Below are 57,671 nucleotides of genomic sequence, written 5' to 3' on the forward strand. Positions count from 1 at the left end.
GGTGCGTTCTCCCGTGTCGGTTGGCTGCCTCCATCGTGGGACGGACCGAACTGATGTGCCTGAGTACGGCTACTCATCCTTCTTGGTACGCCGAACGGGCCGGTACGTCCGCGGGGACGCCTGCCCGGATCCGGCCGGCGGATACGTCCGCGGGGGCAGGCGCCGAGACGCCGCGCGCCGAGTACGCGATGAGCGCCGCCGCGCCGGCCAGCAGGGCGACGGTGGTGAGCGCGACGGGCAGGGAGAACCAGTCCGCGAGGAAGCCGATCGCCGGCGGTCCCAGCAGCATGCCGCCGTACCCGAGCGTGGACGCGGCGGCGACCCCGCTCGGACCCGCGAGCGCACCGGCCCTGGCCACGGCCACCGGGAAGATGTTGGCGAGGCCGAGTCCGGTGATCGCGAAGCCGAGCAGTGCGAGCCAGGTCGTCGGCGCGAGTGCGCCGAGGAGCATGCCGAGCGCGGCGAGCACACCGCCGGTGACCAGGGTGCGGGTCTGGCCGAGGCGTTCGAGCAGAGCCGTACCGGACAGGCGTCCGATCGTCATGGCGAGCGCGAAGAGCGAGTAACCGGCGGCGGCGAGCCCGGCGTTGGCGTGCAGGTCCTGGGCGAGGTGCAGGGCACCCCAGTCGGCGAGAGCGCCTTCCCCGTAGGCGGTGCACAGCGCGATCACCCCGAAGAGGACGACCAGCCCGCGGGTACGCCGGTCGAGTCGCCGGGGAGCCTTTGCGCTCTCCCTCGCGGCAGCGGGGCCCCGGGCGCCGGCCGGGGGAGCCGTGTGGCGCAGCAGCGAGGGTCCGGCGAGCGCCGTGACGAGGAGGCCGACGCCCGTGAGGGCGAGGAGATGCGCCGACGCGGAGAGACTGCCGGCCACCAGCCCGCCGAGTCCCGCGCCCGCCATGCCGCCCAGGCTGAACGCGGCGTGGAAGCTGGACATCACGGGACGGCGCAGCGCGGCGACGAGATCGACGGCCGCGCTGTTCATCGAGACGTTGAGCGAGCCGTACGCGGCACCGAAAACGAGCAGGACCAGGCCGAGCGTCAGAACCGAGTGCGTCCGCGCGGGCAGCGCGATGCTCAGCGCCAGCAGCAGCGAGCTGACCACCGTCACCGGGTGGCTGCCGAAGCGACGGCACATCCGCCCCGTGAACATCATCGTGACCACGGCCCCGGCGGAGACGCCGAGGAGGGCCAGACCGAGGTCGCTCGCCGACGCGCCGGTCTGCTCCTTGATGGCTGGGATACGGACGACCCAGCCGGCGAAGAGGAAGCCGTCCAGGGCGAAGAACACGGTCAGAGTGATACGGAGGGGCGTGAGGCTGGAGAGTGAGGCGTCGGCGGCGGGATCTCCGCCACGACCCCCCGACAGGGCCGTCCGGAGTTTGTTTAGGTTCGGCACAAAAGAAGGATAGGGGCTGGGAGGTGTCTTGTCGATCGGGCCGCGAGCCCGGCAGGACACCCCCTGCGGGCCGTTCCGTACAAGGCGGCGGTTCACAGCCGGGATCATGGGAGACTCACCCATATGAACGGCAAGGCAACGACGACCAGAACTCGACTGGAGAGAGGCCGCAGTGCGCTGGGCCCCGCCCTGGAACTGGTCCACACGGGCCGCGCGCCCACCCGCGCCGTGCTCACCACGGAGCTGGGCGTCACCCGCGCGACCGCCGGCGCCGTCGCCGCCGAACTGGAAGCGCTCGGCCTGATCCGGGTCGACTCCCGCCCCGGCGCCGCAGCCGGTTCCCAGGGCCGCCCCTCGCACCGCCTCGCCGTGGACGACACCGGCCCCGTCGTCCTCGCCGCCCAGGTCCACGCCGACGGTTTCCGCGCCGCGCTCGTCGCCCTCGGCGGCCGTACGGTCGCCACCGCGCCCGGCTGCGTCACCGTCTCCTCCGACCCCGCCCAGGTGCTCGGCGAGGTTGTCGCCGAGGGCGCCGCCCTGCTGCGCGAGAGCGGCCGGCGCTGCGTCGGCGCCGGTCTCGCCGTCCCCTCGGCGGTCGCCGAACCGGAAGGCACCGCGCTCAACCCGCTGCACATCGCCTGGCCGGCGGGCGCCCCCGTACGCGACCTCTTCATCGAGCAGGTACGCGCCGCGGGAATCGAGGGTCCCGCCTTCACCGGCAACGACGTCAACCTGGCCGCCCTCGCCGAACACCGGCACGGCGCGGGCCGGGGGGCCACCCAACTTCTCTGCGTCGCCACGGGACATCGCGGCGTCGGCGGCGCGCTCGTCGTGGACGGCCGTCTGCACACGGGCAGTTCGGGACTGGCGCTGGAAGTCGGCCATCTGACCGTCAACCCCGAGGGCAGGCCCTGCCATTGCGGCAGCCGGGGCTGTCTCGACGTCGAGACCGACCCGCTGGCGTTCCTCGACGCGGCCGGCCGGGACCCCGGCCCCGAGGTGTCGCTGCTTGAGCAGTCGCGTGACCTGCTCCGTACGGAGTACGCCGACCGGACCGTACGGGCGGCGGCCGAGGAGTTGATCGACCGGCTCGGCCTCGGGCTCGCCGGACTCGTGAACATCCTCAACCCGGACCGCGTCATCCTCGGCGGTCTGCACCGCGAACTGCTCGACGCGGACCCCGCCCGGCTGCGCGCCGTCGTCGCCGACCGCAGTCTGTGGGGCCGCAGCGGAAGCGTGCCGATCCTCGCGTGCACGCTCGACCACAACAGCCTGGTGGGCGCCGCCGAACTGGCTTGGCAGCCGGTCCTGGACGACCCGCTGGCCGCACTGACCTGAGCGGCCCCGCGAAGCCGGTGCGGGCCCGGACGACCACGTCCCGAAGCCCCCGTGCCCGCAGGGACACCCGGGCCCGGAGCCCCCGCGCCGCCCGCCACCCGTCCGGCCGCACCACAGACGGTTCACCACCCCATCGCGGGTAGGTCACCACCTATGACCGAGAAGCCGTCCGGCGCGGAACCCGCCGCGCCGCCCCCGCCGCGCTGGTTCCGGCGCCTCGACCGGTGGCTGCGTGCCTCACCGCTCGGGCTCGCCTGGAGCCGGGGGCGCGACATGGAGCTGATGCACCGGGCCATGGGTTTCGCGGCGCTCGGCTTCCTCACCCTCGTCCCTGTGCTGGTTCTGGTCGCGGCGGCCGAACCGTCGAGCGGCCAGGGCTTCGCGCGCTGGCTCGGCCAGGCCATCGGCGTCACCCACGAGTCGCAGACGCAGGTCGAGAAATTGTTCGGGGTGCCCGACACGGCGCTCCAGCGCACCACCGCCTTCGGTCTCGCCGCGCTCGCCGTCTTCGGACTGACCTTCGGCTCCGCCGTCCAGACCGGTTACGAGAAGGTCTGGGACCTGCCCACCGCCCGCTGGCACACCATGTGGCGCCATGTCGTCTTCCTCGCCCTGCTGGTCCTCGCGCTGCTCGGCTTCACCAACACCCCCAGCCCCGGCGACCCCGTCATCGGCGCCCTGGTGGTCGTCGTGCTGGACGTCATCGGCACGTTCCTGTTCTTCTTGATCGCCCAGCGCCTGCTGCTGGGCGGGCGGGTCCGCTGGATCGCGCTGCTGCCGGGCGCCGCGGCCACCGCACTGGGCATGCTCGGCCTGCGGGGTTTCTCGCAGCTCGTCTTCTCGCCGCTGATCGCCTCCAGCGCCGTCACGTACGGCCCGTTCGGCACTGTCCTGGTCGTCCAGTCCTGGCTCGTCGGCGTCGGATTCGTCGTCTACGGAGGCGCGCTGGTCGGCCGCCTCGCCCACGAAGGCCGGGTGTTCCGCCGCCTGAAGGACCTCGACGAGAGCTGAACCCGCCCCGGCGGCCGTCGCGGGGAGCAGCCGCGACGGGCCCGCGTACTCCCCGGGAGGTACCCGTACTGCCGCTGGCCGTACGACGACTCCGACCCCCTCCCGGCGCGACTCTCGGAAGCGACAGAGCACATCGCGACAGTCGCGAACCGAGGAGTTGATCGGGATGAACACCCTTGCGCACAGTGGCGGACCCGGCCCCTGGATCCTGCTGTTCCCGCTCATCTGGGCAGCCGTGATCGTCGGTGGCATCACCCTCCTGCGCCGTACCGTCCGGCGCGGACGCCGGGGCGGACCCCCCTGGCAGTCCGGCGGCTTCGGCCGGGACGTACGCGACGCCCGGGACCCTCGGGACACGCCGGACGCACAGTCGCCGATCGCGATGCTGGGCCGGCGGTTCGCCTCCGGTGAGATCGACGAGGACGAGTACTGGCGCCGGCTCTCCGTCCTGGACGAGCAGTTCGGCCGTACGGGCAAGGGCGGTGCGGCGTGACGACCACCCCCGCGACCACCCCCGCGACCACCACCACGGCGGCCACCGTCACCGCGTACGCCGCCCGGGTCGTCGACGCCGTGAAGGTCTACGGCGGGGGCGACACGGAGGTGCGGGCCCTGGACGGGGTGAGCGTCGGCTTCCCGGCCGGCCGCTTCACCGCGATCATGGGACCGTCGGGCTCCGGCAAGTCCACGCTCATGCACTGCGCGGCCGGACTCGACACCCTCACCGCCGGCTCCGCGCTCATCGGCGACACCGACCTGAGCACGCTGGACGACCGCAGACTGACACTGCTGCGCCGCGAGCGCGTCGGCTTCGTCTTCCAGGCCTTCAACCTCATCCCGACCCTGACCGTCGCCGAGAACATCACCCTCCCGATGGACCTCGCCGGAGCCGCGCGGGACGACGAGTGGTACGACGCCCTCATCGACGTCGTCGGTCTGCGTGACCGCCTGCACCACCGCCCCAGCGAACTGTCCGGCGGCCAGCAGCAGCGCGTCGCGGTCGCCCGCGCCTTCGCGGGCAGCCCCGACGTCGTCTTCGCGGACGAGCCCACCGGCAATCTCGACTCGCGCTCCGGCGAGGAGGTTCTGCGGCTGCTGGGCAGCACCGTGCGCCGTACGAACCGCACCGTCGTCATGGTCACGCACGACCCGGTCGCCGCCGCCCACGCGGACGAGGTCGTCTTCCTCGCCGACGGACGCCTCGTGGACCGGATGCCCGACCCGACGGCCGAGCGGGTGCTCGACCGGCTGAAGGCCTTCGACACCAGGACGTCCGGCGCGCCCGTCGGCGGTACGTCCGCGGGCGGCGGCCCGGGGGCGCGGTCATGAGCGGGACCCGCGCCTCGTGGCGTATCAGCGTCTCCTCGCTCCGCGCGCACAAGCGGCGCTTCGCCGGCACCTTCACCGCCGTCCTGCTCGGCGTGGCCTTCCTGACGGGCACCCTCGTCATGGGCGACACCCTGCGCGGCAGCTTCGACACCATGTTCGGCGACGCGGCGGGCGGCACCGACGCCGTCGTCCGCAGCGCCGACGCGGTGACGGTGCCCGGCGACGCGCTCGGCACCCGTGAGCCGGTCGACACCGGCCTGATCGAGACGATCGAGCGGGTTCCCGGCGTCGCGGCCGTCGCGCCCAAGATCGAAGGCGCCGGACAACTGGTCGGCTCCGACGGCGAGCCCGTCGGCGGCCAGGGCCCGCCCACCGTCGCCGGCAACTGGATCGACGACGACCGGCTCAACCCGTACCAGCTCGCCGACGGCCGGCTGCCGGAGAAGAGCGGTGAGGTCGTCCTCAACCGGGGCGCCGCCGAGGCCGGCGGGCTGAGGATCGGCGACACCACCGTGCTCCGCGCCCCCGACCCCGTACGGGTGACGGTCGTCGGCCTGGCGACCTTCGGCGGCGAGGACGGCATGGCCCAGGTCACCTACACAGGCATGACCAGGGCCGACGCGGAGAAGTACCTCACGCCGAGGCCCGGCGAGGCGGCGAGCATCCAGGTGCGTGCCGGTCCCGGCACCGGCCAGGAGGAACTGGTCGACTCCCTGCGGACGGTCCTGCCGTCCGGCGTGGAGGCGATCACCGGACAGGAGTCCGCCGACGAGAACCAGGAAATGATCTCCGGCGAGTTCCTGAGCCTGTTCACGACGCTCCTTCTCGTCTTCTCCGGCATCGTGCTGCTCGTCGCGACCTTCTCCATCCACAACACCTTCGCCATCGTGGTGGCCCAGCGCACCCGCGAGAACGCGCTGCTGCGCGCGCTCGGCGCCTCCCGCCGCCAGGTCGTGGGCGCCACGCTCGCCGAGGCGAGCGTCGTCGCGCTGGTCGCTTCGGCCGTGGGGCTGCTCGGCGGGATCGGCATCGCCGCAGGGCTGCGGGCACTGTTCCCGGTCATCGGATTCCCCTTCCCCGAGGGGCCGTTGGTGATCAGCGCGCTCTCGCTGCTGCTGCCGCTCGCCGTCGGCCTGATCGTCTGTCTCGGCTCGGCGCTCCTGCCCGCCGTACGGGCGGGACGCACGGCACCGCTGGCCGCGCTGCGCGAGACGGCCGTGGACGGCTCGGGCGCCTCCCGGACCAGGGTGGTCGTCGGTACGGCGCTGGGCCTGGCCGGGATCGGCACGATCCTGGCCGGCGTCTTCGCCGCACCGTCCCTCCCGCTCGCCGGAACGGGAGCCGTCCTCGCCCTCGCCGCCTTTGTGGTGCTCGGCCCGGTGGCCTCCTCCTACGCCGTACGGCTCCTGGGCCGGCCGCTGGACCGGCTGCGCGGTGTCCCGGGCGCCCTGGCCAAGCGCAACGCCCTGCGCAGCCCCAAGCGCACGGCGGCGACCGCCACCGCGCTGATGATCGGTGTCGCCGTGGTGTCCCTGTTCACGGTCTTCGGCGCCTCGCTGAAGTCGACGATGGACCAGACGGTGTCCCGTTCCTTCGCGGGAGACCTCGCGATCAGCGTGCCGGCCTTCGGCGGAGGCGGCAGCGGACTGAGCCCCGGCCTCACGCCCGCCCTGGCCGAACTCCCCGAAGTGGACTCGGCCGTGGGGCTCGGCAGGGGAGTGGCCGAGGTCGACGGGGACGGCCGTCAGCTGACCGTCACCGACCCGGTCGCACTCGCCACGGGCTTCGATCTCGGGTCAGTGGACGGCTCGTTCGACGGATTCGGCACCAACGGCATCGCCGTGTCGCGCCCGCAGGCCGACGACCGGAATCTGCGGACCGGCGGTACGACCCAACTCACCTTCACCGACGGCCGGAAGGAGACCTTCACGGTCAGGGCTGTCTACGAGCGGTCGGAACTCGCCGGCGACTACGTCATCACCCGCGCGGCCTGGGCCCCGCACCGTACCCAGGACGCCGACACCCTCGTCTCCGTCACCTTCGCGGACGGCGTGCCCGCCGCCGAGGCGACGGCCGCCGTGGAGAAGGCGGCGGCGCCGTTCGGCAACCCGGACGTCCAGACGCGCGACGAGTACGCCGAGACCTCCGCGGGAGCCATCGACATGATGCTCACTCTGATCTACGCGCTGCTCGCCCTCGCCGTGGTCATCGCGCTCCTGGGCATCGCCAACACCCTCACCCTCGCCGTCCACGAACGCACCAGGGAACTGGGCCTGTTGCGCGCGGTCGGCCAGACCAGAGCGCAACTGCGGGCGATGGTCCGCTGGGAGTCGGTGCTGGTGGCCGCCTTCGGTACGGCGGGCGGACTGGCACTCGGCGGGCTGCTCGGCTGGGTCGTCGTCAAGGCGGCCGAGGGCGCGGGAGACACCCCCTTCGCCTTCGCCGTGCCGCCGGCGCAGCTGGTGATCGTGGGGGTGGTCGGCGTCACGGCCGGAGCCGTCGCCGGCTGGCGGCCCGCGCACAGGGCGGCACGGCTGGACGTACTGCGGGCCATCGCCACCGAGTGACGCGGTGACGCTCGGCAGGGCGTGGCGCGCCCCCGCCCGGTCAGCCGACGACGGCCGACCGGGCGGCGGTATGTTCGCGTTTCCCGGTCACGGTCCGGAAGCCCGTGAAGGGGCCGCCCGCCGAGGAACCCGGCGAGAAGGGTCCGTCGGTCGTGGCGCCGTACAGCCGGTGCCACGGCGGAGCGGCGCCCGACGGGGCGGGCAGCGTGAACCAGATGACCTTTCCCGTGTCACCCTCCGCGCGCACCCCCCAGCTCTCGCTGACCGCCTCGATGAGGGCGAGTCCGCGCCCGCACACATCGAGCGGATCGGCCTCTCTGATGGTCGGCAGGCGTGGGTCGTGGTCATGGACCGAGACCGTGAGCCGGTCGAGCAGCAGTCTGATGTCGACGGTGCACATCTTGTCCGGCTGTGCGTGCCGGTGGACGTTGGTCAGCAGCTCGGTCACGCCGAGCGCGGCTTGGTCGATGAGTGGGTCGAGCTGCCAGTAGCGCAATTGCGCGGAAACGATTCTGCGGACCTGGCGGATCCGCGACGGCAGGGCCTGGAGCTCCACCGTGCACTGCCTGTTCGGCTGGCTGATCACGGCTGCGACTCCCCGATTGAGGTCCGGAAGAAGGCATGAGATCAAATCCAGCAGCTCACTCGCGAGGCTCGCTGCTGTCGTGCCCGGCGGGGCTGGATCGCAGCGTCACCACCGATTCACCCTGAGTGATTACACCAGAGTGAACCAGGTGCTACGGGACCGCAACTCGCGGCGCCCGGTGTCAGGTCTTCGCCGTACCCGCCCTGCGTACGGTCTCCAGGAAGCGCCCCGCCAGCAGCCGGCCTTCCGGCCGCCGGCCGTCCCCGCCCATGGTCAGCCGGTAGCGCGTGCCGTTCACGGTCGCCACCGTGCTGTCGTCACCCCGGAACCACGGCTTGCCCGCGTGCACCGCCCGCAGTGGCGCGCTGTCGATGACCCGCCCGTAGCTGGTCAGAAGCGCCAGTCTGCCGTCCTGGATGAGTACCCGGCCCGCTTTGGTGAGCGAGCGGGGCCAGCGCTCTATCTCGACGCCGCTGGCACTGAACTCCGGCTCCGCCATGGCTGATCCGCCCCCTTCGTGCTGCTCCCTGCAGTGAAGTCTGCACAACTCGACGCGTGGACGCCAGAGCGACTTCCCCCGAGCTCGGAGGCGACACACCGAGTACACATCAACAGCATATCGACGCCACATCGATGGCGGGTCGACAGCCGGCCCGAACTGCCGCCCGCCGCCCGGCGGACCCGTGTCCAAGGCGCGGCTATGGATACCCAAAGGCACCGTTTGCGCAGGTCGAGGGCTTACTGTTGCGCCGGGACGGGCACCGGCGGGACGAAGGACGGCGCGCATGACGGAGCGGCAGCAGACCATCGACGTGAACCGCGGCGACCCCGCGTACCGGGTCTGGCTCAAAGAGGCCGTACGCAAGGTCCAGGCCGACGCCAACCGCTCGGCCGACACCCACCTCCTGCTCTTCCCGCTGCCGGAGCGGTGGGGCATCGACCTGTATCTGAAGGACGAGTCCACCCACCCGACCGGGAGCCTCAAACACCGCCTCGCCCGCTCGCTGTTCCTGTACGGGCTCTGCAACGGCTGGATCCGCCCCGGAAAGCCCGTCATCGAGGCGTCCAGCGGCTCGACCGCGGTCTCGGAGGCGTACTTCGCGAAGCTGATCGGCGTCCCGTTCATCGCGGTCATGCCGCGCACCACCAGCCCCGAGAAGTGCCGCCTCATCGAATTCCACGGCGGGCGCTGCCACTTCGTGGACGACTCGCGCAGGATGTACGAGGAGTCGGCGAACCTCGCGGCCGAGACCGGCGGGCACTACATGGACCAGTTCACGTACGCGGAGCGGGCCACCGACTGGCGGGGCAACAACAACATCGCCGAATCGATGTACCAGCAACTGCGGTTGGAGCGCTATCCGGAGCCGGCGTGGATCGTGGCGACCGCGGGCACCGGCGGCACGTCGGCGACCATCGCCCGCTACGTGCGCTACATGCAGTACGACACCATGATCTGCGTCCCGGACCCGGAGAACTCCTGCTTCTTCGACGGCTGGACACGCCGCGACCCCCAGGCGTGCGCCGACCGGGGCTCCCGGATCGAGGGCATCGGCAGACCTCGGATGGAACCGAGCTTCGTGACCGGAGCCATCGACCGGATGATGAAGGTGCCGGACGCGGCGAGCATCGCCGCCGTACGCCTGCTGGAGCGCAACATCGGCCGCAAGGCGGGCGGTTCGACGGGCACCGGGCTGTGGAGCGCGCTGAAGATCGTCTCCGAGATGGTGGCCGACGGCCGCAAGGGCAGTGTGGTGACGCTGATCTGCGACCCGGGCGAGCGCTATCTCGACAAGTACTACTCCGACGACTGGCTGGCCGCACAGGGCATCGACATCGCGCCGTACACCGGCACGATCGAGGACTTCCTGCGGACGGGCGTCTGGCCGGTGTAGGTGGCCCAGGTCAGCCGGCGCAAGGACACGGTGAACGCGCGCGCCATACCCGGGCGGAACGCCCGCAGGTAGAAGAAAAAGGGCTTGCTGCCGTCCGCCGCGAACGTCCAGCTCACGCGCGTACCGGTACCGGCGGGAGTCAGCCGCCAGTCCTCAGGACCGGCCGGCGGACCGGGCATGGGCGTCTGCCGCGCCGCGGTCGCGGGCGTGAACCACCGGGGCCACGCCTCGGTCTCCTCGGCCAGTGCCCGGTACACGGCGCCGGGCGGCGTGCTCATCTCACCGCTGAACACCAGCCGCAGGGGTGCGGACTCCGCGAACCCGGCGTCGACGGAACGCAGCTGACGGACTGCCATGAACATCACGCCCCAGGGAGATCGACGGACGGTCGTAGGGCCGGAGCCTATGCTCGGTCAGCACTCAGGGCCCGGAGGCCCCGCCGCGCAGCAGCCCGTCGACCACCCGGCCGAAGACGACACGTCCCGCCCGCGCGGTCAGGCGATCGAGGAAGCGGGGGAGGAAGCCGACGCGCAGCTCCTCCGACCAGCGCACCAGTGTGCGCCCGCCGGCCTCCGACGAGGCATCCGTCCCTGTGCCGGTTTCCGTCTCCATGACCTCGATCTCGGCCCACCCCGTGATCACCCGGCCGCGCTTCTCCAGCCGGCAGTGCCCGGGGCTCCCCGCCGCCGGCGGCTCCCAGCGGACGACCTCCATCAGGTCGTCGAACCGCACGCGCCCGACCCCTGTACGCGCCACGAACACCGTTCCCGCGGCCGTCGGCCCCGGTGTCCGCACGAGCGTCCGCGTCAGCGGCACCCGGCGGCCGTGCGCCGGCCAGTCGGTGATCCGTCGCCAGGCCTCGTCGGCCGGCAGGGACGTACGGCGGGCGACCCGGAAGACGGTCACCGGTCCGCCGGCTCCCCGGCGACCACCAGCCCGGGGAGATGCTCCGTGATCTCCTCGCGCACCTCGGGCGACAGCCCCGCGTCCGTGACAAGGGTGTCGACCTGGTCCAGCGTCGCGAACGAACTCAGGCCCACCGTCCCCCACTTGGTGTGGTCGGCCACGACCACCACCCGGCGCGCCGACCGCACGAAACGGCGGTTCGTCTCCGCCTCGGCCAGATTCGGCGTGGACAGACCGGCCTCGGCGGAGATCCCGTGCACCCCCAGGAAGAGCACGTCGAAGTGGAGCGAGCGGATCGCCTGGTCGGCGACCGGGCCGACCAGCGAGTCCGAGGGCGTACGGACCCCTCCCGTGAGCACGACGGTGGCCGCGCCCGCGCGGTGACCGCCCGACGTACCCGCCGGCTGCGCGGCATGGAACACGTCAGCGACCCGCACGGAATTCGTCACGACCGTCAGATCGGGCACGTCCAGCAGATGATGCGCCAGCGCGTACGTGGTCGTACCGCCGGACAGGGCGATCGCCCGGCCGGGCACCGCCATGGCGGCCGCTGCCCGCGCGATGTCCTCCTTGGCGCTCAGCTCAAGCTCCGACTTGGCCTCGAAGCCCGGCTCGTGGGTGCTCGCCTCGACCACGGGGACGGCGCCGCCGTGCACCTTCTCGATGACGCCGAGCCGGGCGAGCGCGTCGAGGTCCCTGCGGACCGTCATGTCGGAGACGTTGAGCTTGCGCGTCAGCTCGTTGACGCGGATACCGCCGCGCCGGCGCACCTCGTCGAGGATCAGGGCCCGTCGCTGTTCCGCGAGGAGATTCTGGTTGTCGCTCACCACCGGGGCCTGTCCTTCCACGTCGGCGTCGTGCGCGGGCGCCGTACTCAGCTGATCATCAGGGCTCCTCATCCTCCCACGCTGTTGGGCCCCGTACGCAGGTGTCGGCCCGCCCCGGCCCGGGGACACCCCTTGGGGCGGACACCGCCCGCCGGACATCACCCCCGCCGGACATCACCTGAGAGCGAGTCATCGACGTGTCCTCTGAGCCCACCGCCGACCCCAGCGGCGGCGCCGCGCTCGAACTGCTGGTCCACGGCGTCGGCGGCGCCACCCCGCAGGAGATGCTCTCCGATCCGAACACGGTCCGGATCACCGGCGACGAGACGGCGGCCATCTACCGGCGCCCCGACGACGAGGACGCCGAGGCCCACCCCGAGCGGTACGAGAACGGGCCCGTGCCCGAGGCGTACTGCTGGTCCAACCTCACCTCCGGCAACGCCAGTCGCGCCCTGTGGCTGCTGCTGCTTCCCTTCATGGTCGTCAACCTCGCGCACTGGATGCGCCCGGCGACCAACGGACTCGGCCGGACCCAGCGGCTGTACGGGGTGCTCGTGCGGCTGCTCGCCCTCACGCTCACCGTGCTGCTGACCGCCGCCGCCTGCGAGGTCGCCATCGACCTGGTGGCCTGGCAGTGCGCGGGCTCCGCCGGCTGCGCGGACGAGCGGTCCTGGCTGGGCTTCCTGTCCGCCACGGGGGACGGCTGGTGGGCGCAGCCCGGCCGCCGGCTGGCGCTGGCCGCTCTGGTACCGACCGCGCTGGTGGGCCTCCTGTGGTATCTGTCCAACCGGACCTGGAGCGCGTACGAGGCCCAGCGCCCGCCGACCGACGCTGGCCAGGACGGAAGCCGGCCGGAGCCGGACACGGAGGTCGTCAACACCCCCGGCGCCCCCGGCACCACGGAGGCCAGGGACGCCTACCGGCCCGCGCTCGCCAGGCCCGGGTTCTGGTACGGCCGCCGGCTCGTCGCCCGCCTGCGCGCCGCGCACACCGCCGCCGGATTCCTCACCGTCGCGGGCGCGGTCACCGGCGCCACCGCCCGCTACGACCGTGGCGCCGCCGATGCCACCCGGGAGGTGGCCGGCTGGCTGCTCCAGGCAACTCTCGTCGCCGGTGCGCTCGTTGTGCTCTGGGTGGTGTGCAGCAGGGGCCGCAGCGAGCGCAAACGCGACGGCACGCTCGACAAGGCGCTCATCAGCCGGCTGCCCGCCGTCTCTCTCGCCCTGGTCGGCGTGGCGGTGGTGTACGCGGCCTGGTCCCGCCCCGACTGGGTCTCCTCCGGCACTCTGCCCGGCGCCGTCACCTTCCCGGTGCTGATGATCGCCCAGGGCGTCCTCGTCGTCGCTCTCGCGGCGGCGGCCTTCTCCCTGCACCGGCGCGCCCCGCACACCAGGATCGCGCTGTCCGGCCTCGGCGGGCCCGCCGTCGCCATGCTGGCCTGCGCCCTGGCCGGGGTGATGACCGGTGGCGTGGCCCAGCGGGTCGGCGACTGGCTCGACGGGTCGGGGACACCGGGCATGGGGGAGGGGGCGATCGTCGGACCGCCGGTGCTGCTGAGCTGGCAGGCGGCCGTCATCCCCGTCCTGCTGGTGCTCCTGGTGATCCCGGTCGTCGTCCTCGCCGTACGCACCGTGCTCACCGGCCGCCGCCTCGCGCCGGTCGTGGAGGCGGAGTACGGGTCGCCGGACGCGAAGGTCACCCCGGACTCCGTCCGCAGCCGCCGGATCGCCGGCACCCGTGCCCGCGCCCAACTCACCGACGCCGCACCCTGGTTGGTCGGAATCGTCTCCGGCGCCACACTCCTGCTCGGCGCGGGCGCCGTCGTCGGCGCCTGGCTGAGCGGGGACGTGCCGGGCCGGGCCGCCGAGGGCGGACCCGCGCTGATCCAGTCGATCGCCGACACCGCGCAGGCGCTCGGCTCCTGGCTGATCGGCTTCGGCTTCATCCTCTTCGTGACCTGGGGCCGCCGCGCCTACCGCGACGCCTCCGCCCGGCGCACCATCGGCATCCTCTGGGACGTCGGCACCTTCTGGCCGCGCGCCTCGCACCCCTTCGCGCCGCCGTGCTACGCGGAACGCGCCGTACCCGACCTCACCTGGCGGATGGCCTCATGGACGGCCCGCACCGGCGGACGCCTCGTCATCTCAGGCCATTCGCAGGGCAGCGTGCTGGCCGCCGCCGCCGTCTGGCAGCTGCGCGAGGGCACACGCCAACAAGTGGCGCTGCTGACGTACGGCTCACCGCTGGAGCGGCTGTACGGCCGCTGGTTCCCCGCCTACTTCGGTGCCGCGCCCCTCGGTGATCTGGACAGGGGGGTGCACTGCTGGCGCAATCTGTGGCGCGCCACCGACCCGATCGGCGGCCCGGTCCGGCTGGACGCCGACGGCGAGGGCGAAGGACCGGCCGTGGACCGGGGGCCGCTCAAGGACCCGCTCGCCTACGGCCGTACGGAGCGCCACCCGCTGCCCGAGCCGATCCTCGGCCACTCCAAGTACCAGGCCGATCCCGTATTCGCCGAGGAGCGCGCGGCGCTGCTCGACCGGCTGCCGCCCGCACTGCCCGCGCAGCGCGACGGCGTGGCGAAGGACCGGCAGGGGAAGGGCGCCCGGAGTCAGGGGAGTTCGGGCAGATCGTCCGCGTAGAGGAGCGTCAGGTCGTCCGTGCTGGTCTCCGGCAACTGGGCGACCCTGCTCGCGTGCTGCTCCACCATCGACTCGAACGTCTGGCGCGCAGTGCGGCCGTTGCCGAACGCCGGCCCCTTGGGCAGGACGGCGAAGTACTTGAGCAGCGCCTCGGCGGTGCCCGCGCCCAGCCGGTACTCGTGCTCATCGGCCTGCTGCTCCACGATCCGCAGCAGCTCGTCCGCCTCGTAGTCGCTGAAGGTGATGGTGCGTGAGAAACGGGACGCCACACCGGGGTTGACCGCGAGGAAGCGCTCCATCTCCACCGTGTACCCGGCGACGATCACCACCACCGCGTCCCGGTGGTCCTCCATCAGCTTCACCAGCGTGTCGATCGCCTCACGCCCGAAGTCGCGCCCCGAGTCCTCGGGCGACAGCGCGTACGCCTCGTCGATGAACAGCACACCGCCACGGGCCCGGTCGAAGGCCTCCTGCGTACGGATCGCGGTGGAGCCGATGTGCTCACCGACCAGGTCCACCCGGGAGACCTCCACGAGATGACCCCGCTCCAGCACCCCGAGCGAGGCCAGGATCTCGCCGTACAGCCGGGCCACCGTCGTCTTGCCGGTACCGGGGGAGCCGGTGAAGACCAGATGGCGGCGGGCGGACGCGGCCTTGAGCCCGGCCTGCTGCCTGCGCCTGCCGACCTCGATCATGTTGGTCAGGGCGCGGACCTCGCGCTTGACGCTCTCCAGGCCCACCAGAGCGTCGAGTTCACCGAGGACCTTGCCCGGTTCCCGTACCGGCTCGGCCGGGGGCGCGTCCGGCGCGGGCGTGGCGCTCTGCGCCGGGACCGCGCCCAGCAGCCCGGTCGTCTGGGTGGCAGTCAGCACGGCGGCCGGCTGCGGGGCGGCGACCAGCACACCGCTCTCGTCGCTGGTGCAGTCCTCCACGGTCGGCCCGGCCCCGGGGCCATCGGCGCCCGGCGCGGCGCTGTCGGGGAACTCGTAACCCCCGCGCGCGCAGCGCTCGGTGCGGCAGCGCGTCAGCGTCGTACGGCAGCCGTCCATCACATGGAAGCCGTAACCGCCGCTGCCCGTCACCCGGCAGTCGTGGAACGTGCCCCGCCCCTCGGCGGAGACGTAGAAACCGGCCTCGGCGGGCGAGGTGATCGTGCAGCGCTCGATGGTGGGGTCGGCGCCCTTGGTGACGATGACACCGGTCTGCGCACCGTCGATGGTGCAGGAGTTGAGCGTGCCGCCGCTGCCGTGGTCACGGAACCACGCGCCGGTGGCCGCCTCCCTGATCCGGCAGTCGTCGAGCTGAGCCGTCGCGCCGTCGCTCACCGAGACGGCGGTGTTACGCACCTGGGAGAGGTCGCTGTCCACGACGTCCGCGCGCGATCCCCGGTCGAGGACGAACAGCGCGTCCGGTACGTCGTGCACGCGGCACGAGTCGAGGACCACCGTCGCCCCGTCGCTCACCCAGACCGCCGGGTAGTCGCCCGTACTGTCGTGTATCTCGCACTGGTTGGCGTCCACCCGGGTGCCCGGGTCCCAGACCGACAGACCGTTGCGGCCGAAGCGCCGCACCGTGGAGCGGGTCAGCGTCAGTACGGAGCGGGAGCGCAGATCGACCGCGTTCTCCGGGATGTCGTGGATGTCGCAGTCGGAGAGCGTCAGCACCGCGTCCGTGTCGAGCGTGATGCCGTCCGCCGACGTGCGGTGGACGCTGGAGTCGGTGAGATGGGCGGCGGCGCGCGAGGCGATCTGCACACCGGTGCCCTTGATCTCGTACACCTCGCAGCCGATGGCCTCCAGACCGCTGCCCTCACCGGTGACGGTCAGTCCGCCGCCCGACGCGTGGTGGATCCGGCACCGTTCGAGCCGGGGGTGCGCTCCGCCGCGTACGGAGACGCCCGACTGCCCGGCAGCGACCACCTCGCAGTCCTCGAAGACCCCGCCGGCGCCGTCGAGTACGGCCACACCGACCCCGGCGGGATTGTCGACGGTGCAGCGGCGGACGGTGGGGCGCGCGGCGCCGCGCACCTCTATTCCGGCGGCAGAGCGGGTGACGACCCGCAGATCCGTCAGCTCCGGGGTGCCGTCCTCCACGAGCAGCGCGGGTGCGGTCGTGTCCTGGCCCTCCACATGCAGGTCGTGGACGGTCGCCGAGGCGCGCACCGTCAGCGGCACGCCGTCCGGCGGCGCGATCCGCACCGAGCCCGCCGAGCCCTCGGGCCCGCGCAGTGTGACGGCGCGCGTGACGACGAGATTCTCCCGGTAGGTGCCCGGCGCGACGGTGAGTATGTCTCCGTCGCTCGCGGCCTCCAAGGCCGCGGCGAGAGAGGCGTATTCGCCGGTACGGCGGCGCCAACGCGAGGTGCCGGTGTGCGTCACCTGGACGGTGCCCTGTGCCATGGTGTTGTTCTGTCCCCACCTTGTGCGCCTGCGCGTCTGTGCCGACCGGACCCGCTTCCGGGTCGGTTCGAAGATGTCCCGGCCGTCACAGAGGACCGGGTCGCACCACCGTAGCGCGCGCGGCACCGGTGAGTTGACCCAAGAGCGGTTCCCGCGGTGGTTCGGGCCACCGGGCGAAGTGCCGCCTGGCCTCCGTGTTCAGCTGCCCGCGCCCGTACGGCCCCAGTCGGGACCGGCCTTGGCCCAGGCGATGTCGAGGCGCGCGTACCGGCGCTGATTCAGTTTCCACACGATCAGCCGCCTGCCGGCCTCGACCAGACCGGCGGCGACAGCGGCGACCCCGAGGCCCGCCAGCACGGCGTGCGTACGGGCGGTGGTGAGGTCCAGCGGACGCCCGGCGAGCCGCCCTTCGCCGTCCGTCCAGACCGGGAAGGTCTCGCCCGGCCGGATGCGCGCCGGCGCCGAACGGACGACGCCGGTCCGCCGACTGCCGTCCTGTGCCGTCCACTTGGCGATCACGGGCCGGCCGGTGTCGCGCGCGGCCGAGGTCTCGGGGTCGAACGTCACCCGGGCGGGCGCGGAGGCATGGCGGAGCACCAGGGCCTGTGTGCGATGGCGTTCCTCGTGCTGGGCCTGGATCGTCCGGCGGAACGCGCCGTCGGTGAGGGAGCCCGAGATGCAGCCGATCGCCGGCACGGCGAGGATCATCAGGAGGAGGGCGGCGAGCGCCACCCATGCCTCGACAAGATCGGTCTTTCTACGCAGCGGGTTGTGCCGCCAGCGTCGCAGTCCCACGACCGCTCGCATCGTGCCGCGCCCCTTCCGGTTCCGTCCGTTCCCCTTCCGTTGTCCGTCTTAGCCCCGTGGGAGGCTCCGCACGCACAAAAGGCCCGAAGGGAGAGCGAAATCACCCCTCGGTTCGACGGGTCGGATCGGGTCGGCGGTGGCGCGCGGGCGAGTTGGCAGCCGGACCTCCACCCCCGGGTGATGCCTGCGCCCTGCCCTGCTCCCTCCCCTGGCGGCCGCCCAGGGCCGCTCCGGTGTCAGTAACCCCGGCTCTGGTAGGGCCGGTTGTAGGGGTCGTCGTACTGCTGCGCCGGCGCGGGCGCCGGCCGCGGTGCGGCGGGCCGCATGGCCTCGTACCCCGTCGGTGAGGCCGGCCGTTGCTGCTGCTGCGGCGGCCGGGGCTGCTGAGGACGCGGCTGCTGTGGCTGCTGCTGGGCCGGGTAGGGCTGCTCGGCGCCCTGATAGCCGCGGGGCGGCGGAGCCTGCTGCGGAATGTAGGGCGCCGGTGCGTGCTGCAGCGGCACGGGGTGCTGCGCCGGCTGCGGCTGGTAGCCGCCGTACGACGGTGTGGGCTGCGAAGGAGCTGCCGGGAGGGCGGGTAGCGCCGAAGGCAGCGCCGGCAGATAGCTGTTGCTCTGATAGCTGCTGCCGGTGTCGTAGGCGGAAGGCACTCGGATCGGGGCGATCTGAGGCGTGCCCCGCTCCGCGACCAGTGAGTCGTAGATCGGGGTGTCCGGGAACGACGGCGCGGTGTAGTAACCGCCGCCGTAGGTGGCGCGGGGGGAGGTCATGGAACATAAGTTAAGCCCACGATGTGCCGGTTGGGGAGTCCGATTAGTGGGTTCTTTCGGGAGCTCTGGGCCACTTCGGATCCCCAATGCGAGCGAACTTGGGAAAATCGGTCGTCCGGCCGCGTTGTGATCGTGTAAAGGGCAAGCTCCAGAGGGGTTACTCGTCGGTCCGCGCGGGCGCGATGGCCGCTTCAGCGATTAGGTTTGGCGCAACGGAAAACTCTGGGTCAACCGACTCTCGATGGGGGCGAGCATGTCCATGCTTAAAGGAGCCAATGTTCCGGTCTCGGCACCGAGCGTGCGTGTCGAATTGGGATGGCGTTCAGCGCCCGGGACGCCGGACGTCGACGCCTCGGCACTCCTGCTGAAGGCCGGAAAGGTCCGTTCGGACGCGGACTTCGTTTTCTACAACCAGCCGTCGCACGCGTCGGGCGCGGTGCGGTACGACGGAAAAGGCACCGGCCCCGGCACGGTGACGGACACCGTGTCCGTCGACCTGGCGCGCGTGGAGGCCGACATCGATCGGATCGTCGTCTCCGCGTCGGCGGACGGCGGCAACTTCGGGCAGGTGCCCGGTCTGTACGTACGCGTCCTCGACGCGACGTCGGGCGCCGAGATCGCGCGGTACGACAGCCAGGACGCGACCGTCGAGACGGCGTTCGTCCTCGGCGAGCTCTACCGCCGCCAGGGCGCCTGGAAGTTCCGCTCGGTCGGCCAGGGCTACAGCAGTGGACTCGAAGGCCTGGCAACGGACTTCGGCATCAGCGTCGACGAGCCGCAGCGGGCGGCCGCGGCGCCCGTGGCCCCCGCCAGGCCGGCTCCGGCCGCGGCCCCCGCCCCGCCCAGGTACACACCCCCCGCACCGCCGGCGCCGCCCGCTCCCCCCGCCGCCGCCCCGGCGCCCGTGCGGCTCAGCAAGGTCACGCTGACCAAGGACGCACCGTCCGTCTCCCTGTCCAAGCAGGGCGGTAACTCCGGTGAGATGCGCGTCAACCTCACCTGGCAGGTGCGCAAGCAGTTCAAGGGCTGGGGCGCCAAGCTGGGCCGCGCCGTCGCCATGCACGGCGATCTCGACCTCGACCTGTGCGCGCTCTATGAACTGACCGACGGCCGCAAAGGCGTCGTCCAGGCACTCGGTAATGCCTTCGGAGCGCTTCACCAGCCGCCGTTCATCCATCTCGACGGCGACGACCGCACCGGAGGTTCGGCGAACGGCGAGAATCTCAGCATCAACCTCGACCACAAGCACCAACTGCGCCGCGTCGTCATCTTCGTGACGATCTACGAAGGCGCGCGCAGCTTCGCCGATCTCGACGCGACGGTCACCCTCCAGCCGCAGAACGGCGCCCCGATCGACTTCTCGCTCGGCGAGTGCACAGTTCCCTCCACCGTCTGCTCGCTGGCATTGATCACCAATACCGGCTCCGATCTCCTCGTCCAGCGCGAAGCGCGATTCCTCGTGCCGGAACGCGGCGTCAGCCCGCAGCGCACCATCGACTACGCCTACGGCTGGGGCATGAACTGGACGCCCGGCCGTAAGTGACCCGGTCCCGGCGCCGATCGGGTCAACGCTCCGGTGCGGCCTTCGGACGGGCGTACGTACGCCCCTTCCAGGCCGCACCGCGGCCCCGGTAGTGCCGCAGGGCCGAATCGACGGTCATCAGGAGGTAGAGCAGGGCGGTGAAGGGCAGCAGGGGAGCGAGCCAGAGCGACTGCCGGTAGTAGCGCAGGATCGGCAGGTACGTGCCGGCCATCACCGCCCACGCGGCGCCGCCCAGCAGACCGGCCGGCGTGTCACCGCCCGACAGGCCCGCGTACACCCCCACGGGCGGCGCCAGATAGACGACACCGAGCCCGGCCACCGTGCCGGCCAGCAGCACCGGACTGTGCAGGAGTTGGGCGTACGCGCTGCGCGCCACCATCCGCCACAGGTCGGTCAGCCGCGGATACGGGCGCACGCTGTCCACCCGCTCCGCGAGACCGAGCCAGATCCGGCCCCCGGCCCCCTGCACCGTGCGGGCCAGCGACACGTCGTCGATCACGGCCTGCCGGATGGAGTCGGGGATCCGCGCCCGTACGGCCATCTCCGTCCGCAGCAGCACACAGCCGCCCGCCGCAGCGGCCGTCCGGGCACGCGGCCTGTTGACCCGGCGGAACGGATACAGCTGAGCGAAGAAGTAGACGAAGGCGGGCACGATCAGCCGCTCCCACGCGCTCGCCACCCGGAGCCGGGCCATCTGGGAGACCAGGTCGAGACCGTTCGTCCGCGCGGCGGCCACCAGCTCACGCAGACTGTCCGGCTCATGCGCGATGTCGGCATCCGTAAGAAGGAGGTAGTCGGGCTCGCCCACCCGCGCCTGTTCGATGCCGTGACGCAGCGCCCACAGCTTTCCCGTCCAACCGGGCGCCGGCTCCGGCGGGGAGACCACCGTCAGGGGAAGTCCGCCGAACCGGCCGGCCAACTCCCGGGCCAGGGCGCCCGTACCGTCGGTGCTGGAATCGTCGACGAGGAAGATCTCCGCCCGCCCCGGATAGTCCTGGGCCAGCAGCGACGGCAGACTCACCGGCAGCATCTCCGCCTCGTCGCGCGCGGGCACGACCACGGCGACGGACGGCCAGACGGGCGGAGCCTCACGCGGCGGCAGCCGCTGATCCGTACGCCAGAAGAACCCCTGACCCAGCAGCAGAAAGCCCCACGCGGCGAGAGAGGCCGCGGCGATCCAGGCAATGGCGCTCATTCGCGGCAGTCTGCCCCACATCGGCGGGACCGCAAGAGCGGTCGTCTATGGTGACCGGGTGAAGATCGCGTTGATTGACTCCGGTCTCGGGCTGCTCGCCGCGGCCGCCGCACTGCGCCGGCTCCGGCCGGACGCCGGTCTCGTGCTCTCCTCCGACCCCGTCGGCATGCCGTGGGGACCGCGTACGCCGGACGATGTCGTCCAGCGCGCGCTCACCGTCGCCCGCGCCGCCGCCGCGCACCGGCCCGACGCGCTGATCGTCGCGTGCAACACCGCGTCGGTGCACGCCCTGCCCGCGCTGCGCGCGGCCCTGGAGCCCGGACTCCCCGTCATCGGCACGGTTCCCGCGATCAAGCCGGCGGCGGCCGGTGGCGGGCCCGTCGCGATCTGGGCCACCCCCGCCACCACGGGCAGCCCCTACCAGCGCGACCTCATCCGTACCTTCGCCGCCTCGGTCGACGTCACCGAGGTGCCGTGCCCGGGGCTCGCGGACGCGGTGGAGCACGCCGACGAGACGGGCATCGACCGCGCCGTCGAGGCAGCGGCGATCCGCACACCCCGTGAGGTAAGGACCGTCGTCCTGGGCTGCACCCATTACGAACTCGTCGCCGGACGCATCCGCGCGGCCTTGCGTCACCCCGGCCTGCCGGAGGTGACGCTGCACGGCTCGGCCGGTGCCGTCGCCGCGCAGGCGCTCCGCCGCCTCGGAGACGTCGCGGCACCCGCGGCCGGGGCCGCTGCCGCCGCCGTCGCCGAGCCCGGCGAGCTGACGGTCCTGCTGAGCGGCCGGCGCGCCTCGCTGCGGGACGCCGCCCTGACCTACGCGGAGGGCCGGCTGCTCGCCGCTGTCACGCGCGTGCACTAATGCCGGGGCGGCGGAGGGAGACCGCTGTGGGGGTTGTCACGGCGGGGCTCCGGCGGGGCGATGCCATGGGAGCGTCAGCATTTCCCTGTCCGCAGCGGCGGTGCCCGTCCGGCGGATCGTGAGTACGCTGCAACCATGACGGAGCACCCCCGGCGAGGGGGGCCTGGCACAGTGCCCCTCCCCGAAATCTGGACCGGCCGAGCGCACAACCGCATTCAGTGGCTGTTCGCCGTGGTGGGCGTCGCGTGTCTCGTGCTCGGCATAGAGCTGGCCGTCCAGTCCTCCTGGGACAACGGCATCATCGCGCTCGCCGCCTCGGTGATCGGCTGTGTGGCCGCCGGACTGCTGATCCTCTGCGGCACGGTCGCCTTCGTGCACGTGGCGGTCAAGGTCGACCACGAGCACCTGGAGGTGCGTTGCGGCCACGCCGGGCTGCCACGCCGCCGTATCCCACTCGCCCATGTGACCGGCGCCGACTTCGAGCCCAGCGTCACGCCACGCCAGTGGGGCGGCTGGGGCTACCGCTGGCGACCCGAGCAGGGCACGGCGGTGGTGGTACGGCGCGGCGAAGGGCTCGTGCTGAGCCTGGGCGACGGCAGGACGTTCACGGTGACCGTCGACGACGCGGAGGCGGCCGTCGGCGTCATCCGCGACCGGCTCCGCACGGCGACCACGGGAAAGGTGACACTCCGCAAGTCGCACCTCGGTACGGCGAGGGGTGACGGAAGGGCCATCGGCGGTCCTGCGGAGTCCTGACCCGAGGGCGTGAAGTGGCGTTGTCCGCCCGTAGGGCGGGGCGGCGGGCATCAGACGGGTTCTTCTCCCGGTATCGCCCCGTCGGGCGACCGCGCCGTCGCCAGGCCAGCGAGGAGGCCCGCGCCCGCCGTCACCGGTGTGAAACTCAGCGCGTTGCCCACGGTCGCCACAGCTGCCAGCGCCGTCAGCGCGGCTCCGGCGGTCAGTACGACGGGAGTCGCGCGCGGTGAGCGCCACAAGGCGTACAGAAGCCAGCCGAAGGCCGCCCCCAGCAGCAGAACCCCCGCCACACCCTGCTCCGCCGCCAGTTGGAACAGCGCCGAGTGCGGCTTGCCGTCCGAGTTCAGCGACTCCAGCGCCGTCGGACTCAGATCGCCGAACCGGTCGGGCCCCGCGCCCAGCAGCGGATTGGCCCGTACGAGATCCACCGCGTCCTCCCACAGAAGAACGCGGTGCGCCGTGAGCTGCCCCTCCAGCGCCGCCGCCAGCCCTTCGGGCAGCGCCTTTACGGCCACCGCCCACGAGACGCCCACCATCAGACACGTCGCGCCGGCGAAACCTGCCAGCCCCAGCAACCGGTGGCGCATCCTCGCCGCGGCGAGTGAGCACAGCAGCACCCCGACGGCCGCCACCATCCCCGCCACGGAACCGAGCACGGGACCACTGAGGGCGGCGACCCCCGCCGCCACGAGCAGCGAGTTCCGCTGCCTCGTCGCCCCCGAGGCCGCTGCCGCGCAGCAGGCGCCTCCCACGGCCAGGACCAGCAGTGCGGCGACCGCGCCCGTGTCACCCGGCGGCGCGGCGCTCTCCGCGGTGTCGCCCGGTACGTCGTGACGGGCGGCCACGGCCAGGACATACGCGGCGAGGGCCAGCGTGCCGGCGGTGGCTACCGGCGCGAGAGTTCCCGAGATGCGCCCGCAGGTGTAACCGGCTGCGACCGCGAGCACGGCCAGCAGCACGCCCTCGGGCCTGCCCTCCCGGCCGGCCGCGCTGACCAGGGCCCACACCGCGCAGCCGGCGAACACCGCGGTGCCGACGACGTCGGAGGTACCGCTGTGCTCGCGCGTGGCGGACCGGCTTTCCGGTACAGCCATCCCGTAGACCCCCCGACCCGAGACACCCCTGGAGCCGGACCGGCCGGGGCATCGCACAGCCGCTCCAGGGCTGCGCACACGGTAATCGCAAGGGAGGGGGAATGTGGAGATCTGGCGCGGAAACGTTGCGGTACGAACTGGGGTGGCGGCCCCCGCCGGAGCCCCCGCGTACAGGGCGGACTGCCGCCCTTCGGGGCCGCCACCGTAGACTCCGCCGGGTGAGCACCACCATCACCCCCGTCGAACCCGCCGAGCCCGCCCCCGCGCCCGGCGGCAGGCGGTGGCCGCGCCGGTTCGTACGGCCCGGCGCCGCGGTGCTGTCCGGGCTGCTGCTCTTCGCGAGCTTCCCGCCCCGGCCGCTGTGGTGGCTGGCGCTGCCCGGATTCGCCCTGCTCGGCTGGACGCTGCGGGACCGCCGCCCGCGTGCCGGGTTCGGACTCGGCTTCCTCGCCGGTCTCGGGTTCCTGCTGCCGCTCCTGAAGTGGACGGGCGAGGAGGTGGGCCCGCTGCCGTGGGTGGCGCTGGCCGCCGTGTCCGCGGTGTTCATCGGCGCCGTCGGCGTGGGGATCGCCGCCGTGTCGCGGCTGCCCGCATGGCCGGTGCTCGCTGCCGCCGTATGGATCCTCGGCGAGGCCGCGCGTGCCCGCGTGCCGTTCGGCGGCTTCCCCTGGGGCAAGATCGCCTTCGGCCAGGCGGACGGTGTGTTCCTGCCGCTCGCGGCGGTGGGCGGCACCCCGGTGCTGGGCTTCGCCGTCGTGCTGTGCGGCTTCGGTCTGTACGAGGTGGTGCGTCAGGTCCTCGCCCGTCGCGCCGCAGGCTCGGTGCGGCCGGTTCCGCGGGCCGCCGTCGCCGTCGCCGCGCTGTCCGTCCTGGTCCCCGTCGCCGGTGCCCTCGCCGCGCTGCCCCTCGTGGACGACTCAGCCGAGGACGGCACCGCGACCGTCGCCGCGATCCAGGGCAACGTGCCGCGCCTGGGCCTCGACTTCAACGCCCAGCGCCGAGCGGTGCTGGACAACCACGCCAAACGCACGGAGCAGTTGGCCGCCGACGTGAAGGCCGGCCAGGAGCCGCGGCCTGACTTCGTCCTGTGGCCCGAGAACTCCTCGGACCTCGACCCCTTCCGCAACGGCGACGCGCGTCTGGTCATCGACGACGCGGTCAAGGCCATAGGCGTGCCGACGGTGGTCGGCTCGGTGCTCTCGCCCGACACGGGCAAACTGCGCAACTCCCTGATCGAGTGGGATCCCGAGAAGGGTCCCGTCGCGACATACGACAAGCGCCATGTCCAGCCGTTCGGCGAGTACATCCCGATGCGTTCCTTCGTACGGATCTTCAGCTCCGACGTCGACCGGGTGCGGCGCGACTTCGGGCCGGGGGACAAGGTGGGGGTGTTCGACCTGGCCGGGACGAAGGTCGGTCTGGCCACCTGCTACGAGGCGGCCTTCGACTGGGCGGTCCGTGACACCGTCACCCACGGGGCGCAGATGATCACTGTCCCGAGCAACAACGCCACCTTCGGGCGCACCGAGATGACCTATCAGCAGCTGGCGATGTCCCGTGTGCGGGCCGTCGAGCACAGCCGGGCCGTCGTCGTACCCGTCACCAGCGGCGTCAGCGCGATGATCATGCCGGACGGCAAGGTCGTCGACGAGACGAAGATGTTCACCCCGGACGCGCTCGTACGGGAGATGCCGCTGCGCTCCTCGCAGACGCCCGCCACCAGGATGGGCACGCTGCCCGAGGCACTGCTGGTCGCGGTCGCCATCGGCGGTCTCGGCTGGGCGGGCACCCGGGCCGTCCGCGCCCGCCGGCGCCCCGACATCGGCTGAAGCTGGACGGGACGGGACGGGGCGCGGACCCGGGAGCGTCCGCATAGGGTCGCGGCATGGGAACGCCAGACTTCATCCAAGACATCCGTGCCACCGCCGGGCACCAGCTGCTGCTCCTGCCGGGAGTCAGCGCGATCGTCTTCGACGACGACGGGCGGGTGCTGCTGGGCAGGCGCGCCGACACGGGCAACTGGTCGATCATCGGCGGGATCCCGGAGCCGGGGGAGCAGCCCGCGTTGACGGCGGAGCGCGAGGTGTACGAGGAGACCGCCGTGCGCTGCACGGCCGAGCGCGTCGTCCTCGTCCAGGCACTGCCGGAGCCGATCACGTACCCCAACGGGGATCAGTGCCAGTACATGGACATCACGATGCGCTGCCGCGCGACGGGCGGGGAGGCCAGGGTCAACGACGAGGAGTCCCTGGAGGTCGCCTGGTTCCCGGTGGACGCGCTGCCGGAGCTGGGGGAGCTCGCCAAGTTCCGCATCAAACAGGCCCTCGCGGACGAGCCGACATGGTTCGACCCGGGCGCGGGCGTGTGAGGGAGTGAGCGGGCGCCGGGTATGGCCCGGCTGTCGCCTCTTCAGGAGGCGGGGCCGGTCGGCGAGCCGGCCGAAGGCCGCCCGGGCGTCGCGCGGCGCGGCGGTTCTGGATGCCTGATGGCAGGCAAACCGGCCCTCGCCTCCTTAAGAGGCAGAGCCGAGCGGCGATGCCGTTTTGGATGTCTGACGACGGCCCACGCGGCCCCTCCCACGTGTCACGCGGTCCGGCTTCGACGGGCCGTCGTGCGTGCTCCCTGAAGGCAGGCAGGCAGCCGCAGGTGAGGGCGCGGGACAAGCCGGTCTACTGCAACGCGTGCACCGCCGCCGCGAAGACCGAGGGGAGGCGGGCCGCCGTGGGGACGATCAGGCGGGCCGCGCCCGGGCTTCGGGTGGCGTACAACAGGCCCTCCGTAAGAAGGCGGTGGCGTCTCGTCAGCTTCGACCAGGCCGCGGGGTATGTCCGCGGCCGGCCCTGCGCCAGCGCGCGCACCGCCGCCCCCGCCGTGGAGAGGGCCAGGGCGACCCCCTCCCCGGTCAGCGCGTCCACGTAACCGGCGGCGTCGCCCACCAGCAGTACCCGTCCGGCCAGCGGACTGCTCACCCGCTGCCGCAGCGGGCCCGCGCCGCGTACGCCGCTCGCGGGCCGTTCCCCCAGCAGCGGGGCCAACTCGGGGAACTGGGCGAGGTGTTCGCCGTAACCCCGACGCTCGCGGCTCAGCACGGCCACGCCGACCAGATCGTCCCCGACGGGCGTCACATACGCCTCTCCGTGCCGCGACCAGTGGACCTCCACGAAGTCCGACCACGGCTCTACATGGAAGTGTCGCCGGAGCCCGTAGCGGGACGGGGCCCGGTCCGGCCGATCCAGGCCGAGGCCCCGGCGGATCGGCGAGTGCAGCCCGTCGGCGGCGATCAGCCACCGCGCGGTCCGGCCCCCGGCGTACACCCGGTCGGCGCTCTGCCGTACTTCTCCGACCTTGCCCCGGACCGTCTCCACTCCCAGCGCGTCCGCCCGGCGCCGTAACGCGGCGTGGAGTTCGGTACGGCGTACGCCCCGGCCCGTACCGTCCCGGAAACGCGCCTCGGCGCCACGCTCGCCGTCCCGGTAGCGGATACCGCGCAGTTCACGCCCCGACACCTCGACGCCCATCGCCCGCAGCGCCGCCACGCCCCCGGGCATGATGCCTTCGCCGCACGCCTTGTCCACCGGGGTCGTACGCGGTTCCACCACCACGGCCCGCAGCCCCGCGCGGGCGGCGTGGATCCCGGCGGCGAGACCGGCGGGGCCGCCACCGGCGATCAGGACGTCGATCACGCGGGCGCGCCCGCCGGTGCCGTCCCGAGCGCCACGTTCTCGCACCGGATCCGGACCACCATCAAGGCCGCGTTGAGCCCGGTGAAGACGGTGGCCGTGACCCACGCACCGTGCACCAGCGGCAGCGCCAGCCCCTCCGCGACGACGGCGACGTAGTTCGGATGCCGCAGCAGCCGGTAGGGCCCGCCGGACACCAGGGGCAGGCCGGGCACGACGATCACCCTGGTGTTCCACCGGGGTCCCAGAGTCCCGATGCACCACCAGCGCAGCGCCTGCGCCGCGACGACGACACCCACCATCGTCCAGCCGAACGCGGGCACGAACGACCGCCCGGCCAGGGCCGTTTCGGCGAGCGCGCCGGCCAGCAGAGCGGTGTGCAGGGCGACCATGGCCGGGTAGTGCCCGCGTCCGGTCTCCGTACCTCCGCGCTCCAGGCTCCAGCGGGCATTGCGCCGGGCGACGACGAGTTCGGCGACGCGCTCGCACCCGACGGCGAGCACGAGTGCCGTGTACCACCACATGTGTTCTCCAACTCACCAGCGAAGCAGCACGAGTTCGCAGCAGAAACCGGGACCCATCGCCATCATCAGACCGGGGCTGCCCGGCTCCGGGGGCTGCCCGGCGAGGGTGTCGCGCAGAACGTGCAGGACGGACGAGGACGAGAGGTTCCCCACCTCGGACAGCGAGCGCCAGGTGACGTCGAGCGCGCCCTCGCGCAGCTCCAGCGCCTCGGCGATGGCCTCAAGGACCTTGGGGCCGCCGGGGTGGCAGACCCACCCGGTGATGTCGGCGGGCGTCAGACCGTGCTCGGCGAGGAACGCGCGTACGTCGTCGGGGAGGAAGCGGCGGACGACTTCGGGCACCGACGAATCGAGGACGACCCGGAAGCCGGACCCCGTGACGGACCACCCCATGACATGGCCGGTGTCCGGATACATCCGGCTCCGCGTGGCGACCACCGACGGACCGACCACCGACGGACCGACCTCCGGCGCACCGGCGACCGAGGGACCCGACAGACCCCGCCGCCCCTGCCCGGGAAAGTCCTCGCCCACCGCCACGAGCGCCCCCGCGCCGTCGCCGAACAGCCCGGTCGCCACCAGATTCGCCAACGACGCGTCGTCGCGCTGGAAGGTGAGCGAGCACAGTTCGACCGAGAGCAGTACGGCCACCTGTTCGGGCCAGCCCCGCAGATAGTCGTGGAGCCGCGCGAGGCCCGCCGCTCCCGCGACGCAGCCCAGTCCGAACATCGGCACCCGCTTCACATCGGGGCGCAGCCCCAGCCGCCCGACAAGGCGCGCGTCCACGGAGGGCGCGGCCACGCCGGTGACCGAGGTGAAGATCAGCAGGTCCACGTCCTCGGGCCGGAGCCCCGCCGCACCGAGCGCCCCGCGCACGGCCTCGGCGCCCAGATCACCGGCGAGCTCGATGAACACGTCGTTGGCGGCGCCGAAACCGTCGATCTTGATGTAGTCGTCCAGCGGCAGGGACATGTGGCGCGTGCGGACCCGCGCGCTCTCGTGCAGCCGGTCGAGGACCTGCCGGTCGGTACCGGCCGGCAGACAGGTGCGCGCCACCATGTCGGCGATCTCGGACTGGGTGTTGCGGTACGGGGCGAGGACGCCGTGCACGGCGGCGATTCGGGTCATCGCTTCCAGCCTGGGGATGTCATAACCGTCCCAACAGCCGCGGGAAGGGATGAGACACCGTAAGTCGCCCGTCCGGCTGCCACGCCGCCGCGGTCCGCGCGCCTACGATCGGCGCGTGAACGCCGATGTGGACCCCGGAACCAGTACGCGCGAGGCCGGGACCGGCGACGCCCAACCCCCGTGGCGGGCCCGGCCGCTGAGCGCCGGAAGGGCCCTGGCGCTGTCCTGCCATCCGGGCCCGGTGGTCGCCGTCACGACGCTCACCCTCGCGCTCGCCGCCACCGCGGGCCACGGCGCGGCCCGTTGCCTGCTGCTCACGGTCGCGGTGCTGACCGGTCAGCTCTCCGTGGGGTGGTGCAACGACGCGTACGACGCCCTGCGCGACACCGTCAACGGCCGAAAGGACAAGCCCGTCGTCGTGGGGACGGTCGGCCAAGGGACGGTGTGGGCAGCGGCGTTCGGCGCGCTCGCGCTCTGCGTGCCGCTCTCGCTGGCCTGCGGCGCGCTCGCCGGTACCGCGCATCTGATCGCGGTGGCCGCCGCGTGGGGATACAACCTGCGGCTCAAGGCCACCGCGCTGTCCTGGCTGCCGTACGCGATCGGATTCGCGAGCCTGCCGGCCCTCGTCTCACTGAGTCTGCCGGGCACCCCGTGGCCGGCCTGGTGGGCCGTCACCGGCGGCGCGTTGCTCGGTGTGGGGGCGCATCTGGCGGACGTCCTGCCCGACATCCGCGGTGACCTGGCCACCGGTGTACGGGGGCTGCCGCACCGACTCGGCGCCACCGGCACCCGGTTGCTGCTGCCCGTCCCGCTGGTCGCGGCATCGGTGGTGCTGACGCTGGGCCCGCAGGGCCGGGCAGGCGTGGGTGCCGTGCTCGTGCCGCTCGCCGCCGGGGTGATCGCGGTGGCCGGACTGCTGCTCGGCCGCCGCCACGAGAAGGCGCCTTTCGTCGGGGCGGTCGCCGTGGCGGCGCTGGACGTGGGGCTGCTGATGGGGCACGGGACCGGCGTCACATGAGCCCCCGTCACATGTGTCCCTTCGACCGTGACCCCGGTCCGTCAGCCGCCGTACGGGACGTCGTCGCAACGCCCCTGTCCCTTGCCGTCTTGGCCCTGCCCGGGACGGCCGTTTCCGTTGCCGGTGGGGACATCGTTGTCCGCGCGCCCGTAATGGTTGCCCTCCGGTACGTGCCGTTCCTTGGCGAGCCCCGGCGCCTCGCAGCCACGGTCACCGCCGTTGTCGCCGTGCCCGCCGCTCACCTCAGGGGACTGCGCCGACCTGCTCGTGTTGCGAAGTGCCGACTTGGTGTCGGCCGACGGCGCCGCCTCCCGGCCGCCCACGACCGGCAGCGATCTGGGGCTGTCCGGCGCCGCGCCGGTCGACCAGTTCTGGAGTGTGGACTCGTCACGGGTCTTGGTGACGACGGACGTACCCGCCACGGGAGTTGTCGGGACCACGGCCAGTGAGTCGTCCCACCGGGGGATCACATGCCCCTGCACCGTCAGGTCGTAGCGCACGTCGGTGGCGTTCTCGGCGGGCGGGTCGGTGCAGGGCGAGAGGATCAGAGAGCCGTCCACCGTACGGGAGTTGAGGCACAGGTCCTGGTCGGCGCCGTTGCGCAGCAGCCCGTCCTCCTCGTACATCCACAACTGGGTCCGCGCGGACGAGGAGCAGATCGCCAGCGTCGCCTCGGAGCCGGCGGTCGGCCGGGTGTCCCGGAGATCGAGGCAGAGATCGGCGTCCGCGCTGCGCAGCGCCGTACTCAGCGGGCCCGGCGGGATGCCGTCCCCGCCCGTCGGCGGCCGCTGGCCGGGACCGGAGACGCCCTGCGAGCCCGGGTCCGGTGACGTCGTGGCGGTGCCCGACCCGATGGGCGCGGAGGGTCCCGCCGCCTCGCCGCCGCTCTCACCGGCGGTGAGGCTGGACACGGTCACGGCGAGCAGGCTCACGGTCACCAGGCTGAGCCCGCTGAGCAGTACGGTCCTCGGTCTGCCCGGGGTGGTCAGCACCCGCTTGCCCAGCACCGTGACCCGGGGCAGCACCCGCGGGCGCCCGCCCAGCGAGTGGCGTGCCCGGCCCCGTACGCGCGCGGCCCGCGCGCCGCGGCGCCTGCCGGGCCGCGAGTCGAGGTAGCGCCTGCCGTGCGGGCCGAGGAGCGCCTCGGCGAGCAGGACGCCGGGCCGGCTCTCGGCCTGGACGAACTGCTCGGCGGCGTAGGCGCAGTACGCGCAGAACGCCAGATGCTGCTGGATGTCCGGGAGCAAAGCACCGCCGCGCCGCAGGGACACGTCCAACAGGCGGTTGTAGTGGCGGCATTCCTTGTCCGGCGCGAGTTGGATATGCGCGCGTACACAGCCGGACCGGAAGAGTTCACCCGACTGTTCGAGTTCGGTGCGCGCGCTTTCCGGATCAATACCGAGCAGACCGGCCGGTACGGTTATGGGCTCCGCCTCGACCGCCGTATGCCAGAGCAGGTACCGCGAGGGTGTGGGCATTGCCTGGAACGCGTGGAAGGCCAGCCGCCGATTCTCCGGGGGTGCCGGCTCGTCGGCGCCCCCCGGGCCGGTGTCGGCCGGGCGGGCGTGGTGCTCCCAGACGGTATCGGTCCGCTGCCCCTCCGCCCAGACATTGGCCGTGTGCCGGGCGGCCAGAAGGAATTCGGGCCGCAGTGCCGGGACGGGGCCGGCGCCGCGCAGGGTGTCGAGGACTTTGCCGAAGGCCGCGGTGGCGAGCATCGACGCGGCGTCCGCCGAGGGGGAGCGGATCTCCGCGTAGTCGAGGAGTGCCTGCCAGTGCCGGGCGAGCAACAGCGCGGTGGCGTGGTCCTCCTGGTCGCTCTCGCGGGTCCTCAGCGCGGCGACGAGATCCGCGTCCGAGCCTTCGGAGCGGTGCCCCGGCGGGCCGGCCGGAGGAGGCGGGGTGGTACTGGACATACGAGGATCCTGCACAGAGGTCCTGCCTTCCAGGGCACTGAGTGGGGGGTGTCCAGTCCCTTGACGCGAGGGTGGCGGCAGTGATTTCAGGCCGACTGAAAAAGGGGGTGGTCCGATTGGTTCGTACCTATGGACGGTGGTGATGCCTCCGGGAAAATGACCTACGGGCGTAAAGGGGCGAACAGTGACGGCCGGAGGAGCTTTTACGGACGGCCGACCGTCGCGGAATCGAACGGCTGAGCACTCTCGGCATTGCTGCCGACTGAGCGCGTTCACCATTGCACAGCCCGTGTGTTTGAAACAAGAGATCTCCAACCGCCGCTATTCGATTGGCCGTTGAGGAACGGGTTGGGCAAGGATTTGTGCCGCCGCGGTCCAATTCCGGTCGGGCGAAATACCGCGGGTAACCGGCGAAAAGGGTCGCCGAAGAAGCCCCGAAGGGCCGCACCGTACCAAGGGCTTCGCAGTTGCACCGCATCGGCAACTCTACGGCCGACGGCGGGTCCCGGTCGACACGGGACCCCTTCGTCCGTCGGCCGGGCGCCCGGACGCGCCCCGGGCCTGCGAGGATTCTCCGTCAGAGGTTGAGGGCCTGATCCGGGAAGATCGACAAGACACCTGTCCAGGGGGTGTCTTGCCGATCAGGCCTGACCGGCAAGACACCCCCTAGACAGGTGGTGGTGTGGCGAGCCAGGCGGCCACGGCCTCGGCGATCGGCTGGCTCGTCTCCAGCTCTACGAAACCGAACTGGCCGCCCTGGTTGCATTCGAGAAACCACCACGTGCCGTCGGTGTCCTCCGCGAAGTCGAAGGCCCCGTAAGCGAGATGGGCGACGCGCATGTAGCCGTACACCGCTCGTGTGATGCGGTCGGGCACCTCGACGGGCTCCCAGCGGTGGCCGGTCGCGCCGTACCGGCCGTCCACCTGCCCGGGGTCGGCGGCCTTCCGCGCGGCGAACAACTGGTGCCCCACGCACGTGAGCCGGATGTCGGCCCGCTTGGATATGTAGCGCTGGAGCAGGGTGGGCCCGGCGGCGACCGACTCGAAGTCGGCACCGGGCCCCACCCGGGTGGTCGGCAGCGAGACCGGGGGGTCGCCGGGCGGCGGGCCGGTGATCGACTTGACCACGATGTCCCGGTGCTCGGCGGCGAAGAGCCGGGCGATACGGGGAAAGGTGGTGACAAGGGTCGGCGGTACGGCGAACCCGCTCTGGTGCGCGACCCGCAACTGCCAGGGTTTGAGGCGCGCCTGGGCCGCGGCCTGCGGATGGTTCATCCAGCGCGCCGTCGTGGAGTACAGCATGCCGAAGAAGGCGTGCGCGGACTCCGCGGTGAGCCAGGCGGACGGGTTGGGCACGTGGGCCGCGCTCACGCCCGGCCGCCGCACCCATATCGCGCGCAGCCCGTCCATGCTCAACAGGCGCCCGCCCGCCGACAGATGGCCGCGGAAGTCGCCGCTGACGTACTCGGCGGACATCGCCGCCTCGCCCGGCAGATCGGCGGGGTCGAAGCGCACCAGAGGTGTGCCGCGCTCGTGCAGCTCGGCCACGACCATGTCGGCGGTGACGTCCTGCTCGGCGGTGAGGATCAGCACAGTCATCGGGTAGCCAGGGTGGTCAGTCGTCGAAGTGCGTCTTGGAGCCGGCCGTCGAGGTCGTGGACCCGGCGGCCCGCAGCAGCGCACGGTCGGCTATCGCGGGACGTCCGTCCGGCAGGACGTTCAGCTGGAGCGTGGAGTCGTAGGTGAAAGGTCCGACGACCGGTGAGCTCTCCGCCGGGAAAGCGTAGTTCAGAGCGAACGGTCGCATGATTCTCCTCCACTGCCCCACGAGTGCGTTTCTGTCACGGAGGTAACAATACGTGGCGAAGATGTAATGGTCTCAGCACGGAAAGTCATATATGACGGACCGTCAGGCGGAGGGGGCTCTGCCATCCTCCGGACCTGGGCCGACAGCGCTCGCAGGGCCCGGACCGCGCCGCGAGAACTCCTCAAGTCCGTTGTCGAAAAGCTGAGTTCAGGGCGTCTTCAGGGCCGGTATTGGGACATCCTGTCCGGATCCAGTCAGTTGTCCTCACTTCCGGAGGCCATGGATGTGAAGACCCGGGGCGCCGAAGGGTGCCCGGACGCGGGACGGCCGGGGCGGGAGAATCCCCTGCCCCGGCCGCCTCCGGTCACCGCTCAACCGTGGCCCTCCGCCCGCCTCAGAAGGTGAAGACGGCGCCTCTGCCCCCGTTCATGGCACACGAGTTCGAGAAGGTGTGGGTGTAGTCCACGCGCTGCCCCTCCCACGCGCCGTCGGCCGTCACGGTGACCGGTTCCCACTCCTTCGTGCAGACGCGGCTCGTACCGGAGTTGGTGATGGCGTCGAACTTGGCGCCGTTCTTCTTGAGTTCGGAGCAGGCGGCCACCGCGTCCGGGTGGCTGCCCGACGGGGTGGGCGCGCAACTGAGAGTGACGGCACGCCGTACCGTCCCGGTCTTCTGGTCGGCACCGTCAGTGACGGTCAGCACCAGCGCCGACGGCGCGTACAGGCTCTCCGCTCCGGTCGGCGAGGTGCCGGCCGGAGCCCGCACGCCTCCGATGGATGCTTCTTCGGCGGGTGCTCCTCCGGCCGGTGCCGGCAGGGCGCCGGCCGTGCCGGTGAAGCACAGACCGCCGAGCGCCAGTACGGCTCCACAGGCCGCAGCCCTTGCGATGCTCCGCATTTCGAACACTCCCTGGGGTCGATGTCTCGGACAACGGACGTGAGTCTCGCTCACGCCAGGGGTGCTCCGCCCGCTCTCTGACAGGTTTTGGTCGCTCCTTGTGTCGCCCTGATCGCGGTGTGTGTCCGTAACGGCCTGGTCCGGGCCTGTGCGGGACGCGTGGCGAGTTGGGCTGAAAGTTGTTGATTCGGTGCTTGTGTCGTTGGTTGGCGGTTTGATTGTAAGGAGGGGAAACTCATGAACCTTGGATTATATGATTGTCAGCGACGCAGGAGCAGCTCTGTGTTGCGCGCGTCCGACAGGCCCGCCAGATCCTGCCGGCTCCCCTGCGCGTTGAGCGCCAGCTCCCGGTAGAGCGAGGCCAGGCCCGACTGCGAGAGATCCGTGAAATCGGTCTCGCGCGGCGCCGCCGACTCGATCAGCGTGGTGAAGAGCGAGAGCGTGCCGTCCCTGTTGTCCGCGATCTCGACCACGCGCGCCTGCTGCGGGAAGTCGATGTGCGAGGCGGTGGAGATCTCCCAGAACGAACCGTGGGGCAGCACCACGTTGCGGTGGCTGTGCCCGTTGATCCAGGCCACCGCGGAACGGTGGCGCCGCAGCAGGGCCACGACCTCGTCGCCGCCGTGCCGCGCCTCGCCGGGCCGCGCGGGGTCGGGGCGCCTGTTGCCCATCGTCCAGCTGTTGTGGTGCGTGAACAGGACCACGTACCCGTCGCTGTGCTCCTTGAGGATCCCTTCCAGCCAGTTGAGCTGCCCCGTACCGACCGAGCCCGTGAAGTGGCCCCCGTGGTCCGTGGTGTCGAGGCTGACCCCGGTCACGTTCGCCCCCATGGAGAACGTGTAGTCGAGGCTCGCCGATGCCAGGTTGGCCTTCGTGTAGCCGTGGCCGACCGGCCCCGCGCCGGTGTGCGCCGAGTCCAGATGCGCCGTCAGGTACTGCAGCGGGGTGAACGGCGCGCGGCGCGGGTCGGCGGTGATCGTCCGCATACGCCGCTTCTCGCGGCGCAGCAGCGAGATCAGGGGGCCGCCGTTCGCGGTGTCGCCCTGCGAGATCTGGGCGAGCAGCGCCGCCGCGTCCTGGTCCGGAAGGTCGTACAACTTACGGGTACCGACCGCGAATTCGGCGAGGAAGCCGGTCCGGTCCGCGTAGGCGCCGCTGGCGAGGCTGTCGTGGTTGCCGACGGTCGAGTACCAGGGGAGGGCCAGGCCCGGACTGCGCACCGGGCGCAGCGCCGCTTCCAGGAATCCGTCGATACGGGGGTAGCCCAGGCGCTTGTCGGAGTCGGGCGCGCCGTCCTCCGGGTGCCAGTACATCCGAAGGCCCGAGTTCTGCACGCCCTCGTACGCCCCCGGATCACCGCTGTTGGGGGTGACGAGCCCGCCGCTCATCAGGGTGAGGTACCAGTCGAGTTCGCACAGCGAGTTGTTGTCCGTGTTGTCGCCGGTCGTCATGGCGAAGGCCAGCGGGGCCCCGGTCGCGGGGCCGGTGCCCAGCGCGTTGACCTGCTCGATGAGGGAGACGGCTCCGGCCACCGACAGCGCCTCGTGGGGGCGCCAGGCGCCCGGCGACTCGCTGCGCACGTACTCGGTGCGCACCGGGTGCTGGACGTCCGTCACATGGAGGTCGGTCAGCTGGACGAAGGAGCTGAGTACCTTACGGCGGTCCTCGCGGCCGGACTTGGCGGAAGCGAACTGTTCGCGGACGACCCTGCGCCAGCCGGGACCGTCCCCGATCCGCCGGAAGGCGGCGCTCCGGTCGCGGGGTGCGGCGAGCGAGTGGAGCGTGGTGCGGTCGGCCGACGGGCCGGTGGGTGTGGGGGTCGGGGTGGCTGTGGGGGTGGCGGGACCGGTGGTGCCGGGCCCGGTGGGCGCGGGGGCGGCGGAGGCGCTGCCGGAGCCGCCGGTGGCGCCGACCGCCGCGCCGATACCGGCCGACAGGCCGACGGCGCCGGCCACGGCGAGGAAGGAACGGCGGTCGACAGCGGTGACTGCGGAGCGGATGCGTGACATGGAGCGCTCTCCTGGAGTGCGTACGTCGCGGCGGCGAGACACCGAGGCGGGGGCGTGTCTTTCGGATCGGGCCGGATCAGGGAGCGGGCCTGATCCGAAAGACACGCCCCAGGTCCCGCTTCTCTTCCGATGCTGGGGACCCGGCGTGGCCCGGGTGTGAACGAGGCCGCAACTCCCGGCGCCGAACACCGCACAGGGATCACTCGCAACCGCAAACGTTCGCCGGCCCCACTCGCCGCGTGCGGAATCCGCTCATCCGCCGTTCACCGGACGGGGAAGCGGGCGGTCAGGGGCCTGTGGGCGGACGGTGGGGACGGACGCCGCGCGGTTCGAGGTCCTCACCCGGAAAGCGCTTCCCTATTTTGTAAGACGTGTTGACGAATTAATGGGGGTGCGTCAACATCGCCTCCACATGTTCGAAGTGTCGAACGCACTTCTGCCGAGCCCTGCCCCCGGGAGTAAGCGCCGCATGTCCACCCGAACCGCACCGCTGCCCGTACGTAATCCAGGAACCGGCGAACTGCTGGGCGAAATCGAGGACTTCGGCCCGGAACGCGTCACCGCCGCCCTTGCCGCCGCGGTGGACGGACAACGGGCGATGGCCGCGATGCCCGCCCACGCACGCGCACGGCTTCTCCGCTCCGTCGCCGACCTGATCGAGGCCGAAACCGACGACCTGGCACGGCTCCTTGCCGCCGAAAACGGCAAGCCGTTCTTCCAGACGGTGGAGGAAGTCCGCGCCGCGGTACGGATCTTCCGCGGCTTCGCCGGCGAGGCCACCCGCCTCTTCGGCCGTCAGATTCCGCTCGACGCCGTCCCCGGCCTGGAGAGGCACCTCGCCGTCACCGTCCGCGAGCCGCTGGGTCCGGTCGCCGCCCTTGTGCCGTTCAACTACCCGGTCGAGCTGTACGCCCACAAGGCGGCGGCCGCCCTCGCCGCCGGCAACGCCGTCCTGGTCCACCCGCCCGTGCGCTGCCCGCTCGCCGTGGTGCGGATCGGCGAACTTGTCGAGCGGGCGGGCGCCCCCGCAGGCGCCCACCAACTCCTCACCGGCGGCGTGCACATCTCCCAGGAACTCGCCTCGCGCCCTGGCGTCGCCGCCGTCAGCCTCACCGGCAGCACCGCCGCGGGCCGCGAGATCGCCCGCCGCGCCGCCGACACCCTGAAGAAGGTCCATCTCGAACTCGGCGGCAACGACGCCCTGATCGTCTGCGACGACGCCGACGTCGAGGCGGCGGCCGAGGCCGTGGTCCTCGGCCGGCTCGCCCGCGGCAACGGCCAGATCTGCTGCGCCGTGAAGCGCGTCTACGTCCAGGACGGTGTGCACGACAGCTTTGTCGAGGCTCTGCTCGCGGGCGCCGCCAAGCTCAGCGTCGGGGACCAATTGGCCGATGGCAACGATGTCGGTCCGCTGATCAGTGAAGAGGCCGCCGAGCGCGTCGAGTCGGCGGTCGCCGCCCTCGTCGCCGACGGCGCGCGCAAGGCGGCCGGCGGCGGTCGCCGGGGCGCCTTCTACGACCCTGCCGTCCTGGTCGATGTCCCCGATGACAGCGCCGCGTTCGCCGACGAGATCTTCGGCCCCGTCGCACCGGTCGCCCGCTTCACCGACCCGCTCGACGCCGTACGGATGGCCAACTCCTCCCCGTACGGCCTTCAGGCGGCCGTTTTCACCCGCGACATCCAGCGTGCCTTCACCCTCGCGGGACGCCTGGATGTCGGCGGCGTCGTCATCAACGGGTCGACCGCGCTGCGCGCCGAGAACCTGCCCTTCGGCGGTCCGAAGGACACCGGTGGCTCGGCCGAGGGACTGCACGACACGGCCCTGGAGTTCACCCGGCAGAAGACGATCATCGTGATGGAGGCCTTCGGGTGAGTACGCCGACCCGGCCGGTCCTGCGGATACGCGGGGTGCGCAAATCGTACGGCCCCACACAGGTGCTGCACGGGGTGGACCTCACCGGCCGGGCCGGTGAGGTACTCGCCGTCGTCGGCGCCAACGGTGCGGGCAAGTCCACGCTCATCAAGATCCTCGCCGGCGCCGAGCGGATGAGCGCCGGAGAGCTCCAACTCGACGGCGAGACGGTCGAGTTGCGCTCACCGCACGACGCGCACACGCACGGCATCCGCACCGTCCACCAGGAACTGACCCTGGTACCCGAGCTGTCCGTCACCGAGAACCTCCTCATGGGCCACTTCCCGCGGCGCCTCGGCGGCCTCATCGACTGGAAGGCCGCGCACCGGCGGGCCCGCGCCCTGCTGGACGGCATCGGCTACGGCGCCATCGACCCCCGGGTCAAGGCCGGCCGCCTCACCGTCGCCAGACAGCAGATGGTCGAGATAGCCAAGGCCCTCGTCAGCGAGGGCGGCGAGCCCAGGGTCCTGGTCCTCGATGAACCGTCGGCCGTCGTCGCGGGCAGCGACCTGGAAGCGCTGTTCGCGCTGATACACCGGCTCCAGGAACGCGGCGTCCTCATCGTGTACGTCTCCCACCGGCTCGCCGAGGTCACCGAACTCGCCACGTCCATCGTGGTGATCAAGGACGGCCGGGTGGTCGCCGAGACCACCCCCGACCGCACCGACGAGAACGAACTCATCCGGCTGATGGCCGGCCGGCCCGCCGGACAGCTCTACCCGGCGCGCCGCCCCGCCGACGGCGACAGCCTTCTCGACGTCTCGGGGCTCAGCCGCACAGGGGAGTTCAGCGACATCTCCTTCTCCCTGCGCGCGGGCCAGATCACCGGCCTGTTCGGTCTTGTCGGCTCGGGCCGCAGTGAACTCGCCCGCTGTGTCTTCGGCGCCGAACCCGCCACAGCCGGCGCCGTCCGCGCGCCCGGCAACGACGCCGTACGGTTCCGGGGCCCCCGCGAGGCCATCGCCGCCGGACTCGCGCTCGTCACCGAGGACCGCAAGCGCACCGGACTCGTACTCGGCCTCACCACCGCCGAGAACATCGGCCTCACCACGCTGCGCACCACCACGCGCGGCCCGCTGCTCGACACCGCGAGACGCCGGCGTGATGTCGTCTCCATGGTCGAGCGGCTGGACATCAGGCCCGCGCACTCGGCGAAGCTGCCCGTACGCACCCTCAGTGGCGGCAACCAGCAGAAGGCCGTCCTCGCCAAGTGGCTCCTCACCGAGCCGCGCGTGCTGCTGCTCGACGAGCCCACCCGCGGCGTCGACATGGCCACCCGCGCCGAGATCTACCGGATGCTCGACGAACTCGCCCGCGACGGCATGGCCATCCTGCTGATCTCCTCCGACCTCACCGAGGTGCTCGGCGCCACCGACCGGGTGCTGGTGATGCACGAGGGGCGGATCGCCGCGGAACTCCCTTCGGAAGGTACGACCGAGGACACGGTCCTCGCCCACGCGATCGGACACGCAGCATGACCGAACAGCTCACCAAGTCCACCGGGCCCGGCGACCCCGGACCGCCGCCGCCACGAGGGCTCCGGCTGCCGCGGCTGACCGTCGCCGGCCACGACATCACCGTCGAGACCGGACTCGCCGCGCTCCTCGTGATCTTCGTCGTGGTCGCCGGTACCACCACCGAGGCCTTCCTGACCGAGGGCAACATCACCAATCTGCTCAAGCAGATGGTCACCACCGGCCTGCTCGCCTACGGGATGCTCGCCGTGATCCTCACCGGCGGCATCGATCTCTCCGTCGGCTCCGTCGTCGCCTTCTCCGGGATCGTCGCCGCCGGGCTCTCGTCCGGCCTGCCGGTGCCGGTCGCCATGGCGGTCGGCGTCGCGTCCGGCATCGGCTTCGGACTCGTCAACGGCGCGCTCGTGGCGCGCTTCCAACTGGCGCCCTTCGTCGTGACGCTGGCCGCGCTCACCACCATCAGAGGCCTCGCCTTCGTCTACTCCGAGACACCCGTCGCACCCGAGAAGACCGGCTTCTTCGAACTCGGCTCCGCCGTGATCGGACCGCTGCCCGTCTCCACCCTCATCATGCTGGGGGTCTTCCTGCTCGGCGGCATCTTCCTCAGCCGCACTCCGGCCGGCCGCTCACTGGTCGCCATCGGCGGCAGCGCGGAGACCGTACGGCTCGCGGGCATCGGCGTCCGGCGCCATATCGTCCTCGCCTACACGATCTCCGGCGCCTGCGCCGGACTCGCGGGCGTCATCCTCGCCAGCCGGGTCGGGATCGCCCAGCCCAGCGTCGGCACCGCGTTCGAACTCGACGCGATAGCCGCCTGCGTCATCGGCGGAGCGAGCCTGGCCGGCGGCAAGGGCTCCGTACGCGCCACCTTCGCCGGTGTGCTCGTACTCGCGCTGATCAACAACCTGCTCAACCTCTACGACGTACAGAGCTTCTGGCAGCAGGTGCTCAAGGGCCTGATCATCATCGCCGTCATTCTCATCCAGCGCACCGGCCGCTTCCGTACGGCGGCCGGGAACGATCCGAATCCCGAAAGGGCAAGTACATCATGATCACGAAACGAGCAACCGGTGTGCTGGTGGCCGGAGTTCTGACCGCGGCTCTCACCGGCTGCTCTTCCGGCTCCGGGTCCGGCGGCGAGAAGGGCGACGGCTCCTACACCGTCGGCGTCGCCAACTTCACCCTCGGCGGCCCCTACTTCAACGGCATGGACAAGGCCATCAAGGCGCAGGCCAAGAAGAAGGACGTCGAGATCCTCAGTACGGACGCGGGCGGTGACGCCGCCAAACTCGCCTCCAACGTGGAGGACCTGCTCAGCAAGGACGTCGACGCCGTCATCATCTCCGGCGGACCGCTGGAGTCGGCGCCCGCCGTCCTCAACTCCCTCAGGGCGGCGGGCAAGCCCGCCGTCCTCGTCGACCGGAAGTTCCAGACGGGCGAGTACGCGAGCTGGGTCGGCCCCGACAACGAGGCGATCGGCAAGCAGAACGGCGAATACCTCGTCGAGCGGCTGCCGGACGGCGGAAAGGTCGCCCTGATCAAGGGCGGACCCGCCGACAACACCATCGGCAAGGCGCGTACGGACGGGGTGAAGGGCGCCCTCGAAGGCGCGTCGGGAATCGAACTGGTCGAGGCACCCGACTACGGCAACTGGAGCTCCGACGGCGGACTGACCGTCATGGAGAGCCTGCTCGCCGCCCACGACGACATCGACGCCGTCTTCTGCGAGAACGACGCCATGTGCCTGGGCGCGCAGCGCGCCGTCAAGGACGCCGACCTCGCCGACAAGATCGTGCTGGCCGGCGTCGACGGCCAGGCCGAGGCGCTGAAGGCCATCCTCGACGGGACCAACTACCTGGTCACCGGCCTCAACGACGCCGATGTGATCGGCAGTCTCGGTCTGGACAGGACCGTGGAGATCCTCGACGGCAAGAAGCCCGAGAAGGACACGGTCGTGGACTCGCCGCGCGTCACCAAGGAGAACGCGAAGAAGTACTACGACCCGGAGGGCAACTTCTGATGAGCCGCACCCGCACGAATTCCCCGGCGAGAGGGACCGGCCGCACCCGGTCACTGCCCCGGAGTAAGCCCGCCTACGCCATGACGGCGCTGCTCTGCGGCGCCCTCGTCGTCCCGCTCTCGCTCGGGTCCGCGAACGCGGCCCCGGACGACGGGACGGGCAAGGCGACGGCCGCGGACCGGCCCGGCAAGCCGGGCGAACCCCCGAAGCCCCCCAAGGCACCCGCCTGGAAGCTGCTCCACCAGGAGAACTTCTCCAACAAGCTCGACCCGGCCCGCACGCCCTGGACCCGTGAGACGTACAGCGAGCCGTTCGACACCATCATGGAAGACAACGGCCAGTGGTACGCCAACGACTACGGGCCCGCGTGGAACACCGCGTTCAGCTCCTTCGACACCTACCGCAAGGAGTTCAAGGTCGGTGACGGCGGCTGGCTCACCGCCTCCCTCTCCGCGCGCGACTGGAACAAGGACGGCCGCATCGAGAAGGCGCCGTCCATCACCAACGGCAGGGCGGCCGGCAGGACCGTCGCCGAGCTCAAGGTGCCCGACCACACCGGCGGTGCCATCTTCCGCCCCACCGAGGCCCTGCCGGACCAGTACCGCATCGAGTACAAGCTCAAGACACTCGACTTCGGCGGGAAGCGCGACGGCACCATCGACTACGACAACCGCACCAACGGGTACAGCAAGGACGGCTGCAAGACGCAGCACCCGTGGGGCGAGGGCTCCAACAGCCCAGGCTGGGAGGGCGACGCGTCGGCGCCGTACTGCGAGTGGCAGGACGTCCGGGCCGGCAAGTACGGCTACAACGGCTTCCACTATCTGTCGATCGTGGACTTCGCCGACCCGGCGCCCCGTAACAACCACTTCTGGCACTACCGCCGCAAGGTCCTGATGGACTCCTTCGCCCAGCACCCCGACCGGGTCGGCACGGGCACCGGCGGCCGGGTCTGCAACTCCGCGGACGGCACGTACTACGACTACAAGGACAGCAGCTTCAACACGGTCAACATGTGGATCAGCGGGCTGCCCAACTGGACCCCGGGCAAGGGCGGTCTCGCGGGCAACTCGCAGTGGTTCATGACCAGTTGCTCGGACGGCGTCGCCGAGCAGCAGCTCTCGTCGGCGGCCGAACTCCAGCCGGAGCTGATGCCGAACCAGGACTACACGTTCGCGATCGAGCGCGACGCCACCGGCTACACGCTGGAGGCCGGCGGCAACTTCGCGCGCGCCGGGCAGCAGACACTGCGCTTCCACCGGCCGTTCGTCGTCGACGACGACCCGATCTGGCACTACAACGTCAAGCCGGGCGAGTACGACGGGCGTTTCAACAACACCCTCGTGCAGAACGACAACAACGGCAGCTCGACCTGGCCCGACCAGTGGCCCGCGGGTTCCGCCTACCCGGACTCCTTTGTCATCGGAGACCTCTACACCAACGTGTACGAGGGCAGCGCGAGCCTGACCGACATCAAGATGTTCGTGCCCAGGAAGAAGTGATGTCACGGGGAGAGTAACTCCACCACCTGCCGGTGGGGCCGCCCCTTTTCGGGCGCGGTCCCACCGGCGAGCGGTCTCTTCGCCGCGGCGGGTTCAGCGCTCCACGGAGATCCGTACGGGGCCGCCGTCCGGGTCCCTCACCGCCGCCGTCACCTCCGCCCGCACCTTCGCCGTCCAGGCGGCGGACAGGCGCACCGTCCTGCCCGGCACCGCGCCCCGTACCATCCGCTGCCGGTGCAGCACTCGCCCGTCGCGCCGGACGACCAGCGACGACCAGGGGCCGAGCCTGCCCTCCGTACGGAGGACGAAGCCGCCCGCCTCGACGCGCGGATCGGCCGGGTCGAGCCGGTTGGGCGCGACCCACAACAGGGGCTCCTCGACCTGGACGGGGATCCACGCCAACGGGCGTGTCCCGCCCGCCAGATGGCGCAGCACCGGCTCGGCGGCCAGCAGCCCCTCCCGCGCGGCCGTGCTCGCGGGCTCGACCGCGTGCAGCAGATTGCCGACGGCGAAGACCCCGGCCCGGTCCGTGCGGAACGAGCCGTCGACGGACGGGCCCCGGCTCGCCCGGTCGAGCGTGATGCCGCCCCGGCGCGCGAGTTCGTGGTCGGGGATCCAGTCGCCGGTGAACACCACCGTGTCGCACGCGACGGTCGTGCCCCGGCCGTCCCGGTGCCGCAGCGCCACCCCCGTGAGCCGCCCCCGGCCGAGCAGTTCGCTCACGCGGGCGTCGACGAGCAGCGGGACGCCGTGGCGGAGGCGGGCGTCGAGCGCGGTGGCGGGGGAGGCCTGGTGGTACGGCAGTTCCGTGACCATGGCCACCACCTCGACACCGGCGTCCCGCAGCGTCCGCACGGCGGCGTAGCTGACCTGCTCGGCGCCCACCACGACGGCGCGGCGCCCGACAGGACGGTGGTGGAGATGGACCGCCTGCTGGAGCTCGCCGGTCGTGAACACCCCCGCCGGCCGGGTGCCCGGCACCAGCCGTGCGCTGCGCGGGCGTTCGCGCGCGCCGGTGGCCAGGACGACGGCCCGTGCGGTGATCCGCTCCAGCCCGGCGGGGCTCGTGACGTCGACGGCGAGCGGGTCCGCCGGCGGTCCTTCGCTCCAGCCGGTGACCGTGACGCCCGTGCGCAGGACCGCCCCCGCCCGGACAGCGGCGTCCGCCCAGTGGCGCGCGTACGCGGGGCCCGTCATCCGCCGGCGCAGATCACGCAGTCCGAATCCGGAGTGGAAGCAGTGCCGGGGGACACCGCCCGGCTGGTCCTCACGGTCGACGGTCTCGACGCTGATGCCACTGGCGGCCAGCCGCGACGACAGCGCCAGACCGGCGGGGCCCGCGCCGACCACCAGGACGTCGACAGCCCGCTCCCGCCTGCCGGGTACGGGGGGTGGTACGGATCCCGAAGCGGCTCCCGGCGCGTGCTCCGCCGAGGATCCGGACGCGGATTCAGAAGCGGATTCCGGTGTGGACGAGGACAGTTCGCTGCTCACCGTGCGGCCTCCCTGAGGGACGACGACGACCACGCGTCGGCGCCCGACGCGTCGAGCAGGGCACGCACCGCGGCCCCGCAGTAGAACCCCTGGCACCGGCCGCCCAGCGCCCGGGTGCGCCGCCGCAACCCCTCCGGCGAGGACGGCGGGATGTCGGCGGCGAGCGCGTCACGGATCTCGCCCCGCGAGACCCGCTCGCAGTGGCACACGAGCGCCCCGTACGCGGGATCGGCCGCGATCAGATCGGCGCGCTGATACGGACGGGGGGACGCCTCACCGAGATTCGGCATCGTCACCGGTACGAGATCCCTCGCCGTCCCCACCTTGGCACCGGCCTCCGTCAGCAGCTCCACCACGTGGGCAGCGATCGCCATCGAAGCGGTCAGCCCCGTCGACCGGATCCCGCCCACCGTGACGTAACCCTGCTCCGGGTGCGAACGGATCGCGTAGTCGTCCTGCCCGGTGGCCGCGCGCAGCCCCGCGTACACGGCGGTGACCTCTTCGTCGAGGAGCTCCGGCATGATCCGCCGGCCCCTCTCCCGGAGGAACGCCAGACCCTCGGCCGTCGAACCGGTCGCCTCTTTGTCGTCCAGGTCCTCGGCGGTCGGACCGAGCATCACATTGCCGTACACGGTCGGCGACACCAGGACTCCCTTTCCGAGCGCCGTCGGCACCGGCAGCAGGATGTGACTCACCAACTGGCGGGCGAGCTTGTCGAAGACGATGAGCTGACCGCGCCGGGGCGTCACCGAGAAGTCGGTGTGGCCCAGCAGCCTGTCGAACTCGTCGGCGTACAGCCCCGCCGCGTTGACCAGCCACTTGGTGCGCAACGGCCCCCGCCCGGTGGTGAGGAGACGCGGTGAGCGGGCCGCGGACTCGCCCACACCGGTCACCCGGCAGTTGAGATGCAGGTCGACCCCGCTCCGTACCGCCTGCGTCGCGTACGCGAGCGTCGTCGTCCACGGGCAGATGATGCTCTCGCCCGGAACTTCGAGCGCGCCCGACGCGCCGCTGCCCAGATGAGGCTCGCGGCTGCGGAGTTCGTCGGCGGCGACCGTACGGGTACGCCGGTATCCATTACGCGCGGCCTTGCGGGCGAGCGCCGGCAGGGCGGCGAGCTGTTCCTCGTCCCAGGCCACGAGCAGCGCGCCGATCGGCTCGACGGGGATGCCGCACTCCTCGGCGTACGAGGCGAGCCGGTCCCTGCCCTCACGCACGAGCCGGGCTTCGAGCGACCCCGGCACCGCGTCGAAACCGGTGTGCAGGATGGCCGTGTTGGCCTTCGACGTACCGTCGCCGACATCCCCGGACGCCTCGACCAGGGCCGTACGCAGCCGGTACCGGGCCAGCTCGCGGGCGATCGCCGCGCCGACGACCCCCGCGCCCACGACCACCACGTCGTACACCTCGTCCGGCAGCGGCCCGGACACGGTGACGGTCATGACGTGACCGTACCGGCGCCGGTGTTCGCCAGTGAGGCGGCCGTCTGTCCGGCGGATGGCGTACGGGCGACGATCGCCGCCACCTCCGCACGGAAGACGCCCAGCCGCTCGGCGGCCTCGGCCGCGCCGATCCTCGGCTCGAAGACCTCCTTGGGCCGCCACCGGGGCGCGGCCCGCTCCACGCTCATGCCTGGGTCGAGCCCGAGCCGGGCGACGGCACCCACCCCCAGCGCGGTCGCGTCGGGCAACGGGGAGACCTCGACGGGCAGTTGAAGCAGATCCGCCTGTGTCTGCATCAGCAGCTCCGACCCGGTCAGCCCGCCGTCGACCCGCAGCGACGTGAGCGGGGTGCCCGTGTCCTCGGCCACCGCGTCCGCCAGCCCCACGACCTGCGCCGCGATGCCCTCGCACAGCGCCCGCACCAGATGCCCGGGGCCGGTCTCCAGGCCGAGCCCGGTCATCGACCCCTTCGCGTCCCCGCGCCACCACGGCGCGGCGAGTCCGGCGAGCGACGGTACGAAGGTCACGCCCCCGCTGTCCGCGACGGACGAGCCCACCCGGTCGAGGTCTTCGGCGCCGGAGATCACGCCGAGATCGCTCAGCCACCGCACGGCCGACGCCGCCGTGTAGACCTGCCCGTCGAGGCAGTAGCTCGTCCGGCCGCCGAGCCGCCAGGCCACACAGCCGACCAGACCGGTGCGGCTGCGCAGCGGGCGGTCGCCGGTCTGCGCGAGGAGGAACGCCCCCGTGCCGTAGGTGCACTTGGCCGTCCCCGGCTCGGTCACCGACTGGGCCAGCAGCGCGGCCTGCTGGTCGACCAGCAGGCCCGTCAGCGGAATCGGGTCCCCGAAGGCCGTCGTGACACCGAACTGACCGGCCGCGTCCACGACGTGGGGCAGCCGCTCGTCGCTCATCCCGAAGACGCCGAGTGCGGCGGGGGACCACTCGGCGGTGTCGAGGTCGAGCAGCTGGGTACGCCCCGCGGTCGCCGCGTCGGTGACGAACTCCCCGGTCAGCCGGTGGACGAGCCAGGAGTCGGAGGTCGTGACGACACCGTCGCGGGTCAGGTTCCGGCGGATCCACGCCATCTTCGGCGCGGCGAAGTACGGCTCCAGCGGCAGCCCCGTCAGTTCTCTCAACAGGTCCGCGTGCGGGGCGAGTTCAGCACAGACGGAGGCGGCGCGCCGGTCCTGCCAGACGATCGCGTCGGTGAGCGGCGCGCCGGTGTCCGGGTCCCACGCGAGTACGGTCTCGCCCTGGTTGGCCAGCCCGACGGCAGCGACGGGTTCGCCGGCCTCGGCGAGCGCCCGGCGCCCCGCTTCGACGACCGAGGAGAGCAGCAGCGCGGGATCGGCCTCGACCACTCCGCCGGAGGCGTAGCGCGGAGGCGCCGGCGCCGTACCGCTGCCGATCACCCCGCGCTCCGGGCAGATCACCAGGGCTTTGGCGGAGGAGGTGCCCTGGTCGACGGCGAGAACCGGCCGCGAGGCCGGGTCCACGGCAGTGCTGCCGGGGGAGTGCTGAGCAGGCGGCATGTCACGTTCTTCGGTCGGAGTACGGTGATCGTCCGATCACTGAGCGAAAGGGTGCTGCAGCCCGGTCTTGCACGTCAAGGTCACGACATGCACTCAGGGTTGCTTAAGATCAGCAAAGTGTTCCTGGGGCCCTTGCGTTGGCCCCTACACTGATCGCCGAATAACAGCGGAGTAATTATCACTGAGTAGGGTGATTCTCAAGTGCCTTGATAGGCACGGGGATTCGAACTGCTCCGGAAAGAGGCGGAGTTGCGGGAGTATCGGGCGGAGGGTACGTGAGCGATCGCTTTCGTCCGCTCTACCACCCGGCGGGCCACGACAGTGAACTCCGGGAGGCCGTACAGGAATTGCGAACCGGCCGCTGGCTGTCGATGCGTGAGCTGCTCGCCGGCACGCGTGGCTGGGCCTTGTGGACCCAGCGTACGCAGGTGCTCGCCACCGTCGCCGCTGGCTCGGACACCGTGCACACCTGGCTGGCCGAGGAGCCCGACAATACGGACGCCGTCGTCATGCGGACGCGCGTGACGGTGGAGCGCGCCCTGCGTGCGCACCGCGAGGGCCACGCGCGCACGACCGATCTGTGGCGCCAGGCGTGGGAGGCGTGCGACAGCGCCGCGCGGCTCGTACCCGCCGACCCCGTCCCGTGGGTCTGTCTGCTCGCGCTCGCCCAACTCGACGGCAAGCAGCGGATGGAGGAGAACCGGCTGGCACCACCGGGGCCGATGCTCTTCCCCGGCCCCTGGGCCCTGCTCGCCGAGGCGGACAAGCGCGACCCGTGCAACCGCGAGGCGTACCACCGGATGCTTCAGTTCGTGTACGCCCGCAGGGCCGACGGCTCGCTGTCCGAGGCGGTCAACTTCGTCCAGTGGGCGGCCTCGTCCGCCCCCGAGGGCTCGGCGCTCCAGGCTCTCCCGCTCTTCGTACGGGTCGAGCGGTACCGCAGGGAGCGCGGCAACGAGAAGGCGCTGGACCTGCACTGGGTCACCGAGGACGCCACCCGGGACGCGCTGCGGGCCCTGCACATCTGGTTCGACAAGTCGGTGCCCACCGAGAACTCGCTGCTGGACCTCAACCATCTGGCGCACGCCCTGTGGGGGTCTCTCCAACTGTCGGAGGCGGCCAGGGTGTTCAAGGCCCTGGGGCCGTACTACACCCCCGTGCCCTGGGCCTACCGGGCCCGGGGGCCCGACGACACCACACAGGCCGAGGAGGTGTTCACCCGCGCCCGCGCCCGCTGCTTCGCCGCCGACCGTGAACGGAAATCGGATTCCTAGTACCGCTCTTCGCATCGGCTCCCGCTCCCCCGGCCCCGCCAGGCCACCACCGCACATTGCCCACTCTCCTTGATTTCTCCGTACCGGGAGGTACTGCCATGTCCGTCTCCCCACCGGCCTGGTCGAAGTCGGATCCGGTTCCGCGGCAAGACGAGGAAGAACGGCTGAGGGAACTCGGCTATCAGCCCGTACTCGCCCGCAGGATGGGCGGTTTCGGGAACTTCGCCATCAGCTTCTCGGTGATCTCGATCCTGTCGGGATGCATGACCCTGTACGGCTTCGGGCTCATCACCGGCGGCCCCGCCGTGATGCTGTGGGGCTGGGTCGGTGTCGGTCTCTTCGTGCTCTGCATAGGCATGGCGCTGGCGGAGGTGACCAGCGCCTATCCCACGTCGGGCGCGCTCTACTACATGGCCGACCGGCTCGGCGGACGTAAGTGGGGCTGGTACACGGGCTGGTTGAACCTGCTCGGACTGCTGGGTGCGATCGCCGGGATCGACTACGGCGCGGCCCTGTTCACCGGCGCGTTCCTCAACCTCCAGTGGGGATTCGAGGCGACACCCGGCTGGACCATGATCATATTCATGTGCATCCTGCTGCTGCACGCGACACTGAACCTCTTCGGCGTCCGGCTGGTCAGCGTCCTCAACTCGATCAGCGTCTGGTGGCACCTCGGCGGTGTGGCGTTGATCGTCGGTATCCTCGCAGTCGTCCCCAAGAATCACCAGTCGCCCGAATTCGTGTTCACGGAATTCGTCAACGAGACCGGCTGGCAGAACCCGATCTATGTCGCCGCGATCGGTCTGCTGCTCGCCCAGTACACCTTCTGCGGCTACGACGCGTCGGCCCATCTCTCCGAGGAGACGTCCAACGCCTCCGTCTCCGCCGCGCGCGGCATCGTGCGCGCCATCTGGGTCTCCTGGATCGCCGGCTTCGCCCTCCTCGCCGGTCTGACCTTCGCCATCCAGGACTACGCGGACACGAGCGGCGCCGCCGTGCCACCCGCGCAGATCTTCATCGACGTCCTCGGTACCAACGGCGCCAGTGCGCTCCTGCTGGTCGTGATCATGGCGCAGCTCTTCTGCGGCAACGCGGAAGTCGCCGCCGCCAGCCGTATGGTGTTCGCCTTCAGCCGTGACAACGCCCTGCCCGGATCGGCGCTGTGGCGGCGCGTCAGCAGCCGCACGCAGACCCCGGTGCCCGCGGTGTGGCTGTCGGTCGGCTTCGCCTGCGTGCTCGCCCTGCCCTCGCTGTACTCGCCGACCGCGTACGGCGCCGTGACCGCGATCAACGTCATCGGCATCACACCCGCCTACGCGATCCCGATCTATCTCAAGCTGCGCGCCGGCGACCGCTTCCAGCCCGGCCCCTGGACACTCGGCCGCTGGAGCAAGCCGATCGGCTGGATCGCCGTCGCCTGGGTCGTGATCGTGACCGTGATCTTCTGCCTGCCCCAGAAGAACCCGGTGACCACCGACACCATGAACTACGCGGTGGTCGCGCTCGCGGTCGTGCTGGCGCTTGCCACTGCCTGGTGGTACGCGGCGCGGGGCTCGTACAGCACCCCGCAGTCGTACGGCAGCGCGCGCGAGCAGTCGGAGATCTCCGAGGGCATCGTCTAGGGCGACCCGCGCCCCGCGACCCGCGCCCCGCGACCCGCGGCCTGCGACACGTGAAGGATCACGTCCTCGGTACGGAGGCGGCGCCGACTTCGCCTCCGTACCGAGGACGTTCGTGCCGGGGGACGTTCCGTCAGTTCTCCTGAAGGAACTTCCTGGCCAGTTCGCCGCCCAGCTCCACCGCCGACGACCGGCTCTCGATCGGCGTGACCCTGGAGTCCTTGAACAGGATGTACGTCACCCCCGACGCGACGCCGCCGCGCGAGGGATCGGGGTCGACCCCGAGCGACTGCGCGGCGGCGTACGACGCCTCCCCGATGATCCCGGCGGGTCCGGTGTCGCCCACCACCGCGTACTCCACCCGGTCCTTGTGCACGAGCGCGGCGACACCGCCGCCCCGGATGCCGGACGCGGTGTAGTCCCAGATGCCGCTGGGCGCGGGCACCACGACATACGGGAGTTTCTCCGCGTTCAGCGGCTTGCCGTCGGACTGGTGGAAGGCGGTGTCCCCGTGGAACCAGGGGTCGGTCGTCCTGTTGCAGCGGGTCGTGACCTGGCCGTCGCAGTCGATGTCCAGGTCGGCCTTCCAGAAGACGGCGCCCTTCTTGCCGCACACGGGGACACTGGCGGGCTTGTCCTGGTCGGTCCGGTACCGGCCCTTCGAGACGGGCGCGCAGTCCTGGAGCTTTGCCCGCAGGGCGTCGGCCGTGACCGGACTCTCCGACCGGAAGGAGCTTTTGGCGGCCGGCGGGCCGGGCGCCCCGGCCCGTGGCGCGGCAGGCGGCGGCAGATGCGAGGTGTCGAGCGCGGCGGCGGGGTGAGCGGTGGCGGGCAGGGCCGATGCCATGAGCAGTACCGCGCCGACGGCGGCGTACACGTGCGATCTGTGGTGCATGGGGGCGTATCCCTTTCCGGACGGATTTCTCTCGGCTGCCGGACGCCCGGTGCTCCGGACGCCCGGCTACTCGGACCGCCGGATCTTCGCGCGGCCGGGCCACTTCTCCCAAGCACCTGGGGCGTGTCCCGTGGATCGGGCGCGTCGTCCGGGACCGTGTCCCGCGGATCAGGCCTCGTCGTCCGCGCGGTTCGCTATGTGCCCGGCCAGCCGGCCGAGGAAGATCCGCTGTCCCGACACCAGCAGCTCCACGGCCTCGTCCAGCGGGAACCAGGCGAGCCGGTCCAGCTCCGGGAACTCCCGCTCCACGCCCGAGCCCCGAGGCCACTCCATGGTGAACGTGCCGGACACGGCGACGGCGGGGTCGAAGTCCGCCTCGATCGCCCATACGGTGACCGTCTTGCCGCCCGACTGGCGGGTCTCGCCCAGCGGTACCCGGGGCCCGTCGGGCGCGGGATGCCCCACTTCCTCCTCGAACTCCCGGGCCGCCGCGTGCTCCGGCGTCTCGTCGGGGCCGTACTCGCCCTTGGGGATCGACCACGCGGCCCGTGTGCGGCCCGCCCAGAACGGGCCGCCCATGTGCCCGATGAGCACGTCGGTGCCGCCGGACTCCGTGATCCGGTAGAGCAGGAGTCCGGCGCTTCGCTTCCCTGACATCACGTCAGTCTGGGCGGGGTCGGGCCGGGGCGCCATCGGAGGACGGCATATCGGGGAGCGGAAGGCGGGCCGGGCGCGCCATCCCAAAGGCAAAGAGGAGGTAATGGGAACGTAATGGGGGTCTCCATGCGTTGCAGGGGGTAGACGTAGCCCGAGGCCCCGCGACGGGGCCGTCGGTGTCATCGAAAGCGCAGGAGACGGCATGCCCGGAATCATCGACCGCATCAAGGCCTTCACCCGTAGCCCGCAGGGGCGGCGCGTGATAGGTCAGGCGCGCGCGGCCTCGTCGGACCCGAGGAAGCGCGAGCAGGCCCGCCGCCTGTTCGGCAAGCTGCGTGGCGGCAGGCACTGACCCGGCACGGACCGCCGTGGCCCCGGCACATGACAGTGCCCGGCCTCTCAGGAGGCCGGGCACTGCCCGGGGACGCCGTCGGTCCGGCGCCTCAGGACGGCCGTCGGGTCAGGGGAACTGGACCACGACCGAGGGGACGGTCGACGTCCCCGACGTGGGTTCGCCGATGTCGTTGATCACCCGTTCGTACTGGCCCTGCCCGCCGAGCGAGACCACCAGCAGATGGTGGAACTTCACGCCCGGTTTGACCGGAGCCGCGAATCCGTTGTGCTGCTGGATCGTCGGATCGACGTTGTAGTAGCAGTAGCTGCCCATGCCCCAGCCCTCGTGCTGTTCGACCGAGTCGTCGACCCTGTAGGCGGCGTAACCCTTGGTGTCGCCGTTCTGGATCGCCGCCTGGTTGGGCGCGTCGTACGCCTTCTCGTTCTGGAAGAAGATCGTCCGGCCGCGCTCGCCGTACCACTCGACGTCGTACTTGTTGAAGTGTTCGACGAACAGCCCGGTGGCCAGGACGTCGTCGCCGTTCACCCGTACGCCGAAGTCGGCCCTGTTGGTCTCCCAGCCGACCCCGTCACCATGGTCCGCCCGCCACACCCAGGTGTGGTCGACGATGGTGTCGTCGCTGTTGATCACCATGCTGGTGGTCGCCTTGCCGGGACCGGCTCCGCCGATGCGGATGAAGACGTCCTGGACAGTGGTCGGATTGGCGGCGTGGTCGGCCGACGATCCCTCGGGCCCGACCTCCAGCAGAGTCTCGGAGTTGACCGGTCCGGCGTCGATCAGGAAACCGGCCAGCTTCACCCCGTCCACATCGGCGACCTTCATCGCCGTCACCCCGTTGTCGGGGATGATCGTGGCGAGTCCGAGCCCCAGGACGACCGTGTCCGCGCGGTTGACGTCGATCGTCTCGTCCACGTGGTACACGCCGGGCGTGAACAGCAGATTGAGGCCCTGGTCGAGCGCCGCGTTGATGGTCTGCGCCGTCGCGCCCGGCTTGACCACGTAGAACTGGTCCAGACCGATCGACGAGCCCGCAGGCGCGCCGCTGTCCCAGGTCACCCCGCGCGCGTTGGTGCGTTTCTCGGGCACGAACACCTTGTAGTCGGCGCCGTCCAGATAGAGGAACGGCTTCTCGCGGGAGGTGGGGGTGGTCTCCAGCGTGGTGTACGGCGGGTCGGGGAAGCTCTGCGCGGGCGCGCCCTCCACACCGGAGAACGTCATGTTCCACACGGCGTTCTGCCAGCCGCCGACCGAGCTGTCACGGGTGTACCACTGCTGCTGGGAGTACGGGCCCACGCTGCCGTCGATCTTGCTGTCGGCGATATAGCCGCCGCTGGCCCAGCCGTAGCCGTCGGGAGCCAGGTTGAGCCCGCCCTTGACGTGCATACGGCGGAACGGCGCGGCCTGCGAGACGGCCCAGCGGTTCGTCCCGTTCACCGGATTGAGCGACAGGTTCTCGGCCGAACGCCAGAAGTTTTGCGTGGCGTTGCCGTCGAACCAGCCGGCGTCCACGGTCACGTCGCCGTTGATGTTCACATCGTCCGGCGAGAGCCCGAGGCCCGACACCGAGGTGTAGAAGCCGAGTTGGGCGTTGAGCCCGTTGTATGTCCCCGGCTTGAACAGGAACTGGTAGCGGCCGGCGCCGAACTGGGCCGACTCCTGCTGCTTGAAGACCTCGTCGAGTTTGCCCTGGATGTCGGGCGTCGAGGGGTCGAACACGATCACGTTGGGGCCGAGATCGCCGCCGCCCTCGATCGGGTCGGCATGCGCGGGACCGCTCGGGACGAAGGCCAGCAGGGTCGCGGCCAGGGTGGCGGCGAGCGTCGCCGCGAGGCCCCGGCGGGAGGGCGGTGAGGCGCCGTGGAGCGCCGGAGAGCCGATGGGGGGAGCGTGCACGGGCATCTCTCCTGAGTCGTGAACGGTGGGGGGAACACCCGGAGAGCCCTCCGTGAATCATGAGAGAGCGCTCTCTGGATGCACGGCTGATGCTGCTCCGCTGTTTCGTACACGTCAAGAGTTGTGAACAGATGGGCCGTCACGGGTTCCGTTGCGAACAACAAGTGACCGCCGGCGCCGAGTTGTCGCGCCGGCGGTCATCCCGACCGGAGGGGCGCCGTCTCAGATCAGCTGCCAGAGATGGTCGTCCGTACCGTTGTCCTCGAACTGCACCACCTGCGCGCTGTTGGCCGTGGACATCCCGTCGACACCCAGAACCTTCCCGCTGTGCCGGTTGAGGATCAGCGACCAGCCCTCGCCCCGGTCGACCAGCTGCCAGAGATGGTCACCGCTCCCGTCGTCCGCGAACTGGACAACACGCGCGCTGTTCGCCGTCGATCCGCCCTCGGCCCCGATGATCTTCCCGCTGTTGCCGTTGCGGATCAGGAACCAGCCGCCGCCCGCCGGCGCCAACTGCCAGGCGTGGTCCGCCGTCCCCGTGTTGTCGAACTGCACGACGCGCCCGCCCGAGTCCAGGGACATCCCGTCCACGGCGAGCACCTTGCCGCTGTGCTTGTTCCGCACGCGCCGGAACGGCGGCTCCGGCGTCCAGGCCCGCCCGGCGGGTGACGCGGTCGGGAACGCGGTGATCCGCAGCCGGGCCGCGCCCATCGGGACGAGCGTCACCTGCTCGGGCGGCGCGGTGCTGCGGGCCGGGCTGTCCTGGAGAGGAGCGACGACACGCTGGTCGTCGGCCACCCACTCCTCGATGCGGCGCGCCGACGTGGTGATCCGTACGGGTGTGCCTTCGTGGGTGAAGGGATTCGCGGCGAGCGGTCCGCTGTCGGCCGTGAACCGCAGCCCGCGGAGCGGGTCGGGCGCGAGGCCGACGTTCCACGGGGTGGTGGGGTGCACGGAGAGTTCGGGGAAGTCCTCGGTGCCCGCGAACCGTTCGTACCGCTCGCCGATCTTGAGGGAGTACGTGAGCGGCCCGTGGTCCACGCTGACGGAACCGTGGTTGTCGTCCCAGGTCCGTACGGTGGTGCGCTGCGGCAGCCGCAGGGTCACCCGCTCACCGCCGCGCCACTCGCGCTCGACCTTGACGAACCGCGGCCCGTCGCCCGGCAGGGCCACGCGCCGTCCGGCGACGGTCAGTTGGGGGTCCTGGCACCAGCCGGGAATCCGCAGGTAGAGCGGGAAGGTGACGCGCCGGGGCGTGCCGACGGTGAGGGTGACGGTCTCCTTGAACGGGTAGTCGGTGGACTCGGTGACGGTGACCTCGGTCCCGTCGGCGACCTTCGCGCGCACCTGGCTCGGCGCGTACATCGCGGCCGCGAGCCCCCGGTCGGGGGTGGCCAGCCACAGCTCCTCGGTGAAGTAGGGCCAGCCCATGCCGTAGTTGTGCGGACAGCAGCGGTAGGTGTCGATGCCCGGCTTGTACGCCTGCATGGCGAAGCCGTTCTGGTACTGGCCCTGGTTCTTGGCGGTGTTGTCGAGTTCGACGCTGTTGGCGCTGGTGACGTAGTGGATGCCCCTGCCCAGCGGATCGGTCGCCGCGGGCAGCAGGTTGAAGGCCAGCTCCTCGCACCGGTCGGCCCAGACGGGGTCGCCGGTGATCCGGGTGAGCAGCTCGTGGCTGGCCATGAACTCGACGGTGCCGCAGGTCTCGAAGCCCTGGCGGGGATCGCCGAAGCCGGGGCGGGAGTTCTCGTCACCGGCGAAACCGCCGCCGGGGAACTGGCCGTAGGTGCCCATGACGGAGTCGTAACTCCGGTACGTGGCACGGGACAGCTCCGCCGAGCCGGAGCGCAGCGCGTACTGGGCGGGCTCGCGGAAGCCCTGCGCGATGTTGACGTTGTGCAGGTCCGGGAAGTTGTCGACCCAGTTGGCGCCGTGGGTGTGCATCTTGTCGGCGAGTTCGAGCAGGAAGGACTCGCCGGTGCGGTTGTAGAGCCAGAACGCGATGTCGAGACCGTCGCCCCAACGCTTGGACACCCAGCTGGAGTTGAAGGCGCCGGGCCCCTGCGCGTTCATGTAGCGCAGGAAGGGGACGGCGAACGGCACGATGCGCTCGTCCCCGGTGAACTCCTCGTGCGAGCGCAGCGCCTGAAGGAGCGGCAGATACGGCCAGAAGTCCGGTCCCCCGTTCAGGGCCGTACGCAGCCGGGTGGGCCCGAAGAAGCCGTCGGGCTGCCGGGTGGCGATGATCGCGTCGATCCAGCGGCGGGCGGTGGCGAGGGCCGCCGCGTCACCGGTGAGGGCGGCCAGGTCCACGTAACCGCGCAGCCAGTAGGTGACTTCCTCCCAGCCGTTCTTCTCGGGGTGCACCCAGCCGGAGTCGTCGAACCGCAGGAAGTGCGAGACCTCGGCGTACCGGCCGAACAGTCCGTCGAGCAGCAGGCGCAGCTGGCCGGTGAGCCAGCCGCGCGGGGTGACGCTGCCCAGCGGCAGCTTCTGGAAGACGGTGGGGGCGAGCGGCGCGATGTTCGGCGTGTACCAGCCGCCGCGCGCCGCCGGCACGGCCGCGGCGGTCGGGGCCAGTGGCCCCAGCAGGCCCGCACCACCGATCGCGAGGGCGCCGGTGCCGAGGAAATGTCGTCGGTCGAGCGTCATCGGGTCTCCCGTCCACGAGCATCGACGAAGTCTGTACAAC

At 71.6% G+C, this 57,671-nt stretch carries 47 protein-coding genes; 21 read left to right on the top strand and 26 right to left on the bottom strand.

What is annotated here, in order from left to right; genetic code table 11:
* Positions 1–73 precede the first annotated feature (73 nt).
* Positions 74–1,396, bottom strand: a complete 1,323-nt coding sequence (locus OIE74_RS35890) for an MFS transporter (protein ID WP_329391321.1) — start codon at positions 1,394–1,396, stop codon at positions 74–76.
* 123 nt (positions 1,397–1,519) lie between these two features.
* Here OIE74_RS35890 and OIE74_RS35895 point away from each other — a divergent pair, with 123 nt between their 5' ends.
* The 5 genes from OIE74_RS35895 to OIE74_RS35915 all read left to right on the top strand — a co-directional run bounded on the left by OIE74_RS35895 (position 1,520) and on the right by OIE74_RS35915 (position 7,641).
* Positions 1,520–2,734 (top strand): ROK family protein, encoded by a 1,215-nt coding sequence (locus tag OIE74_RS35895; protein ID WP_329391322.1) that lies wholly within the window; start codon positions 1,520–1,522, stop codon positions 2,732–2,734.
* 153 nt (positions 2,735–2,887) lie between these two features.
* Positions 2,888–3,745, top strand: a complete 858-nt coding sequence (locus OIE74_RS35900; RefSeq protein WP_443076319.1) for a YhjD/YihY/BrkB family envelope integrity protein — start codon at positions 2,888–2,890, stop codon at positions 3,743–3,745.
* Between the two features lie 166 nt (positions 3,746–3,911).
* Entirely contained in the window at positions 3,912–4,238 is a 327-nt protein-coding gene (locus tag OIE74_RS35905; RefSeq protein ID WP_329391323.1) for an SHOCT domain-containing protein, read from the top strand.
* Positions 4,235–5,074 (top strand): ABC transporter ATP-binding protein, encoded by an 840-nt coding sequence (locus tag OIE74_RS35910; protein WP_329391325.1) that lies wholly within the window; start codon positions 4,235–4,237, stop codon positions 5,072–5,074. The genes OIE74_RS35905 and OIE74_RS35910 overlap by 4 nt, the downstream gene beginning before the upstream one ends.
* Positions 5,071–7,641, top strand: a complete 2,571-nt coding sequence (locus tag OIE74_RS35915) for an ABC transporter permease (RefSeq protein WP_329391326.1) — start codon at positions 5,071–5,073, stop codon at positions 7,639–7,641. The genes OIE74_RS35910 and OIE74_RS35915 overlap by 4 nt, the downstream gene beginning before the upstream one ends.
* A gap of 40 nt (positions 7,642–7,681) precedes the next feature.
* On the opposite strand, the gene OIE74_RS35920 is transcribed toward OIE74_RS35915, so the two are convergent.
* The gene (locus tag OIE74_RS35920) at positions 7,682–8,227 is read right to left on the bottom strand and encodes an ATP-binding protein (protein WP_329391327.1); all 546 of its coding nucleotides are present in this window, start codon (positions 8,225–8,227) and stop codon (positions 7,682–7,684) included.
* Positions 8,228–8,408: 181 nt separating this feature from the next.
* Positions 8,409–8,726: a hypothetical protein gene (locus OIE74_RS35925; RefSeq protein ID WP_329391328.1), complete on the bottom strand. Its 318-nt coding sequence runs from the start codon at positions 8,724–8,726 to the stop codon at positions 8,409–8,411.
* Positions 8,727–9,012: 286 nt separating this feature from the next.
* Between OIE74_RS35925 and OIE74_RS35930 the strand changes: the two genes are divergently transcribed.
* Positions 9,013–10,122: a PLP-dependent cysteine synthase family protein gene (locus tag OIE74_RS35930; RefSeq protein WP_329391329.1), complete on the top strand. Its 1,110-nt coding sequence runs from the start codon at positions 9,013–9,015 to the stop codon at positions 10,120–10,122.
* On the opposite strand, the gene OIE74_RS35935 is transcribed toward OIE74_RS35930, so the two are convergent.
* The 3 genes from OIE74_RS35935 to OIE74_RS35945 all read right to left on the bottom strand — a co-directional run bounded on the left by OIE74_RS35935 (position 10,026) and on the right by OIE74_RS35945 (position 11,855).
* Positions 10,026–10,478, bottom strand: coding sequence for an SRPBCC family protein (locus OIE74_RS35935; RefSeq protein WP_329391330.1), 453 nt, complete (start codon positions 10,476–10,478; stop codon positions 10,026–10,028). The genes OIE74_RS35930 and OIE74_RS35935 overlap by 97 nt on opposite strands.
* A gap of 64 nt (positions 10,479–10,542) precedes the next feature.
* The gene (locus tag OIE74_RS35940; RefSeq protein WP_329391331.1) at positions 10,543–11,028 is read right to left on the bottom strand and encodes an SRPBCC family protein; all 486 of its coding nucleotides are present in this window, start codon (positions 11,026–11,028) and stop codon (positions 10,543–10,545) included.
* Positions 11,025–11,855 carry a DeoR/GlpR family DNA-binding transcription regulator gene (locus OIE74_RS35945; RefSeq protein ID WP_329392554.1) on the bottom strand — a complete coding sequence of 277 codons (831 nt, stop codon included), beginning with the start codon at positions 11,853–11,855 and terminating at the stop codon, positions 11,025–11,027. The genes OIE74_RS35940 and OIE74_RS35945 overlap by 4 nt, the downstream gene beginning before the upstream one ends.
* 191 nt (positions 11,856–12,046) lie before the next feature.
* Between OIE74_RS35945 and OIE74_RS35950 the strand changes: the two genes are divergently transcribed.
* Positions 12,047–14,497 carry a hypothetical protein gene (locus OIE74_RS35950; protein WP_443076395.1) on the top strand — a complete coding sequence of 817 codons (2,451 nt, stop codon included), beginning with the start codon at positions 12,047–12,049 and terminating at the stop codon, positions 14,495–14,497.
* On the opposite strand, the gene OIE74_RS35955 is transcribed toward OIE74_RS35950, so the two are convergent.
* From OIE74_RS35955 to OIE74_RS35965, 3 genes are all read right to left on the bottom strand, one after another.
* Positions 14,467–16,896 (bottom strand): right-handed parallel beta-helix repeat-containing protein, encoded by a 2,430-nt coding sequence (locus tag OIE74_RS35955; protein WP_329391333.1) that lies wholly within the window; start codon positions 16,894–16,896, stop codon positions 14,467–14,469. The genes OIE74_RS35950 and OIE74_RS35955 overlap by 31 nt on opposite strands.
* 198 nt (positions 16,897–17,094) lie before the next feature.
* Entirely contained in the window at positions 17,095–17,703 is a 609-nt protein-coding gene (locus OIE74_RS35960) for an Rv1733c family protein (RefSeq protein ID WP_329391335.1), read from the bottom strand.
* A 236-nt stretch (positions 17,704–17,939) separates the two neighbouring features.
* Entirely contained in the window at positions 17,940–18,473 is a 534-nt protein-coding gene (locus OIE74_RS35965; protein WP_329391337.1) for a DUF6643 family protein, read from the bottom strand.
* A gap of 253 nt (positions 18,474–18,726) precedes the next feature.
* Here OIE74_RS35965 and OIE74_RS35970 point away from each other — a divergent pair, with 253 nt between their 5' ends.
* Entirely contained in the window at positions 18,727–20,016 is a 1,290-nt protein-coding gene (locus OIE74_RS35970) for a TerD family protein (protein ID WP_329391338.1), read from the top strand.
* Positions 20,017–20,038: 22 nt separating this feature from the next.
* On the opposite strand, the gene OIE74_RS35975 is transcribed toward OIE74_RS35970, so the two are convergent.
* Positions 20,039–21,211, bottom strand: coding sequence for a glycosyltransferase (locus OIE74_RS35975; protein WP_329391339.1), 1,173 nt, complete (start codon positions 21,209–21,211; stop codon positions 20,039–20,041).
* 58 nt (positions 21,212–21,269) lie between these two features.
* Here OIE74_RS35975 and OIE74_RS35980 point away from each other — a divergent pair, with 58 nt between their 5' ends.
* Together OIE74_RS35980 and OIE74_RS35985 are read left to right on the top strand one after the other, a co-directional pair.
* A complete protein-coding gene (locus OIE74_RS35980) occupies positions 21,270–22,076 on the top strand; it encodes a glutamate racemase (protein ID WP_329391340.1) in 807 nt (268 codons plus the stop codon).
* Between the two features lie 135 nt (positions 22,077–22,211).
* Positions 22,212–22,832, top strand: a complete 621-nt coding sequence (locus OIE74_RS35985) for a hypothetical protein (protein ID WP_329391341.1) — start codon at positions 22,212–22,214, stop codon at positions 22,830–22,832.
* A 50-nt stretch (positions 22,833–22,882) separates the two neighbouring features.
* On the opposite strand, the gene OIE74_RS35990 is transcribed toward OIE74_RS35985, so the two are convergent.
* Positions 22,883–23,926 carry an O-antigen ligase family protein gene (locus OIE74_RS35990; RefSeq protein WP_329391342.1) on the bottom strand — a complete coding sequence of 348 codons (1,044 nt, stop codon included), beginning with the start codon at positions 23,924–23,926 and terminating at the stop codon, positions 22,883–22,885.
* Positions 23,927–24,144: 218 nt separating this feature from the next.
* On the opposite strand from OIE74_RS35990, the gene lnt reads away from it, so the two are divergent.
* Both lnt and OIE74_RS36000 read left to right on the top strand, forming a co-directional pair.
* Positions 24,145–25,755 carry an apolipoprotein N-acyltransferase gene (lnt, locus tag OIE74_RS35995; protein ID WP_329391343.1) on the top strand — a complete coding sequence of 537 codons (1,611 nt, stop codon included), beginning with the start codon at positions 24,145–24,147 and terminating at the stop codon, positions 25,753–25,755.
* A gap of 56 nt (positions 25,756–25,811) precedes the next feature.
* Positions 25,812–26,294 carry an NUDIX hydrolase gene (locus OIE74_RS36000; RefSeq protein WP_329391344.1) on the top strand — a complete coding sequence of 161 codons (483 nt, stop codon included), beginning with the start codon at positions 25,812–25,814 and terminating at the stop codon, positions 26,292–26,294.
* Positions 26,295–26,595: 301 nt separating this feature from the next.
* On the opposite strand, the gene OIE74_RS36005 is transcribed toward OIE74_RS36000, so the two are convergent.
* From OIE74_RS36005 to OIE74_RS36015, 3 genes are read right to left on the bottom strand one after another with little or no spacing between them, the layout of a single operon-like run.
* Positions 26,596–27,609, bottom strand: a complete 1,014-nt coding sequence (locus OIE74_RS36005; RefSeq protein ID WP_329391345.1) for an NAD(P)/FAD-dependent oxidoreductase — start codon at positions 27,607–27,609, stop codon at positions 26,596–26,598.
* A complete protein-coding gene (locus OIE74_RS36010; protein WP_329391346.1) occupies positions 27,606–28,130 on the bottom strand; it encodes an isoprenylcysteine carboxyl methyltransferase family protein in 525 nt (174 codons plus the stop codon). The genes OIE74_RS36005 and OIE74_RS36010 overlap by 4 nt, the downstream gene beginning before the upstream one ends.
* Positions 28,131–28,142: 12 nt before the next feature.
* Positions 28,143–29,258, bottom strand: a complete 1,116-nt coding sequence (locus OIE74_RS36015) for a type III polyketide synthase (RefSeq protein WP_329391347.1) — start codon at positions 29,256–29,258, stop codon at positions 28,143–28,145.
* Positions 29,259–29,373: 115 nt separating this feature from the next.
* Here OIE74_RS36015 and OIE74_RS36020 point away from each other — a divergent pair, with 115 nt between their 5' ends.
* Entirely contained in the window at positions 29,374–30,276 is a 903-nt protein-coding gene (locus tag OIE74_RS36020) for a UbiA family prenyltransferase (protein ID WP_443076320.1), read from the top strand.
* Between the two features lie 41 nt (positions 30,277–30,317).
* Here OIE74_RS36020 and OIE74_RS36025 read toward each other — a convergent pair whose 3' ends face one another.
* From OIE74_RS36025 to OIE74_RS36045, 5 genes are all read right to left on the bottom strand, one after another.
* Positions 30,318–32,192 (bottom strand): RICIN domain-containing protein, encoded by a 1,875-nt coding sequence (locus tag OIE74_RS36025; protein WP_329391348.1) that lies wholly within the window; start codon positions 32,190–32,192, stop codon positions 30,318–30,320.
* A gap of 666 nt (positions 32,193–32,858) precedes the next feature.
* Positions 32,859–33,791 carry an ATP-grasp ribosomal peptide maturase gene (tgmB, locus tag OIE74_RS36030; protein WP_329391349.1) on the bottom strand — a complete coding sequence of 311 codons (933 nt, stop codon included), beginning with the start codon at positions 33,789–33,791 and terminating at the stop codon, positions 32,859–32,861.
* Positions 33,792–33,807: 16 nt separating this feature from the next.
* Complete coding sequence (gene tgmA / locus OIE74_RS36035) at positions 33,808–33,999, bottom strand: putative ATP-grasp-modified RiPP (RefSeq protein WP_329391350.1); 192 nt, start codon at positions 33,997–33,999, stop codon at positions 33,808–33,810.
* A gap of 394 nt (positions 34,000–34,393) precedes the next feature.
* Complete coding sequence (locus OIE74_RS36040; RefSeq protein ID WP_329391351.1) at positions 34,394–34,897, bottom strand: subtilase-type protease inhibitor; 504 nt, start codon at positions 34,895–34,897, stop codon at positions 34,394–34,396.
* A 260-nt stretch (positions 34,898–35,157) separates the two neighbouring features.
* Positions 35,158–36,906 carry a TIGR03767 family metallophosphoesterase gene (locus tag OIE74_RS36045; protein ID WP_329391353.1) on the bottom strand — a complete coding sequence of 583 codons (1,749 nt, stop codon included), beginning with the start codon at positions 36,904–36,906 and terminating at the stop codon, positions 35,158–35,160.
* Between the two features lie 469 nt (positions 36,907–37,375).
* On the opposite strand from OIE74_RS36045, the gene OIE74_RS36050 reads away from it, so the two are divergent.
* Genes OIE74_RS36050 through OIE74_RS36070 form a run of 5 tightly spaced genes read left to right on the top strand, consistent with a single transcriptional unit; the run spans position 37,376 to position 43,815 of the window.
* Positions 37,376–38,779, top strand: a complete 1,404-nt coding sequence (locus OIE74_RS36050) for an aldehyde dehydrogenase family protein (RefSeq protein WP_329391354.1) — start codon at positions 37,376–37,378, stop codon at positions 38,777–38,779.
* Entirely contained in the window at positions 38,776–40,296 is a 1,521-nt protein-coding gene (locus OIE74_RS36055) for a sugar ABC transporter ATP-binding protein (protein ID WP_329391355.1), read from the top strand. Before OIE74_RS36050 ends, OIE74_RS36055 begins: the two co-directional genes overlap by 4 nt.
* Positions 40,293–41,345, top strand: coding sequence for an ABC transporter permease (locus OIE74_RS36060; protein WP_329391356.1), 1,053 nt, complete (start codon positions 40,293–40,295; stop codon positions 41,343–41,345). The genes OIE74_RS36055 and OIE74_RS36060 overlap by 4 nt, the downstream gene beginning before the upstream one ends.
* Positions 41,342–42,313 (top strand): sugar ABC transporter substrate-binding protein, encoded by a 972-nt coding sequence (locus OIE74_RS36065; RefSeq protein WP_329391357.1) that lies wholly within the window; start codon positions 41,342–41,344, stop codon positions 42,311–42,313. Before OIE74_RS36060 ends, OIE74_RS36065 begins: the two co-directional genes overlap by 4 nt.
* Positions 42,313–43,815, top strand: a complete 1,503-nt coding sequence (locus OIE74_RS36070; protein WP_329391358.1) for a mucin-5B — start codon at positions 42,313–42,315, stop codon at positions 43,813–43,815. The genes OIE74_RS36065 and OIE74_RS36070 overlap by 1 nt, the downstream gene beginning before the upstream one ends.
* A gap of 93 nt (positions 43,816–43,908) precedes the next feature.
* On the opposite strand, the gene OIE74_RS36075 is transcribed toward OIE74_RS36070, so the two are convergent.
* The 3 genes from OIE74_RS36075 to OIE74_RS36085 form a co-directional block, all read right to left on the bottom strand.
* Positions 43,909–45,168, bottom strand: a complete 1,260-nt coding sequence (locus OIE74_RS36075) for an NAD(P)/FAD-dependent oxidoreductase (protein WP_329392556.1) — start codon at positions 45,166–45,168, stop codon at positions 43,909–43,911.
* 137 nt (positions 45,169–45,305) lie between these two features.
* Positions 45,306–46,751 (bottom strand): NAD(P)/FAD-dependent oxidoreductase, encoded by a 1,446-nt coding sequence (locus OIE74_RS36080; RefSeq protein ID WP_329391359.1) that lies wholly within the window; start codon positions 46,749–46,751, stop codon positions 45,306–45,308.
* Positions 46,748–48,286 (bottom strand): FGGY family carbohydrate kinase, encoded by a 1,539-nt coding sequence (locus OIE74_RS36085; RefSeq protein ID WP_329391360.1) that lies wholly within the window; start codon positions 48,284–48,286, stop codon positions 46,748–46,750. Before OIE74_RS36085 ends, OIE74_RS36080 begins: the two co-directional genes overlap by 4 nt.
* Positions 48,287–48,657: 371 nt before the next feature.
* Between OIE74_RS36085 and OIE74_RS36090 the strand changes: the two genes are divergently transcribed.
* Together OIE74_RS36090 and OIE74_RS36095 are read left to right on the top strand one after the other, a co-directional pair.
* The gene (locus OIE74_RS36090; protein WP_329392557.1) at positions 48,658–49,560 is read left to right on the top strand and encodes a hypothetical protein; all 903 of its coding nucleotides are present in this window, start codon (positions 48,658–48,660) and stop codon (positions 49,558–49,560) included.
* 98 nt (positions 49,561–49,658) lie between these two features.
* The gene (locus tag OIE74_RS36095) at positions 49,659–51,182 is read left to right on the top strand and encodes an amino acid permease (RefSeq protein WP_329391361.1); all 1,524 of its coding nucleotides are present in this window, start codon (positions 49,659–49,661) and stop codon (positions 51,180–51,182) included.
* A 130-nt stretch (positions 51,183–51,312) separates the two neighbouring features.
* On the opposite strand, the gene OIE74_RS36100 is transcribed toward OIE74_RS36095, so the two are convergent.
* Both OIE74_RS36100 and OIE74_RS36105 read right to left on the bottom strand, forming a co-directional pair.
* Positions 51,313–52,074, bottom strand: coding sequence for a glycoside hydrolase family 75 protein (locus OIE74_RS36100; protein ID WP_329391363.1), 762 nt, complete (start codon positions 52,072–52,074; stop codon positions 51,313–51,315).
* 168 nt (positions 52,075–52,242) lie between these two features.
* Entirely contained in the window at positions 52,243–52,731 is a 489-nt protein-coding gene (locus OIE74_RS36105; RefSeq protein ID WP_329391365.1) for an NUDIX domain-containing protein, read from the bottom strand.
* A 202-nt stretch (positions 52,732–52,933) separates the two neighbouring features.
* On the opposite strand from OIE74_RS36105, the gene OIE74_RS36110 reads away from it, so the two are divergent.
* Positions 52,934–53,083 carry a hypothetical protein gene (locus OIE74_RS36110; RefSeq protein WP_329391368.1) on the top strand — a complete coding sequence of 50 codons (150 nt, stop codon included), beginning with the start codon at positions 52,934–52,936 and terminating at the stop codon, positions 53,081–53,083.
* A 108-nt stretch (positions 53,084–53,191) separates the two neighbouring features.
* Here the strand turns inward: OIE74_RS36110 and OIE74_RS36115 are convergent, their stop codons facing one another.
* Positions 53,192–54,985 carry a coagulation factor 5/8 type domain-containing protein gene (locus tag OIE74_RS36115; RefSeq protein ID WP_443076321.1) on the bottom strand — a complete coding sequence of 598 codons (1,794 nt, stop codon included), beginning with the start codon at positions 54,983–54,985 and terminating at the stop codon, positions 53,192–53,194.
* Positions 54,986–55,201: 216 nt separating this feature from the next.
* Positions 55,202–57,631, bottom strand: a complete 2,430-nt coding sequence (locus OIE74_RS36120) for a beta-L-arabinofuranosidase domain-containing protein (RefSeq protein WP_329391373.1) — start codon at positions 57,629–57,631, stop codon at positions 55,202–55,204.
* Positions 57,632–57,671 lie beyond the last annotated feature (40 nt).

It is taken from the genome of Streptomyces sp. NBC_01716, from assembly GCF_036248275.1.
GTDB lineage: Bacteria > Actinomycetota > Actinomycetes > Streptomycetales > Streptomycetaceae > Streptomyces.

Coding starts and splice junctions, on each gene's coding strand:
- OIE74_RS36065 (WP_329391357.1), top strand. CDS start 41,342: ATGATCACGAAACGAGCAACCGGTGTGCTGGTGGCCGGAGTTCTGACC.
- OIE74_RS35965 (WP_329391337.1), bottom strand. CDS start 18,473: ATGACCTCCCCCCGCGCCACCTACGGCGGCGGTTACTACACCGCGCCG.
- OIE74_RS36050 (WP_329391354.1), top strand. CDS start 37,376: ATGTCCACCCGAACCGCACCGCTGCCCGTACGTAATCCAGGAACCGGC.
- OIE74_RS36110 (WP_329391368.1), top strand. CDS start 52,934: ATGCCCGGAATCATCGACCGCATCAAGGCCTTCACCCGTAGCCCGCAG.
- OIE74_RS35925 (WP_329391328.1), bottom strand. CDS start 8,726: ATGGCGGAGCCGGAGTTCAGTGCCAGCGGCGTCGAGATAGAGCGCTGG.
- OIE74_RS36045 (WP_329391353.1), bottom strand. CDS start 36,906: ATGTCACGCATCCGCTCCGCAGTCACCGCTGTCGACCGCCGTTCCTTC.
- tgmB (WP_329391349.1), bottom strand. CDS start 33,791: ATGACTGTGCTGATCCTCACCGCCGAGCAGGACGTCACCGCCGACATG.
- OIE74_RS36025 (WP_329391348.1), bottom strand. CDS start 32,192: ATGTCCAGTACCACCCCGCCTCCTCCGGCCGGCCCGCCGGGGCACCGC.
- OIE74_RS35960 (WP_329391335.1), bottom strand. CDS start 17,703: ATGCGAGCGGTCGTGGGACTGCGACGCTGGCGGCACAACCCGCTGCGT.
- OIE74_RS35985 (WP_329391341.1), top strand. CDS start 22,212: ATGACGGAGCACCCCCGGCGAGGGGGGCCTGGCACAGTGCCCCTCCCC.
- OIE74_RS36120 (WP_329391373.1), bottom strand. CDS start 57,631: ATGACGCTCGACCGACGACATTTCCTCGGCACCGGCGCCCTCGCGATC.
- OIE74_RS35915 (WP_329391326.1), top strand. CDS start 5,071: ATGAGCGGGACCCGCGCCTCGTGGCGTATCAGCGTCTCCTCGCTCCGC.
- OIE74_RS35970 (WP_329391338.1), top strand. CDS start 18,727: ATGTCCATGCTTAAAGGAGCCAATGTTCCGGTCTCGGCACCGAGCGTG.
- tgmA (WP_329391350.1), bottom strand. CDS start 33,999: ATGCGACCGTTCGCTCTGAACTACGCTTTCCCGGCGGAGAGCTCACCG.
- OIE74_RS36115 (WP_443076321.1), bottom strand. CDS start 54,985: ATGCCCGTGCACGCTCCCCCCATCGGCTCTCCGGCGCTCCACGGCGCC.
- OIE74_RS36105 (WP_329391365.1), bottom strand. CDS start 52,731: ATGTCAGGGAAGCGAAGCGCCGGACTCCTGCTCTACCGGATCACGGAG.
- OIE74_RS36085 (WP_329391360.1), bottom strand. CDS start 48,286: ATGCCGCCTGCTCAGCACTCCCCCGGCAGCACTGCCGTGGACCCGGCC.
- OIE74_RS36090 (WP_329392557.1), top strand. CDS start 48,658: ATGCGTGAGCTGCTCGCCGGCACGCGTGGCTGGGCCTTGTGGACCCAG.
- OIE74_RS35900 (WP_443076319.1), top strand. CDS start 2,888: ATGACCGAGAAGCCGTCCGGCGCGGAACCCGCCGCGCCGCCCCCGCCG.
- OIE74_RS35895 (WP_329391322.1), top strand. CDS start 1,520: ATGAACGGCAAGGCAACGACGACCAGAACTCGACTGGAGAGAGGCCGC.
- OIE74_RS35955 (WP_329391333.1), bottom strand. CDS start 16,896: ATGGCACAGGGCACCGTCCAGGTGACGCACACCGGCACCTCGCGTTGG.
- OIE74_RS36010 (WP_329391346.1), bottom strand. CDS start 28,130: ATGTGGTGGTACACGGCACTCGTGCTCGCCGTCGGGTGCGAGCGCGTC.
- OIE74_RS36095 (WP_329391361.1), top strand. CDS start 49,659: ATGTCCGTCTCCCCACCGGCCTGGTCGAAGTCGGATCCGGTTCCGCGG.
- OIE74_RS36060 (WP_329391356.1), top strand. CDS start 40,293: ATGACCGAACAGCTCACCAAGTCCACCGGGCCCGGCGACCCCGGACCG.
- OIE74_RS36000 (WP_329391344.1), top strand. CDS start 25,812: ATGGGAACGCCAGACTTCATCCAAGACATCCGTGCCACCGCCGGGCAC.
- OIE74_RS36040 (WP_329391351.1), bottom strand. CDS start 34,897: ATGCGGAGCATCGCAAGGGCTGCGGCCTGTGGAGCCGTACTGGCGCTC.
- OIE74_RS36070 (WP_329391358.1), top strand. CDS start 42,313: ATGAGCCGCACCCGCACGAATTCCCCGGCGAGAGGGACCGGCCGCACC.
- OIE74_RS35975 (WP_329391339.1), bottom strand. CDS start 21,211: ATGAGCGCCATTGCCTGGATCGCCGCGGCCTCTCTCGCCGCGTGGGGC.
- OIE74_RS35905 (WP_329391323.1), top strand. CDS start 3,912: ATGAACACCCTTGCGCACAGTGGCGGACCCGGCCCCTGGATCCTGCTG.
- OIE74_RS35935 (WP_329391330.1), bottom strand. CDS start 10,478: ATGGCAGTCCGTCAGCTGCGTTCCGTCGACGCCGGGTTCGCGGAGTCC.
- OIE74_RS36015 (WP_329391347.1), bottom strand. CDS start 29,258: ATGACCCGAATCGCCGCCGTGCACGGCGTCCTCGCCCCGTACCGCAAC.
- OIE74_RS35930 (WP_329391329.1), top strand. CDS start 9,013: ATGACGGAGCGGCAGCAGACCATCGACGTGAACCGCGGCGACCCCGCG.
- OIE74_RS35990 (WP_329391342.1), bottom strand. CDS start 23,926: ATGGCTGTACCGGAAAGCCGGTCCGCCACGCGCGAGCACAGCGGTACC.
- OIE74_RS36080 (WP_329391359.1), bottom strand. CDS start 46,751: ATGACCGTCACCGTGTCCGGGCCGCTGCCGGACGAGGTGTACGACGTG.
- OIE74_RS36100 (WP_329391363.1), bottom strand. CDS start 52,074: ATGCACCACAGATCGCACGTGTACGCCGCCGTCGGCGCGGTACTGCTC.